At 37.5% G+C, this 50222-nt stretch carries 49 protein-coding genes; 14 read left to right on the top strand and 35 right to left on the bottom strand.

Features of this window, described 5'->3' with window-relative positions; all coding sequences use genetic code 11:
- Nucleotides 1-248: 248 nt before the first annotated feature.
- The 7 genes from IC621_RS11615 to IC621_RS11585 all read right to left on the bottom strand — a co-directional run bounded on the left by IC621_RS11615 (nt 249) and on the right by IC621_RS11585 (nt 5616).
- Nucleotides 249-629: a PaaI family thioesterase gene (locus IC621_RS11615; RefSeq protein WP_191158478.1), complete on the bottom strand. Its 381-nt coding sequence runs from the start codon at nt 627-629 to the stop codon at nt 249-251.
- A gap of 23 nt (nt 630-652) precedes the next feature.
- Nucleotides 653-1732 carry a PQQ-dependent sugar dehydrogenase gene (locus IC621_RS11610; protein ID WP_191158473.1) on the bottom strand — a complete coding sequence of 360 codons (1080 nt, stop codon included), beginning with the start codon at nt 1730-1732 and terminating at the stop codon, nt 653-655.
- A gap of 268 nt (nt 1733-2000) precedes the next feature.
- Nucleotides 2001-2678 (bottom strand): SIMPL domain-containing protein, encoded by a 678-nt coding sequence (locus IC621_RS11605; RefSeq protein WP_191158472.1) that lies wholly within the window; start codon nt 2676-2678, stop codon nt 2001-2003.
- Nucleotides 2679-2958: 280 nt separating this feature from the next.
- A complete protein-coding gene (locus IC621_RS11600) occupies nt 2959-3594 on the bottom strand; it encodes a response regulator transcription factor (RefSeq protein WP_191158471.1) in 636 nt (211 codons plus the stop codon).
- A 137-nt stretch (nt 3595-3731) separates the two neighbouring features.
- Nucleotides 3732-4640: a polyprenyl synthetase family protein gene (locus tag IC621_RS11595; RefSeq protein WP_191158470.1), complete on the bottom strand. Its 909-nt coding sequence runs from the start codon at nt 4638-4640 to the stop codon at nt 3732-3734.
- A 240-nt stretch (nt 4641-4880) separates the two neighbouring features.
- Nucleotides 4881-5021, bottom strand: a complete 141-nt coding sequence (gene degQ / locus IC621_RS11590; RefSeq protein ID WP_191158469.1) for a degradation enzyme regulation protein DegQ — start codon at nt 5019-5021, stop codon at nt 4881-4883.
- A gap of 370 nt (nt 5022-5391) precedes the next feature.
- The gene (locus IC621_RS11585; RefSeq protein WP_191158468.1) at nt 5392-5616 is read right to left on the bottom strand and encodes a hypothetical protein; all 225 of its coding nucleotides are present in this window, start codon (nt 5614-5616) and stop codon (nt 5392-5394) included.
- A gap of 550 nt (nt 5617-6166) precedes the next feature.
- On the opposite strand from IC621_RS11585, the gene IC621_RS11580 reads away from it, so the two are divergent.
- On the top strand, nt 6167-6853 hold the full coding sequence (locus IC621_RS11580) for a TerC family protein (RefSeq protein WP_191158467.1): 687 nt from the start codon (nt 6167-6169) through the stop codon (nt 6851-6853).
- Nucleotides 6854-6885: 32 nt separating this feature from the next.
- Here the strand turns inward: IC621_RS11580 and IC621_RS11575 are convergent, their stop codons facing one another.
- From IC621_RS11575 to IC621_RS11555, 5 genes are all read right to left on the bottom strand, one after another.
- Complete coding sequence (locus IC621_RS11575) at nt 6886-7788, bottom strand: aldo/keto reductase (RefSeq protein ID WP_191158466.1); 903 nt, start codon at nt 7786-7788, stop codon at nt 6886-6888.
- 21 nt (nt 7789-7809) lie between these two features.
- Nucleotides 7810-8565, bottom strand: coding sequence for a class I SAM-dependent methyltransferase (locus IC621_RS11570; protein ID WP_224752476.1), 756 nt, complete (start codon nt 8563-8565; stop codon nt 7810-7812).
- A gap of 45 nt (nt 8566-8610) precedes the next feature.
- Nucleotides 8611-10077, bottom strand: a complete 1467-nt coding sequence (locus IC621_RS11565; protein ID WP_191158465.1) for a nicotinate phosphoribosyltransferase — start codon at nt 10075-10077, stop codon at nt 8611-8613.
- Between the two features lie 164 nt (nt 10078-10241).
- Entirely contained in the window at nt 10242-10790 is a 549-nt protein-coding gene (locus IC621_RS11560; protein ID WP_191158464.1) for a cysteine hydrolase family protein, read from the bottom strand.
- A 226-nt stretch (nt 10791-11016) separates the two neighbouring features.
- The gene (locus IC621_RS11555) at nt 11017-11382 is read right to left on the bottom strand and encodes a YueI family protein (protein ID WP_191158463.1); all 366 of its coding nucleotides are present in this window, start codon (nt 11380-11382) and stop codon (nt 11017-11019) included.
- A gap of 535 nt (nt 11383-11917) precedes the next feature.
- Here IC621_RS11555 and hpaB point away from each other — a divergent pair.
- A complete protein-coding gene (gene hpaB, locus IC621_RS11550; RefSeq protein WP_191158462.1) occupies nt 11918-13372 on the top strand; it encodes a 4-hydroxyphenylacetate 3-monooxygenase, oxygenase component in 1455 nt (484 codons plus the stop codon).
- Nucleotides 13373-13463: 91 nt separating this feature from the next.
- Here the strand turns inward: hpaB and IC621_RS11545 are convergent, their stop codons facing one another.
- From IC621_RS11545 to IC621_RS11535, 3 genes are all read right to left on the bottom strand, one after another.
- Nucleotides 13464-14993: an FAD-dependent oxidoreductase gene (locus IC621_RS11545; protein WP_191158461.1), complete on the bottom strand. Its 1530-nt coding sequence runs from the start codon at nt 14991-14993 to the stop codon at nt 13464-13466.
- A gap of 330 nt (nt 14994-15323) precedes the next feature.
- A complete protein-coding gene (locus IC621_RS11540; RefSeq protein WP_191158460.1) occupies nt 15324-15542 on the bottom strand; it encodes a spore germination protein in 219 nt (72 codons plus the stop codon).
- 151 nt (nt 15543-15693) lie between these two features.
- A complete protein-coding gene (locus tag IC621_RS11535; protein ID WP_191158459.1) occupies nt 15694-16794 on the bottom strand; it encodes an AI-2E family transporter in 1101 nt (366 codons plus the stop codon).
- A 441-nt stretch (nt 16795-17235) separates the two neighbouring features.
- On the opposite strand from IC621_RS11535, the gene IC621_RS11530 reads away from it, so the two are divergent.
- Nucleotides 17236-17415, top strand: coding sequence for a hypothetical protein (locus IC621_RS11530; protein WP_224752475.1), 180 nt, complete (start codon nt 17236-17238; stop codon nt 17413-17415).
- A 371-nt stretch (nt 17416-17786) separates the two neighbouring features.
- On the opposite strand, the gene IC621_RS11525 is transcribed toward IC621_RS11530, so the two are convergent.
- The 3 genes from IC621_RS11525 to IC621_RS11515 all read right to left on the bottom strand — a co-directional run bounded on the left by IC621_RS11525 (nt 17787) and on the right by IC621_RS11515 (nt 20781).
- Entirely contained in the window at nt 17787-19169 is a 1383-nt protein-coding gene (locus tag IC621_RS11525; RefSeq protein WP_191158458.1) for a hemolysin family protein, read from the bottom strand.
- A 194-nt stretch (nt 19170-19363) separates the two neighbouring features.
- On the bottom strand, nt 19364-19768 hold the full coding sequence (locus tag IC621_RS11520) for a VOC family protein (RefSeq protein WP_191158457.1): 405 nt from the start codon (nt 19766-19768) through the stop codon (nt 19364-19366).
- A 479-nt stretch (nt 19769-20247) separates the two neighbouring features.
- Nucleotides 20248-20781 carry an HD domain-containing protein gene (locus tag IC621_RS11515; protein WP_191158456.1) on the bottom strand — a complete coding sequence of 178 codons (534 nt, stop codon included), beginning with the start codon at nt 20779-20781 and terminating at the stop codon, nt 20248-20250.
- A gap of 403 nt (nt 20782-21184) precedes the next feature.
- On the opposite strand from IC621_RS11515, the gene IC621_RS11510 reads away from it, so the two are divergent.
- A complete protein-coding gene (locus IC621_RS11510; RefSeq protein ID WP_191158455.1) occupies nt 21185-21637 on the top strand; it encodes a helix-turn-helix transcriptional regulator in 453 nt (150 codons plus the stop codon).
- 144 nt (nt 21638-21781) lie between these two features.
- Here IC621_RS11510 and IC621_RS11505 read toward each other — a convergent pair whose 3' ends face one another.
- On the bottom strand, nt 21782-22546 hold the full coding sequence (locus IC621_RS11505; protein WP_191158454.1) for a (S)-benzoin forming benzil reductase: 765 nt from the start codon (nt 22544-22546) through the stop codon (nt 21782-21784).
- 406 nt (nt 22547-22952) lie between these two features.
- Nucleotides 22953-24350: an alanine/glycine:cation symporter family protein gene (locus IC621_RS11500; protein ID WP_191158476.1), complete on the bottom strand. Its 1398-nt coding sequence runs from the start codon at nt 24348-24350 to the stop codon at nt 22953-22955.
- Between the two features lie 272 nt (nt 24351-24622).
- Here IC621_RS11500 and IC621_RS11495 point away from each other — a divergent pair, with 272 nt between their 5' ends.
- The 3 genes from IC621_RS11495 (at nt 24623) to IC621_RS11485 (ending at nt 27544) form a co-directional block, all read left to right on the top strand.
- Nucleotides 24623-25855, top strand: a complete 1233-nt coding sequence (locus IC621_RS11495) for a PucR family transcriptional regulator (protein ID WP_191158453.1) — start codon at nt 24623-24625, stop codon at nt 25853-25855.
- Nucleotides 25856-25984: 129 nt separating this feature from the next.
- Nucleotides 25985-27118, top strand: a complete 1134-nt coding sequence (ald, locus tag IC621_RS11490; protein WP_191158452.1) for an alanine dehydrogenase — start codon at nt 25985-25987, stop codon at nt 27116-27118.
- Nucleotides 27119-27343: 225 nt separating this feature from the next.
- Nucleotides 27344-27544, top strand: coding sequence for a YqaE/Pmp3 family membrane protein (locus IC621_RS11485; RefSeq protein ID WP_191158451.1), 201 nt, complete (start codon nt 27344-27346; stop codon nt 27542-27544).
- Between the two features lie 182 nt (nt 27545-27726).
- Here IC621_RS11485 and IC621_RS11480 read toward each other — a convergent pair whose 3' ends face one another.
- Nucleotides 27727-28269: a DUF6241 domain-containing protein gene (locus IC621_RS11480; RefSeq protein WP_191158450.1), complete on the bottom strand. Its 543-nt coding sequence runs from the start codon at nt 28267-28269 to the stop codon at nt 27727-27729.
- Nucleotides 28270-28517: 248 nt separating this feature from the next.
- On the opposite strand from IC621_RS11480, the gene IC621_RS11475 reads away from it, so the two are divergent.
- Entirely contained in the window at nt 28518-28670 is a 153-nt protein-coding gene (locus tag IC621_RS11475) for a hypothetical protein (protein ID WP_191158449.1), read from the top strand.
- Nucleotides 28671-29007: 337 nt separating this feature from the next.
- Here IC621_RS11475 and IC621_RS11470 read toward each other — a convergent pair whose 3' ends face one another.
- Both IC621_RS11470 and IC621_RS11465 read right to left on the bottom strand, forming a co-directional pair.
- Complete coding sequence (locus tag IC621_RS11470) at nt 29008-30339, bottom strand: Na+/H+ antiporter family protein (RefSeq protein ID WP_191158448.1); 1332 nt, start codon at nt 30337-30339, stop codon at nt 29008-29010.
- A gap of 493 nt (nt 30340-30832) precedes the next feature.
- Entirely contained in the window at nt 30833-32194 is a 1362-nt protein-coding gene (locus IC621_RS11465; protein ID WP_191158447.1) for an aspartate kinase, read from the bottom strand.
- A 339-nt stretch (nt 32195-32533) separates the two neighbouring features.
- On the opposite strand from IC621_RS11465, the gene IC621_RS11460 reads away from it, so the two are divergent.
- Together IC621_RS11460 and IC621_RS11455 are read left to right on the top strand one after the other, a co-directional pair.
- Entirely contained in the window at nt 32534-32665 is a 132-nt protein-coding gene (locus IC621_RS11460; RefSeq protein WP_191158446.1) for a paeninodin family lasso peptide, read from the top strand.
- A 99-nt stretch (nt 32666-32764) separates the two neighbouring features.
- Nucleotides 32765-33427 carry a hypothetical protein gene (locus IC621_RS11455; RefSeq protein WP_191158445.1) on the top strand — a complete coding sequence of 221 codons (663 nt, stop codon included), beginning with the start codon at nt 32765-32767 and terminating at the stop codon, nt 33425-33427.
- A gap of 569 nt (nt 33428-33996) precedes the next feature.
- Here IC621_RS11455 and IC621_RS11450 read toward each other — a convergent pair.
- Nucleotides 33997-35505, bottom strand: coding sequence for a leucyl aminopeptidase (locus IC621_RS11450; RefSeq protein ID WP_191158444.1), 1509 nt, complete (start codon nt 35503-35505; stop codon nt 33997-33999).
- Nucleotides 35506-35527: 22 nt separating this feature from the next.
- Nucleotides 35528-35899 (bottom strand): DUF309 domain-containing protein, encoded by a 372-nt coding sequence (locus tag IC621_RS11445; protein ID WP_224752478.1) that lies wholly within the window; start codon nt 35897-35899, stop codon nt 35528-35530.
- A 116-nt stretch (nt 35900-36015) separates the two neighbouring features.
- Between IC621_RS11445 and IC621_RS11440 the strand changes: the two genes are divergently transcribed.
- Both IC621_RS11440 and IC621_RS11435 read left to right on the top strand, forming a co-directional pair.
- Nucleotides 36016-36495 (top strand): divergent PAP2 family protein, encoded by a 480-nt coding sequence (locus IC621_RS11440; protein ID WP_191158442.1) that lies wholly within the window; start codon nt 36016-36018, stop codon nt 36493-36495.
- A gap of 11 nt (nt 36496-36506) precedes the next feature.
- Nucleotides 36507-37322, top strand: coding sequence for a cobalamin-binding protein (locus IC621_RS11435; protein ID WP_191158441.1), 816 nt, complete (start codon nt 36507-36509; stop codon nt 37320-37322).
- Nucleotides 37323-37487: 165 nt separating this feature from the next.
- Here IC621_RS11435 and IC621_RS11430 read toward each other — a convergent pair whose 3' ends face one another.
- From IC621_RS11430 to IC621_RS11410, 5 genes are all read right to left on the bottom strand, one after another.
- On the bottom strand, nt 37488-38174 hold the full coding sequence (locus IC621_RS11430) for a 3D domain-containing protein (RefSeq protein ID WP_318153032.1): 687 nt from the start codon (nt 38172-38174) through the stop codon (nt 37488-37490).
- Between the two features lie 385 nt (nt 38175-38559).
- Nucleotides 38560-38877, bottom strand: a complete 318-nt coding sequence (locus IC621_RS11425) for a YuiB family protein (protein WP_191158440.1) — start codon at nt 38875-38877, stop codon at nt 38560-38562.
- A gap of 76 nt (nt 38878-38953) precedes the next feature.
- Entirely contained in the window at nt 38954-39079 is a 126-nt protein-coding gene (locus tag IC621_RS11420) for a YuiA family protein (protein WP_191158439.1), read from the bottom strand.
- Between the two features lie 151 nt (nt 39080-39230).
- The gene (locus tag IC621_RS11415; RefSeq protein WP_191158438.1) at nt 39231-39713 is read right to left on the bottom strand and encodes an NUDIX domain-containing protein; all 483 of its coding nucleotides are present in this window, start codon (nt 39711-39713) and stop codon (nt 39231-39233) included.
- A gap of 406 nt (nt 39714-40119) precedes the next feature.
- Nucleotides 40120-41334 carry an NAD(P)/FAD-dependent oxidoreductase gene (locus IC621_RS11410; RefSeq protein ID WP_224752474.1) on the bottom strand — a complete coding sequence of 405 codons (1215 nt, stop codon included), beginning with the start codon at nt 41332-41334 and terminating at the stop codon, nt 40120-40122.
- 525 nt (nt 41335-41859) lie between these two features.
- Between IC621_RS11410 and yumC the strand changes: the two genes are divergently transcribed.
- Complete coding sequence (yumC, locus tag IC621_RS11405) at nt 41860-42858, top strand: ferredoxin--NADP reductase 2 (protein ID WP_191158436.1); 999 nt, start codon at nt 41860-41862, stop codon at nt 42856-42858.
- A gap of 718 nt (nt 42859-43576) precedes the next feature.
- Here the strand turns inward: yumC and IC621_RS11400 are convergent.
- From IC621_RS11400 to IC621_RS11380, 5 genes are all read right to left on the bottom strand, one after another.
- Nucleotides 43577-44674: a hypothetical protein gene (locus IC621_RS11400; protein ID WP_191158435.1), complete on the bottom strand. Its 1098-nt coding sequence runs from the start codon at nt 44672-44674 to the stop codon at nt 43577-43579.
- 317 nt (nt 44675-44991) lie between these two features.
- Complete coding sequence (locus IC621_RS11395) at nt 44992-45354, bottom strand: HesB/IscA family protein (protein WP_191158434.1); 363 nt, start codon at nt 45352-45354, stop codon at nt 44992-44994.
- A 165-nt stretch (nt 45355-45519) separates the two neighbouring features.
- The gene (gene dapF, locus IC621_RS11390; protein WP_191158433.1) at nt 45520-46383 is read right to left on the bottom strand and encodes a diaminopimelate epimerase; all 864 of its coding nucleotides are present in this window, start codon (nt 46381-46383) and stop codon (nt 45520-45522) included.
- A gap of 336 nt (nt 46384-46719) precedes the next feature.
- Complete coding sequence (locus IC621_RS11385) at nt 46720-47937, bottom strand: NupC/NupG family nucleoside CNT transporter (protein WP_191158474.1); 1218 nt, start codon at nt 47935-47937, stop codon at nt 46720-46722.
- A 519-nt stretch (nt 47938-48456) separates the two neighbouring features.
- Nucleotides 48457-48693, bottom strand: a complete 237-nt coding sequence (locus IC621_RS11380) for a YuzB family protein (protein WP_191158432.1) — start codon at nt 48691-48693, stop codon at nt 48457-48459.
- A 299-nt stretch (nt 48694-48992) separates the two neighbouring features.
- Here IC621_RS11380 and IC621_RS11375 point away from each other — a divergent pair, with 299 nt between their 5' ends.
- A complete protein-coding gene (locus IC621_RS11375; protein WP_191158431.1) occupies nt 48993-50060 on the top strand; it encodes an NAD(P)/FAD-dependent oxidoreductase in 1068 nt (355 codons plus the stop codon).
- The last annotated feature ends 162 nt before the right edge of the window (nt 50061-50222 follow it).

Below are 50222 nucleotides of genomic sequence, written 5' to 3'. Positions count from 1 at the left end.
AAAAGGGGAAGCGTTACCATAAAAAGGTCAGAACAATACACAAAAGAGGAGATACCAAGCTTCAGAAAAAAACTCCCACAAGTACTTGACTCGATCTATGGATGTCCATAGTAAGCCTGGAGAAGGATTTAAGGTTATAATTGAAATATAAACAAACCCGATCTTACAATTGTTAGATCGGGTTTATTCTGTCCTGTTAAATGAAGGTGGCGATCGAGCGAATATTAATCATTCACTTTAAAACGTATTTACGAGCGTTTTTTCAACACCGACATTGTACACCTCGAAATACAAACTAATTCTTCTTCCTCATCTACGATTTTAATATCCCAGACCATTGTTGACCTACCGCGATGGAAAAGTGTCGCTTTTGCAGTCACAACACCGTCGCTTTTTGCTTTTATATGATTTGCATTAATTTCTAATCCAACGCATATTTCATTGTCTTTATCTATAAAGTGATAAGCTCCAATACTTGCTGCTGTTTCTGCAAGGGCTACTGAGGCCCCTCCGTGCAGAATTCCGAATGGCTGTCTTGTTCTTTGGTCGACAGGCATTGTCGCTATTACTCCGCTATCTGACACTTCCAAAATTTCAATACCTAACGTTTTAATTAAAGAATTTTCAATGTTCATTGTTTCAACACACCAATCTATTCAATATTCACCTTAACAAGTTTATCATCATTTTCAGCAGGGGTGCCCCGTCCATCTGTATTGTTTGTAATGTAATACATACTGTTTCCATCTATCAATACATCCCGAATTCTTCCCTCTCCATCAATGAATGTTTCTGCTTCATCTCCTTCAATAGGATAAACCATAATTGCTTCCCCTCTAAGGGCTGCCACATACAGCTTCCCATCCTTATATGATATTCCTGAAGGACCCCAGGTAATATTTCCAGTATGAAAGAGAGGGGTTTGCATTCCATTCTTCTCCTCATCACCTTGGATGTCAGGCCAGCCATAGTTTTGTCCTGGTTCAATTTTGTTTAGCTCGTCATGTGCCTCTTGCCCATGCTCTGAGCTGTAGAGCTGACCTTCTTCATCCCATGCTAAACCTTGAGAGTTTCGGTGGCCATATGAATAAACATATGAATTGGTGAAAGGATTATCCTCAGGAACGGAACCATCTAAATTCATTCTTAAAATCTTTCCCGCAAGTGAATTTGTGTTCTGAGCTAATTCAGACTGCAAAGCATCACCTGTTGTGATATATAATTTTAAATCAGGACCTATTTTTAGCCGACCGCCATTATGAAAAACCTCACCTGGTATATCCTCTAACAACACTTTTATTTCTTTCCAGGAATCCTCTCCTCGCTCCAATACCACCACTCTGTTTTTCGTGTCGCCATTTTCCTTATAAGTGTGGTAGGCAAAAGCCCGCTGTGTATTTTGAAAATCTGGTAATAATTCAATCCCTAAGAAGCCGCCTTCACCTTCCTGATGAACAGCTTTGGAAAGCTCAACATTTTTTCGCTTGATTTCGTTCGTCGATGCATTCCATTCAACAATTGATCCATTTCTTTCTGATATAAAGAAGTTTTCCTCAGTTTTTGTAATCGCCCAAGGAACATTAAGGTTTACAATCAGCACTTCCCTTTCTGAAGAAGTGTCCGTTTGTCTTAGTTCTTTACTTTTCTCGTTTGTTTGTGCGGTATTTTGCTGCTCACTGCAACCGCTTATCAGAAGCAGCAGGAAAAAAATAAGAGGAATACGTATGTCCACTCGGTTCTCCCCTTTATGTATACATTTTATTTTCTTAACATATATACGGTAAAAACAAAATACAAAACTAACAATAATAATATAGGTAATACCGAGATAATTTCCATAAAATAGTACCTCCTCCAACGAATCAAAAGCGCTCTTTTTACCTTGTTGTTGATATAGGTACCATATTAATGGAAAAACTTAATGGAAGTATTGAGATATTATGTTATTTTTGTAAATAATAAGACTAACTTATTACTTCTTCATTTTTGTTCTGATTCCTCTATTTTTGATAGGTAAATGAGATTTGTAATTCTGAAATAATTTCCAGTTTTCTTGGAGATACAACGGTTGAAAGTCCTTTTACCATGCCCTCTTCAAACGATGTATATTGTATTTGAGGCACAGGGGCTCTTGATACTTCAACCACTTTTACAGGAGTTTCTATTAAATTCACTTTAAATGACTGAGCAATAACTTTTGCTTTTTCTAATGCCTGCTTAGAAGCAAGTCTTAAGCTTTCATTAATAGGCGGTTGTAAATTCGCTGCCTCATAAGTAATGCTCTCTATTCGGTTGGCTCCATTTTCAATTACAGTGTCAATGATTATGCCAATCTCATTAATCTTACTAGTTAACACTGTCACAAGGTTTACTACTTCATACCCTGTTAAAATTTTCTCACCATTTGTCGGATATTGATAAACTGGTGTAACAGTGTATGAGTATGTTTCTATCTCCTCTTCTTTTACGCCCAGCATCTTAAGGCTGGAAAGAACTTTATTTATCCTTTCCGTGTTTTCTTGCTGGGCAACTGATGCATTTTCATTTTCTGTTATAACTCCGAGCCGGATTAAAGCTTGGTCTGGCATAATCTCTACTTTACCGATTCCTTGGACTTCGATAATCCTGCTATTCTTTTTTCTAGAAGACCGAATTTGTGAATAAGGATATATATACATTTCTTTCACTCCTATTCATTTATTAGCTCCTTTCATATATATGCATGTACTTTTTTTCTATACAAAAATGCCTTCTAACTAAGATAGAATATCTGTATACGGTACCCAACTAAACTAGTTCATAAAAAAATATTACTTTTACATCAAAATTCACTATATTTTTTCATAAGTTATGAAAACTGGACAAATAAAAGGCGGGGCAATTAACCTTTAAGATTTTATGCCAATATAAAAACTTCTATCTACTTTCTTTACGCAGATAGAAGTTCAACCGAAATTATTAATCCAATATTCCCTTTGACTTTGCTGTTAAAACGGCTTCTGTACGCGAACCAACACATAGTTTATTAAAAATCCCCGTTAAGCTGTATTCAATCGACCTTTTACTTAAATGAAGCTTGTCGGCAATTTCTTGGTTTGTTAATCCTTTTTCTACTTCGAGTAAAATCGCTTTTTCACGATTATTAAGTGCTTGTTGGCCAACCGATTCTTCATAAGCTCTTTTCGGTTCCTTTAAAAGGGCCTTTAAATAATCATAAGGGATAACAATTTCATCATTCACAACATGTTTTATATAATGCAAAATATCCGCTTTTGATTCTGTTTTGCTAATAGCCCCATGAATCCCCATTTGAATGGCTTCTTCAAAATAATCCTTTACATCATAGCCTGTATACAAAACAATCTTAACCTGATCGTTTATGCCAAGAATTTTCTTGGAAATTTCCATTCCGTTTATTTCTCCTAAATTTAAATCCATTAAAATGACATCGTACTCTACAAAGTTTTGCAGCTCCAGATTATCAATATCAAAAGGAGGACTTAAATAATCAACTTTTAAATCTTTCTCTGTCTCTAAAATTGCTTTCGTTCCTTCCCCTACAGCCGGGTGATCATCAACTACAAGAATTTTCAACCCTGCCAACCTCCTTTACCATGTCTTCCTGAAAAATTAGATCATTCTATTTAGTGAACAAATGGAATTACTGGGATTCCACCCCACCTTCCCCCTCTATAAGAGGCAACCGCTTACGCACTTTACAATTACTCAATTTATTTAAAATAGATTAAATGATCTTTTAAGATTTCTATATGATCTCTTGGTAAGTCAAGTTCATCCATATGAGTAATTGCCATCTGGATAGCCGTCTGCTTTAATATGCTTAAATAGGCAACGACTCCCGACTTTAATAAAAGCTGCTTATATTCTTCTGTATATGTAAAATTTCCTTTTTTAATATTAGCTAATAATTTCTTCGCAAAAGGGTTGGTGCTGGTCCTTAAAAAAATGGAAGCTAAAGTATTTTTATCTATTATTTTTGAATCTGTCTTTTGAGATGAAAATAAATCATTTAAATCATTATCTAGCTGTGCGGCAATTCCTATTTGATAAGCATACTTTTCGACCTGTAAATCCACTCTTTTGCTCGCAAGCATACTGCCGCATGCTGAGGCTAAAGCCGTTAATGCTCCAGATTTCATTTTTATCGTCAATAAACAGGTTTCCTCGAAGGCTTGCCAATCCAGCAAATCTTCATGCTGTCCTTCTGCTGCTTCAATTAAATAGTCTTGATATATGTTAAGAAGCTGGGTATTCCATTCATTTGACAAACGATACACAATTTTCTGGCTTATCGTTAATAATAAGGATGCAGCATTTAATGAAATAGAATGCTTAACTTGCATCCAAGGCTCTTCATAATTATCCAAATCCTCTAAGTCATCAAAAATGTCAATCGCCAGTGTGACCAACTCAATAGCTGATACTAAATGATAAACATCCTCGCGTTTTCCTCCAAAAATGTGATAATGCATAAAAGTAAGTTGTCCAAATAAAAACCGCTTCCTTGAATTGAAAAAGGAGAGAATCAGCTCAGATAAATGGGTATTTTTCACCTCTGAGGTGATAATGTGATAGACAGTATTTTTCAACTTGGTTTCATCTAATATTAATCCGTCCAAAAGTAATCACCCCCATAGAATTATACTATAATACTAAAACAGGAAGTAGGGGGAATACTTAATTTTCTTATTATTAAAGTCATAAGTAATAGGGGCCAAGACCTTTGAGCGGCAATCAAAAAGGCGAATAAAGACTTTTGACCTTAAGGAGCCTGGAGCATGACATAGATCACATTCATTAAACGCAAACGAAAACTTAAACATTTTACCAACAAAAAAGCCAGGCACATCTGCCCAGCTTTAAGATACCTTTATGTAGTTATATTTATCATATTTATCAATGCTTTTATTAATGAGCCTGAGCGAATCCTTGGTTTCCTTAATTTCTTTTTCAAGACTATTTAAAAGTTGTTTTAGTTCTTCAATTTTAATATGATTCATCGTTCACACTCCTTTTTAAGATCAACATTTGCATGACCGACGACTTAAAACTATGTGATCTCTTTAATTAAATTTTATAAGAGAATGAGGATTTTTTCACCGAAAACTTTCGGGTTATGATTTATGCGTGACACCGCAAATAAACGCAATAGTCTTTTGTATGCATTTTTCGGCAATCGTTATTTCCATCTTTATACACGAAACGTATGTTCTTTTTAAAATAATGAACGGTTTAATGTTTTAGAGGGTAAAGGTTGGCTGTGCGATAAAAAGCAATCTGTGACATAACAATTCGCCTTTATTTAAAGTTTATTTATGCAAACACAATTTTTTGAAAAGTTCCCAAAAATAAAAAAACTCCCTAAGGAGCTCATACGTAAACTTTTTGGTTTTTACATAATTCCACCGCTTGTATTAGCATTTTTTCCGTTACTCTTTCTTTATCTTTAACAGTTCCGTTAAATACTATGGTGTAATCTACAATTTCTTCGTCTGAAAAAAGACATTCCATCTTCACAACACATTCACCGAAGTTTACCGAAAAAACCGCAACCAACTTATCATCAAGGACATAGAGTTCGGGTTGCTTTCCCATAGTGAAAGAGTCCTCCTTTTTTCAATTTTGAACCTATTTTTATACATTCGACAAGTATGTGGTTATTCCTACACATGACCGCAAATATAACGAAAAATAGTTATAAGAAATGTTTTGTGCATTTGATGCATATTATTTATAGATGCCTTGAAGGAGGTAAAATACACTACTTACTATTCCTTAAACCTCTTTTATCATGTTATTATCATTCCCCTTCTTTTCCTAAAAATATGTACAAAATAAAAAGGGGAATATATCCTTAAACAGAAAAAAGAGCCAAATGAAACAGTTTTTTCTATATGTTGATTTCCTAGAAAATTTACCTATTAAGTGAAAGTTTTGTGTTGGCAGTGCTATTAATTGAATGTCACTATTCCTAATGTTTGGATGTCATAAGATGCTGCCTTGAAACTAAAAATAAGTAAAGGCGGTTAATAAGGAATTGGAGTTCAAGCAGCATGATCTATTTCTCCGCCTTATTTAATTCGTATTAACTCATGGGCAAAATACATTCATCTATAAAAGATGGTAATGTTTTAGGGGGTTCAAAATGGAGATATGGTCTGTTGATTTTTTCACAGCCTTATTGTCAATTGTAGTCATTGATCTAGTATTGGCTGGAGACAACGCAATTGTTATTGGTCTTGCTGCAAGAAATTTACCTCCTCAGCAAAGAAAGAAAGTAATCATTTGGGGGACCTTTGGGGCTGTACTCATTCGGGCTATTGCCACCTTTTTGGTCGTTTACCTTTTGGAAATACCAGGGCTTTTAGTCATTGGGGGGATCATTCTCGTTTGGATAGCCTATCGGTTATTAGTCGAAGAGAAAAATCATGATGTTGCAGCAGGTGAAAATTTTTGGGCTGCTGTAAGGACGATCATTATCGCTGATGCAGTTATGGGGCTTGATAATGTTTTGGCTGTTGCCGGGGCAGCACATGGAAGCTTCCTTCTAGTTATTTTAGGGTTATTGATCTCAATTCCAATTGTTGTATGGGGCAGTACCATTATTTTAAAATTCATCGACCGTTTTCCAATTATCATTTATATAGGTTCTGCTGTATTAGCTTGGACAGCTTCAAAAATGATTGTAAAGGAACCATTTATAGCTAAGTTTTTTCAAGAAGATTGGTTGAAATATGGCTTTGAGATGTTAATTATCATTTTGGTTATCATCTTGGGTTATACGAGAAAGAAATCGCGAAAAAGTATTCAAAAAAAAGAGCCAGAATTCTAGCATCTAGAATCTGGCTTTCATTATTATTTTATCTAAGGAACCTCATACCCCATTGAAGCAGATAGGACATCAAACCACTGCTGCCTGGTTAATTTGATTTTTTGAGAAGAAACTGCTGATTGAATGCGGTCTATTTTTCCGCTTCCAACAATCGGCATTATTCTCGCAGGATGTGCAAGAAGCCATCCATAAATTACTTCATCGATTCCGGCAGCATTCAACTCATTTTTAAGCTCGGTTAATTTCATACGAAGCCTGGCTGCCTTTTCATCTTGAGCAGAGAAAATTTTCCCGCCTGCAAGCGGTGACCATGCCATTGGTGCTAACCGAATTTCTTGGCAAAGGTCTAATGTGCCATCTTCAAAATTTTCTAACTCGTATGGCGACAGCTCAATTTGATTCGTAACTAGATCAAATTCTAAAAATGATTGGAGCAAATTAAGCTGTGACCGTTTAAAATTAGAGACACCAAAATGCCTTACTTTACCACTCTTTTTTAATTCCTGAAAAGCTTCTGCTGTCTCTTGAGAATCCATAAAAGGATCAGGGCGATGAATTAAAAGCACATCTATGTAATCCGTTTGGAAATTCTTTAATGATTGTTCCACTGAACGAATAATGTGCTCCTTGCTTGTGTCATAATGTTTCACTTTGTGTTCTGGGCGATTCTCCGTAACTAATTTAATCCCGCATTTTGTTACAATTTCCATCTTCTCGCGTAAACTTGGCTTCAATGCCAGAGCTTGGCCAAACAAAGCCTCACATGTATATCCCCCATAAATATCTGCATGATCAAAGGTTGTAATTCCTTGGTCCATACATTGTTCAATTAAGGACAATGTTCCTTCACTTGAATAGTTCCAATCCGCAAGTCTCCATAAACCATGAATAATTCTTGAAAAGCTTAGATCGTGCGCTACTTGAATTCTTTCCATCTAAAACACTCCATTAGATTATTATTTGGAAGCTATAAGCAAAAAACGATGAGAGTGAAAATCACAATAGCCTTTGTGCTCGATTTCTTTGTTAATTTCAGCTAGCGGCTCCGCATATTTTTCTGATTGAAAGCCAGGGATTTGCCATGGAATTGCCTTTAAATAATAAATAATTGCTCCAATATCATAAAATCTTGTTTTATAAAATTGTTCTTCTTCTTTCAAAATAATAAATCCGTTTGAGGTAAGCTGTTCTCTTGCAAACTTCAAGCTCCAGTGAGCAAATTCATTCCCTGTTTCTGCACCTAAGCGAGAATTCAAACCGCCAAGGTCCTTTCCGCCGACTTGTTGGGTAACAAAGACTCCACCTGGAATCAAGATACGATCGATTTCTTTTGGTTCAAATGATTCATGTTTATTCATTATCAAATCAAATTGGTTATTCATAAATGGCAGGTTGTCATCAGATTGAATTTCTTTAACCGTAACTCCTAATGGTTCTAACGTATTTCTGGCAATTGAAACATTCGGTTCATATCCTTCAGTTGCAAACATTCTTCCATGAAAGGGTGCTAGCAATGACAAATACTCTCCTCCGCCTGTCCCCATATCCAATACACATTTCGACTCTATTAAATAAGGGAGTAAAAGGGTGGTATAGCACCAATTCAGCGGTTCACTTGCCATTCTTCCTGTTTCTGATAAATAAGTGAAATCCCACCCATTAAAAGGGGTTTTTTCTGCATCTTTTATTAACTTTTGAAAAGTTTGATTCAATCCAGCTCAGCTCCTCCTTAATGAAAGGGCATTTTTTACACAAATTCATCCTCGTTCAAGTTTTTGTTTTACTTTTTGTTTAACATTTTCTATATGGTCCATCTTATTTTTCCAGCAAGCTTCGCTCAGATCAACGGGATATTCTTCAGGATTTAATGACCGTTTGTATTCTTCCCATAAAAGATTCATATTTTCTTTAGCATATTTCTGAATATCAGAAATCTCTGGAGTATGATAAACTACTTTACCATCAACAATAATATCTTGATGAAGATCTTTTGCTTCAAAATTGGTTACAAATTTGCTTATATATGTGTGAACCGGATGAAACATTTTTAGTCTTTCTTCTTCTTGAGGATTTTCATGGTCAAGTGCAATATAATCTCCCTCTGAATATCCGTTTGACCGATTGATAATCCGGTAAAGCTTTTTCATCCCTGGTGTTGTTACTTTTGCAGGATTTGAAGAAATTTTGATTGTGTCTACCATTTGTTCTTTATCGTTTTCAATAGAGACAAGCTTATAGACCGCTCCTAATGCAGGCTGATCAAAGGCTGTTATTAGCTTAGTGCCTACTCCCCATGTATCAATTATCGCCCCTTGAGCCTTCAGGTTCATAATGGTGTATTCATCAAGATCACTTGAAGCGATAATTTTCGTTTTTTGAAACCCTGCATCATCAAGCATTTCGCGTGCCTTCTTTGAAAGATAAGCTAAATCTCCGCTGTCAAGCCTGATTCCAGCGAAATTAATTTTATTTCCGAATTCCTTTGCTACTTTTATGGCATTTGGAACTCCAGAATTTAATGTATCATATGTATCCACAAGGAAAACACAGTTTTGATGTGTTTCCGCATACTTTTTAAACGCAATATAGTCATCGCGGTATGCTTGTACCATTGCATGAGCATGTGTCCCCACAACCGGAATTCCGAACAGCTTTCCTGCACGGACATTACTTGTACCGTCAAACCCGCCAATATAGGCTGCTCTTGTTCCCCAAACAGCTGCATCAAGCTCATGCGCCCTCCTTGAACCAAATTCAAGTGCCAGCTCTTCCCCAACTATTTGCTTAATGCGGGAAGCTTTTGTTGCAATTAATGTTTGATAATTAATAATATTTAAAAGAGCAGTTTCTATAAGCTGTGCCTCTGCGAGCGGGGCCTCCACCCTCATGATTGGTTCGTTACCGAAAACGAGTTCTCCTTCTACCATGGACCTGAGGGAGCCTGTAAATCGAATCGTTCTTAAGTACTCAATAAACTCCTGTTCATAGCCGACTTCTTCCTGTAAGTAGGTTAAATCCGTTTCTGAAAAATGAAAATTCTCTAAAAAGGAAATAACTCGTTCAAGTCCGGCAAAAACTCCGTAACCATTATCAAATGGCAGATTTCGAAAAAACACTTCAAATATTGCTTTTTTTTGATCAATTCCATCCTGCCAATACGTTTTCACCATATTAATTTGATAAAGATCTGTATGTAATGCCAAGCTGTCATCTAATGTCTTCAATTTATGTCACCTCTGGATTCTCTATAAAATCTGCTGCAGGTTGCCTTTGACCGCTTAAATGGCTATCGTTGATCGCTGGTTGCTTCTAGTCTCACATCTCACCCAATAGGTTTGGCTTTATTGTGAGCTGTTAGACTTATTTAGGAAGGCAACAATATCAATGTTTAAACTACTCTAGCTCCCAAGCTTGATTTAAAGTGCTGTAAGCTCCAATCATGGCCGATTTGGTTGAAGCTCGCAACCGCCTTTTGATGGACAACTATTTGAAACCCTTTATTATAAGCATCAACAGCTGTGTGAAGAACACAAATATCTGTGCATACACCAACTAAGTGGACTTCCGTTATTCCCCTCTCTCTTAGCTTAAGTTCAAGATCAGTGCCAGCAAAAGCAGAATAACGTGTTTTATCCATAAAATAAAGATGCTCTTGGTCCTGGTTATTTTTCCAGATGTCTGATAATTCTCCGTATAACTCTCTGCCTTTAGTCCCTTGAAGGTTATGGGGAGGAAACAGCTCTTTTTCAGGATGAAAAGGGTCTTGTTGATCATGAAGGTCAATCGCCAGCACAACAAAACACTTTTTTTCTAAAAATTCCTTCGTCAATTTAACGATTTCCTTTTCAATTTCCTGTGCAGGAAGTCCACATGTCAGCCTTCCATCATCAGCGACAAAATCGTTTGTGTAATCAATGTTTATCAAAGCTTTATTCACCTTTACACCCCCCTTTAAACGAACTATAGTAAATATTCTTTCTTTTATGTTACAACAAAAAAAGGAAAAGGCAATGAAAACCCTCTTCCTCATTAAAATAGCCTGTTTTACTAAACTTAAGTGATACTTGTTACAATCCGTGACTCGCCGATTAAAAGGTTTCTAGAAACCAATGGCAACCTTCTTTTAGAGAACAGCTTTATAAATTAAAATTATGATGATTGTCTCAATTAATAAAAATATCTTCTACATCAATGGCATGGTTTGATGCCACTACTAACCCGATATCTGTTTCCCTTTCAAGATTATTTACAATCGAAAAAGGTATTTGCGTGCCATTTGCCAATTTCACATATTTTGAGAGGCTGCCATAATCCACTTTCCCATTTAGTAATAATTTAGCATTAGGAGTGGTGCTTAGTTTATCTTTTACTTCTTTTATAACTATTTTTTGTCTAACCTGTCCCATTGTAAGTGCAATGGACACTCTTTCTCTAAAAGTACCTAAAAAACGGTCCTGTTCTTCTGGATTCAGTCGTTTTTTCCCATAAATCCCTTGATTCAAATAATCATCTATATTTTCGCCAGACAACTTGTATGCCCCCTTTAGTCCTATATCCGTCTGTCACATATATTATAAAGGAGTCAATGTTTTCATTCAAAACATGTACATCTACAGGCGCTGACTGGATTTAAAACTTTTTTAGCAGTTCATTCCATTTTTAGATCATTACTTTGAGGAACTGATGTATGAGTTTTATCCAGCCAAAAAAAGAAATCCATAGGGGTACACTTAATAAGGTTGCCCAAAACATCCCTTTAATAAAATGTCCTTCTATCATATCAAGCCCTCCCTCTTAAGTATACGATCTATTTTGCCCAGAATATCCTTATGTTAGACTTCTTCTTATGGAAACGCTTTCATTATTACTTTCTTCAAAATCATCATTATTTAAAATCTATTATATTAAACATTCTACCTCTGCAGTCTGCACACCTTTAAAAACTTTTCTTGTTTTTATTACAATGGATAATCATTCTTGTCAAAAGGTGTAATAGCTCTCACCAGTTATGATCATTCGGCATATAGTGTTACATGCGTATCGGATGCCCAGGGAGTGAAAAGAATGCCTGTCATATCAGGACAACAATATGTTGAACGGATTAACAAATTGAAGGCAAATGTTTGGATTAACGGAAAAAGACTTAATGAACAAATCTCTGCACACCCTGCCTTTAAAGGAGTTATTAAATCAAGATCTGTGCTCTATGATCACCAAGTACGTCCCGACATGCTCAGCAAAATGACGTACCATTCGCCCCTAACCAATCAACCAGTAGGTCTTTCGTTTTTGGAGCCTAAAACAAAAGAGGACTTAGTGAAAAGAAGGTTCATGATTACGGAATGGGCGAAAAAGTCCGCTGGTATGCTGGGCAGAACCCCGGATTATATGAACACAGTTATTATGAGTCTTGCTGCTGCGTCACCAATTTTAAAAGAGCAAGACGAGGAGTTTGTCCATAATTTAGTCAATGTTTACGAAATTGCCAGAGAACAAGATTTATCTTTCACTCACAGCTTTATTAATCCTCAGGTCAATCGTTCCTCTTATTATTTAGAATCCTCCTTACAGCCAATTGCTGCAAAAATAATAAAGAAAACGTCGGAAGGAATTATAATAAAAGGGGCTAGACTTTTAGCCACTCAAGGTGGTTTGACTGATGAGGTCCTTGTCTTCCCTTCAGGAGGTAAAATTACCGACGAAGACTATGCTTTTGCTTTTAGTATTCCAAGTAACACTCAAGGTTTAAAATTTGTATGCCGAGAATCTTTTGTAAATGATGATTCTGAATTTGATTATCCGTTGTCTTCAAGATTCGATGAAATTGATACAATTTTAATTTTCGATCAAGTACTCGTCCCTTGGAATCGAGTCTTCTTTTATCACCGTCAGGATATTGCCCACAAGCTTTTTCAGCAAAGCGGGTTTAATGCACAAGCTCTGCACCAAGTTATAAGCAGACAGATTGTCAAGGTAGAATTCGTATTAGGGCTTGCACAGCTTTTAATTAATACTTTATCCATATCTGAATATCATCATATTCAAGAGAAAGTCAGCGAAATTATTATTGGATTAGAATCTTTAAAAGGGTTGTTATGCAGAGCCGAAGCTGAGGCAGACCTGGATAAATGGGGAACCATGCGTCCAAATGACAATTCTCTTTATGTTGCAGCCAATTTGTTCCCGAAGCTTTATCCTAGGTGTATCGAGATTTTACAATTAATTGGAGCTGGCGGTTACATGACATTGCCTACTGAAAAAGAATTCTCATCCCCCATCCAGAGTGAACTTGAACACTATTTAAAAGGGAGCTCGATCGATGCAAAGTCGAAAACTAAGATTTTCAGGCTTGCATGGGAACTGACAATGAATGCATTCGGATCAAGGCAAACGCAATATGAACGCTTTTTCTTCGGGGATCCAGCTCGTTTAGCGGCAAACTTATATAACGGGTATCCTAGGCAGGAATTTGTTAATCATGTTAAAAATTTTTTAGATATTGATGAATCATTATTATAATGTTCTCTTGCATGTAATCACCCGTGAGAGTCTTATTCTGTTTATTTATGAAATAGGGGTAACTCTTGAACTCGAGTTAACCCCTTCTATTTTATTCTAATTTTTTTAAAGGCTTCTTTGCTGGCCCCTCAATGACTTCTCCATCATATGAAAATCTTGAGCCATGGCATGGACAGTCCCATGTCCGATCTCCGTTGTTCCATTCAACCTCACAGCCCATATGGGTACAAGTTGTATCGACGATATGTAATTGGCCGTCCTTATCTTTATATGCACCTGCCCGTTTACCGCAAAATGATACAACGGCTCCTTCATCCTTTTCTAGTTTTTCTGGTCTATTCGCCACATACTCCAGTTTCCCTTCAATCAAATTCTTTGCCACGTTTGCGTTTTGAGTAAGAAAATGCTTCACGCTTGGGTCTGCCTGAAAACGGGTTGGCGAAAAAACTTCCTCATATGGAGATGAGCCATTCACAATTAAGTCTTTAATAAGATGTGCTGCAGCTGTTCCATTTGTCATTCCCCATTTTCGATAACCAGTTGCCACAAAAACATTTTGCTTGCCTGATGTAATGTGACCAATATAAGGAACTTTATCTAAGGTAGTTAGGTCTTGAGTTGACCACCTGTATTTAAATTCATTAATTCCAAAGGTCTTTTCTCCAAACTCAGCAAGAGCCAGATAGTGTTTAAGCGTATCTTTATCTTGTCCAGTTTTATGGCTTTCCCCGCCGATAATGATGTACCGATCCCCATCCGTTTCGGCATATCGTAATGATCTTTTTGGATCCTCGGCACTTAAATACATACCTCCCGGATACTCTTTTTCTGTTTTTACCGCTAGGACATAAGATCTATCTGCATACATTCTGCTAAAATAAAAGCCATTGTCATGGAAAGGAAAATGGGTACATGATGCAACATATTTTCCTTTAACCGTATAACCATCTCTTGTTTTCACTACAGGCTCCTTTCCAAAATCTAAATTGACAGCTGCAGTTTTTTCAAAAATCCGTCCACCGTTTTCTATAATGGATTGAACAAGCTTCCTTAAATATTTGACAGGGTGAAATTGAGCTTGATTCCGTAACACGATAGCACCTTTTACGTTAATATCTAAAGGAATGTGATCTACGTATTCCCCTCCCATCTCAAGTTTTTCATAAGCTTGATATTCTTTAACAAGCTTATCTATTTCCTGTTTTGAATTTGTGTAAATATAAGCATCTTGGCTGCTTAAATCACATTCAATGTTTTCATCCTTTACAAGCTGTTTTATAAAGTCTGCCGCATGCTGATTTGCTTGAAAATATTGCTTAGTTTTCTCAACTCCAAGATGCTGTATAAATTCATCATAAATTAAATCATGCTGGGTCGTAATTTTAGCTGTAGTATGGCCTGTGGTACCATTTATTAATTGATCCGCCTCAAGCAGGACTACTTTAAAGCCCTGTTTTACAAGTAAATAAGCAGTGGTGATACCCGTGATACCCCCGCCCACAATCACCACATCTGTCGTTAAATCCTCTGACAGCTCAGGAAATGACATCATCTCCGAATCTCTCCAATACGGCTCAGGAACTTGTGGAAGCTTTGAAAGTATTGCATCTTTTTCTGACATTTCAGGCCCTCCTTCTATGAGTTATACATAATTTTTCCAAAGCAGCAGAGTTTCATGTATAAAACACGATGAGGAATTTCCATTAAGAAAAGCGCAAGCGCCTTGTCCAACCTAGGGCAAGCACTCGTGCGAGCCGGCTTGGATTGGCCCTTAGACCTATGAGTCGTAGGCGCCTGGCCGGCATAGGCGTCACGGCCATATGCCTGCCGGCACTAGGACGTTCTGTCCACCTGCGCTGGACAACAACAGTTCTTTTTAACACGTTAAACTTTCATTAACTTAAATTTTCTGAACCCATAAAAAAAGAGCCTGCTTTAAAAGACTCCTTCATTAACTATTAAAAAGATCAGGCTGATCAATAAGTGTTTGATCATATAAGTTTGTAGCATTCCTTTTATTGTGTATCTTGTTAAAATCACCGGTAGATCCGAATCCAGATCCACAGCTTAATTTTTCTGAAACCTTCGGGGATATGGCAAAAGCATCGCCAAAACTAACCCCGCCATTTCCTGAATTTTCAATTTTAATTGGTCCTACAAATGCCGGCATACAATCCATCCTTTAAATTAACTAAAATTTGTAAAGCATATTCCAGTCTGTATAGGATATGCGCCTACACTTTATATGTTCGTGTGTAAAGGAATGAATCGGTAAAAAAAAGCAGGATTGATGAGAGATCACCTAAGCCTGCTTTTAACGTCTACTTCAGGATTTCATTTTTATATTTTGCCCTTAGTCTCATTAACCGGACAATATTAAGGATGACTGCTTTTAGAACCGCATAGGTAGGAACAGCTAGAATCATGCCGAGGACTCCTCCAAAGCTCCCCGCTCCAATTAATAATAAAATGATTGTCAATGGATGGGTATTCAATCTTTTTCCGATAATAAGAGGAGACAGCAAGTTTCCGTCAATCTGTTGAACAATTAAAACGACTAATGCAGCCAGAATTGCTTGCGTTGGCGATTCTAATAATCCAATAATAACGGCTGGAGCTGCACCGATAAAGGGCCCTAAATAAGGGATGATGTTGGCTACTGCTACTGTGATACCTAGAACTAATGCATAATCTAGACCAATTATTGAATAACCAATAAAACACCCTGTTCCAACGAACAGCGAGACAATCAATTGACCTTGAATATAAGCAGCCAAGGTCTCATATAAATCATCAAAAATTTTCAGTCCTTCTTTGCGATAATTAACTGGTAAAACTTTTACGGCATACCCTGGCATTTTATATCCATCTTTCAGCATGTAAAATAGAATAAAAGGAACCGTAACAACCGTTAATGTAATATTTGTCACCACACCTAACACTTTAGAAATACTTGATGTAATATTACCAGGCAATGTATTCGCAAAAGACATGAGCTGACTTTCGATTTGATCAATGGACACATAATCCTGGGTTATCACCCACTTAAAAAGCCAAGACTTTTCTAAAGTTGCGATAAATTGCCGTATTTCAGTTATATATTGTGGAAAATTCTCAACTAAATCCGTCATCTGTCTCGTTACAATTGGCCCAACTGTTGCTCCAAGAAAAGTAAATAGTCCAATAAACACAAGATAAAGAAGTAAAATACCGATAGTCCTAGGCACCTTACTCTTTTCTAGTAATTTCACTACAGGATTAAAAATAAAAAATAAGATTCCCCCCGCCAATATTGGAAAAAACAGCGTTGAAACAAATACAAAAATTGGTTCGAACAAAAACGAAACTTTTGTCCCAACGTAAACGATTAATAATAACAGCAGGATTTGTAATGTCCAGAAATGCACCTTTGATTTTAACACCCGGATTTTCCTCCTCGACGTTCTTCACTAATTTCAAACTACTATTACGTACAACACCTGTCAATAGTTTCTACTTTCTTTGAATTATTTCATTTAAATGGGGAAAGCCGATTTAAGCAGTTACGTCAAATCGGGCGTTTGCAACGGCAATTCCTGTGGACCTTTCTTGTTTTGTCCAACCAATTTTCGGAAGGCGTACTGCCCATTTTAGTGAGTTTCACTGTAATGACGGTGATTTATATTGGGTAAGTAACTGCCACTATTTAACAAATCCCCAGTTTACTCTCTCTAAGCATACTCTTATTCTGAGCCAGCATTTTTTCATGGCGGCTCTTATTTTATATGTACCTCAAAATCAAGACATTCGCCTATAACAAAATAGCTGGAGCAGGCATATTTATAAGTGTGTAAACACCTATAGACATTTAACATGGGAGGTATATGATGATGAATAATTATAGACAGCCTTTTTGGAGACCAAGACCATTTTTTGGCGCGCCCTTTCTTGGAGGTTTTGCTGGAGGACTGTTAGCTGGTGCTTTGATTCGGCCGCCATTTTTCGGATATCCTTATCCTTATCCTTACCCGTATCCATATTACCCTTACTACCCTTTTTATTAATGGCTGTTTTTACATCAGAACGAAAAGCACAAGCGCCTTGTTCAACCTAGGGCAAGCACTCGGGCGGGCCTCCAGTAAAGAACGCCTTTGCCGTTTTGGAAGGATTGGCTTGTGACCAGGGTTAGGTGCTGGAGCTGAACAAAAGACACTTACTTTAACATTAACGGGTTCGGATTTGAAGTACAAACTAACAATCAGCAGTAAATTTAGCGTTTAATATGAGTCCAAATTCACAGGCTAATCAGCATGAATAGAAAATGTTCGGAGCTTTTTGTGCTTTGAGCATCTCATTTTATCTAATAGAAAACAACCTTATTTAAGGCTGCCCTAGAAAATAGTAAAGCTAGGGTAAGTTTCCCCTAGCTTTAACATTATAAGTCTGAAATTTTCGATTGAATTAGGATTTCTTTTTGAGAAGGGCGGATCTGTTCATGCATTGTTATGACTGGAAGGGGTTGGTTGATTTTAACTTCAATCCGTTTGACCAGCTTTCCGTCCGTTTGCAAAACCTTGAACTCGTAACGTTCTGCATTAATGACCTGACCAGTACGAATTTCAAAGTTGTTCTTCATGATCCAGCCGCCGATTGTATCAAGATCATCTTCATCTATATTAATACCAAGCAATTCGTTGACTTCTTCAATTAGAACCTTTCCATCCAGAATATAATGATTATCGCCCTTTTTTTGAATGGATGGGATTTCATCCTGGTCAAATTCATCACGAATTTCGCCGACAATTTCTTCGAGTATATCTTCAGTTGTGACAAGGCCAGAGGTGCCTCCGTATTCATCCATTAGAATAGCTAAATGAATCCGCTCCTTTTGCATTTTCTTCAAAAGATCATAGATAGGAATAGAATCAATGACTTCAATGACAGGACGAATATAAGAGTTTAAATCTATTTTACCTCTTGCTTCCTTCTTTACCTTGACTAAGTCAGTAAATACCTCTTTAATATTTATCATCCCGACTATGTGATCCTTATCCCCGTCAACAATCGGGTAGCGGGTAAACTGCTCTTTTAAGACAATTTCTATGAACTTATCAAATTTAGTTTCTGTTGTTAAAGCGATCATTTCTGTTCTAGGAATCATAATTTCCTTTGCAATTCGGTTATCAAACTCAAAAATCTTATTTACGTATCTATATTCCGCGGAATTTATTTCACCACTTTTTAAGCTATCTGACAAAATTATTCGCAGCTCCTCTTCAGAATGTGCTAGATCTTGCTCAGATGAGGGCTTTAAACCAAAAAGACCTGTTAATACCCGAGAAGAGCCATTTAACAGCCAGATAAAAGGAAACATCACATAATAAAACCACCTCAATGGTCTTGATACCCAAAGTGAAATTTCTTCCGCTTTGTAAATGGCAAAAGTTTTAGGAGCCAATTCTCCCACAACGACATGTAGAAAAGTGACTATACTGAAAGCTAAAATAAAGGAAAGCAGGTGGGACAAAGAACTGGGCATATTAAAAACGCCAAGTAAAGGATAAATCCATTGTTCAACAGCGGGTTCTCCAAGCCAGCCCAGACCTAATGCTGTAATCGTAATTCCCAGCTGACATGCTGACAAATATTCATCCAAATTCGATATTACCTTTTTTACAATTAGAGCCCTTTTACTTCCTTCTATAATTAATTGATCCATTCTTGAACTTCTAACCTTAACAATCGCAAATTCAGCTGCAACGAAAAAAGCAGTGAAAGCAATCAAGACCAAAATAACAATCAGGTTAACTATGTCCAACTCTTTGGGTGACCCATAAGCAGCCGATTCTTCTAACCCTATAGACCCGGAGCTTGCTCTTGGATCAGCCCAGTCACCTCCCGAGTGAATCAGTATAAAAATACCTTTTCTACAATGTACTTACTATCAAAATACAGTAAAAAAGATTGGATTATGATTATTATGCCATAAATTTTCGAAATTTTTAAATATTTTTATTCAAAAGGAGCTGCAACCTCTACTTTTATTCGATCAGGATCTTCAAAATAAACAGCATAATGATTGGGTCCGCCTGCATAGGGATAGTTCTCTTTATATAGAATATCAATATTTTTTCTCATTAGAAGGTCCTTCAGCTGATCTACCTGTTCTTTAGAATCAACATGGAACGCCATGTGATTTAAACCAGTACCGCATCGATGATAGGGAATTGACATATATTTTTCTTCTGTTTGTACAAATACAAGGTAAGTCTCACCCAATTTCCAGCTGTGCCCCTTTTCCCAGGATTGGAAAGGCTCATAGCCCATATACGTAAGGAACCAATCCCAAAACTGGATAGAATTGGCCAAGTTTGAAACATTAATTTCTATATGATGAATGAATCCTCTTTTGCTCATCAAGTTCACCCTTTCAAGTATTTTTAAAAGAACGAAAAGCTCTGAGTACGCTGGTTCTTCAGCGGCAAGCATTCGAGCGAGCCCGCTGGAGGTATTCTTTACCTTCCCGGGCGAATTGGCTTATGACCTAAGGGCGGGTGGCTAAGCTGGCCAATAACCACTTACCTTAATGCGTAATTACTTTATTTAAATTAAACATTCTGAAACTATGAATAAAGGGAACCAACCGCCGGCTTTCTCTTAAAAATAGATAAGGAGGAAAAGCATATAAAAAATGGATTTTAAAAAGATTTCTACTTTTATTAGGAATCAGGTTATTGTCTAGCAATTTTAGCTTAAAAGAAAAACACATTCGAGTCAGCCTGGTGAAAGGAAATTTGCAAAACAAAGTATGTAAACCAATTTGGGGAAATTTCGAATAAGGGAGGAAGAGAAGATTCAAAATTTAAGGAGCCATGTGGTTTTATCAGGGCTCCCTTTTAAACAGATTTCTTAAGAGGATTTATAGCAAGGTCTGAAATCTTACGATCAATTTCTCTGATTTTCTTTAGAGCAAGCTCATCTGAAATTTGTCGATAATGATGAAGACCTTCCGGTTCTTCGTCCTTTTCATCAGCTAAGCGAACAACCTTTTGCAGCGTATTTTGATTAAGCGTACCCTCAGGTAAATAAGAATCTGTGTGCAGCAAAATCGCTAGGGCAATTTCCTTTGCAGCTTTCGGGTGTTCACCTAATCGGACGAGCAGTTTATGTGCTCTTTCTGCCCCTTTTATTGCGTGAATGTCATTTTGTTTATATTTTTCATAATCCCACTCACCATCTGTATACCATTCATAATGGCCAATATCATGAAGCAGTGCCGCTTTTGTTGCCAGATCAGGATCAGCGCCATGCTTTAGTGCCAGGCGGTAAGCATGGTACGTACACGAAATGGCATGGGCCATACCGGAACGTTTTAAATACTTTTGAGCAATAGGATGAGTAAATACCTCGGTAAGAGTCACTTTTTGCATGTAAAACCCTCCTTCACGTAAGTATTTCTATCTAAATTAACATATTATAGGTTTCGAGGGCAAACCTTTTGGTAAATTGGATGACATATAATTTTTGGAAGATGATTGGCTATCAGGCAAAAACTATATATGGCTAAATAGGGCAAGAAAGAAGTGAGTCGATGGCAGTTTATCTTCGAAATTTCCAAGCTTCCAATATATCGAATATTCGACTAAATTCGTTGATATTTTTGGTTATTTTCCTCTACTGCCTTCTTCCGTAAAAAAATCGTAATAGGTTGACTAACTTAGACAATTTTTCTAGAAGCTCGATACTACTAGATTTATAGTTCTAAAGTTGAAATGAGCTATAAATAGGTGTAAAATTACACTTATAGAGATTTTTTTCTGAAGGAGCTTTTTTATGAATAAACAAGATCTTGTCATGCAACTTTCTGAGAAACTAAAATTGATTCGGACCGAATTCCATTATACACAGGATGAAATGGCTTCTATATTGGGCGTCTCTAAAAAAACACTCGTTCAGATTGAGAAAGGCAGGCAAGAAGCAAATTGGCCGACCTCTGTGACCATTTGCGCCCTTTTTAGAGATAGTCAAATTGTTCAGCAGCTCACTGGTGGTGATCCTTTGGAGGTTTTACAGCTTTTTGCTCATCAAAAACTGCAGTCTAGAAAAGAAAAGACGCTTGGAGGCAAGGTTTGGTGGCGTAACTTAAAAGAGGTAAGCAGCTATCGCCTCCAGCAAAATCTTATTAGTCAGCATTTTCGTATTCTTGACAGCCGAGATTATCGCATCTATTCCTCTTTTCAATTCGAGGAAATTGAAAAAAAATTTCTTGAATTAACCTGCGAATAACCTGTGTATTCCTCTCAGTACCAATTTTAAGATGGCTTGACTTATTATTATTCTATATGTATATGAAAAATATCTAAACTTGCCCTAGCTAAAGCGAAATTTTCTTTTTCTCCCTAAATGGGAGTGGAAATGATGCCCGATAGATTACCAGTCGGATAAAAACTCTTTAATGTCGTATATTCTTCCGTTTTCCAGCTTACCTGACATTAGCTTAATCAATTGGTCTGCTACAAATTGAGGAGAATGGAGCAAGCCTTTTTCATGAAGTTCTTTAAAGTCTTCCACTCCTGCAAAATCTTTCATACTTGAACTCCGGATTTCTTTTTGCATTCCTGTATTCATCACACCCGGTGAAAATGAAATGACTTCTACTGGATATTTCTCCCGGCTTTGCTCTAGTCCAAACGTTTTTGTGAACATGTCTAAACCAGCTTTGTCGCTGCAGTATTCACTCCACCCATGAACCGGACGGTTTGCTGCCCCTGAAGAAATATTGACTACGACTTTTCTTCCTTTAAACTGCTTTGTATGTTTCACAAATCCATTACTTAAAACCATCGGTGCCATGTAATTTAGGTGGATGCTTTGTGCAAGCTTATCAACCTCTGCCCCACCTACTGTGGTAGTAGGACTGACAGTTCCTGCATTATTTATTAAATAAATTTGATCCATTGCTTCAAAATCAATTTTTGCTGCTATATCCGGGATTGCTTTTTTGATTTTAGTAATGTCCATCAAATCTAGGTTAATAAACTCTAATTCTGCTCCCTTTTCCTTAGCTAAATTCCGCAATTCATCATCTGTTTGCCTGGACAGGCAGAAAAAACGGCTTTCCTTTTCTAGAAGTCCTTTAACTAATGCTTGACCAAGCCCTCTTGAAGCACCTGTTACAATAAATACATTCATCATATACTACCTACCTTTATATCCCTTTATATCCCTTATTATATGATGATGTTTTCTATAGCCAAAAGATGAATTCAATAGCTGACTCTGCTTTACTATGCTTTGATTGAACATTTAAGGCATTGATACATTCTTAATAGGGTCCAGATAATACATTTTTGAACCAGTCTCTTTCTTATGCGAGGCAATTTGAACGTCCCTTCTCCTTTACGTGTTAGTTCGGGCAATTTGGTTTCCTATTCTCAGCTGTTCCAATCCGGTTTTCGTGACAAATACTCCTTTTCTGAACAGATATCCCAAGAAATAAGCCAGATTTGCGGGTTTGATACAGGTTCCAATATTAGAATTTGACTTCCTGAAACCAAAGGAAAAACCTCTCGATTTCTCAAGAGGCTTCACTGTTTTTTACTTAGCTCACTTTTTTATATTCGGTTAATTTGTAGTGATTTTCAAAAAAGTCGTTTGTTTCATTGACGATTACTTTCCATAAAAGTAATAGTGCTATTAGGTTAGGAATCATCATTAAAGCGTTGGCCATGTCGGCAAATGCCCAAACAACGCCTAGGTTTGCCACTGCTCCCAGACCGCACGCTATTATATAAACAATGCGATAACCTAATATCCCTTTTTGTCCTACAAGGTATTCAAAGCATTTTTCGCCATATACATACCAGCCAACAATTGTTGAAAAACCAAAGAAAATAACTGAAAATGCAACAATATATTCTCCTGCTAATCCAAGTGTGGAAGCAAATGCAGCAGATGTTAGAGCTCCTCCATCAAGACTTGGATCATGCTGAACGCCTGACAGCAATCCGCCTGAAGGATCCCAAAATCCAGTAATAATTAACACTAAGCCTGTCATTGTACAGACAATAATTGTTACAATAAAAGTTCCAGTCATTGCAACCAATGCCTGCTTTACCGGATGATCGGTTTTAGCATTCCCTGCAATTAAAGCAGCTGTTCCTAAGCCAGCTTCATTTGAGAAGATTCCGCGGGAAACACCGCTTCTGATCGCTTCGACTACGGCAACTCCGACAAATCCTCCTGCTGCTGCAACAGGATTAAACGCATAGTGAAAAATGAGTTGGAATGCAGGGATAATTTGATCAAAATTAATAGCTAATATTAACAATGCTCCGCCAATATATAGGAAAGCCATAATTGGCACAAAAAAGCTGGCAACTGAACTAATTCGTTGCAGTCCGCCAAAAATAATCAAGCTTGTTAACATCGCAAGAATGATCCCTGTTGTTAAACCATTAACTCCAAAACTATCCTTCATCACATCTGCAATCGTGTTGGACTGAACACTATTTCCAATACCTAAAGCAGCAAAGGCACCGAAAAATGCAAAGGCAATTGCAAGAAACCGCCACTGTTTCCCAAGCCCTTTTTCCACATAATACATAGGTCCGCCAGAAAATTCACCATTTTCATTTTTCACGCGGTATTTCATCGCAAGCAATGCTTCAGAATATTTCGTAGCCATCCCTAACAATCCGACAATCCACATCCAAAAGATCGCACCAGGACCACCAAGAGTAATCGCCGTTGCCACACCTGCAATATTTCCATTTCCAATAGTTGCAGCAAGCGCGGTCATCAGGGCTTTAAAGTTACTAACATCTCCTTCTGCGGCTGATGACTCGTTTTCTTTTCCAAAACCAAGCCTAAAGGCATATAGCAATCTTCTAAACTGTAAACCTTTTAAAGCGATTGTTAAAAATAAACCTGTCCCAAACAACAAAATTAAACTAGGGGTTCCCCAGAGAACTCCGTTGATTTTCTCGATTATGTCCATCACTAGTTGTACACCTCTCATTTTGTCAACGCTTTCATAGCCTATTACTATAATAAAATTTAAATCATTACTCTGTAATTGGTTATTTTCACAAAATATTTGTTATCATTTTATTATTTTACACAAAATAACTATCATCATATTAGCCACTTTATGTTTAAATGTCAAAGGCAAAGTTAGGGACCCATCATCTAAACATGATGAACAATCATTTTTCTGATATAATCTGAATTAAATCCACACTGACAAATGCTGTTTAAAGAAGGGATACTATGACTCAACATATGAATGATCCATTCAAATATCATTTTGATAGATTGGAGGATGTAGCAGATCGGATAAGTGAGGTTCTTCAATGTCCAATTACAATTGAAGACGTTAACCATAGATTGCTAGCCTACAGTACTCACGATGATTGTACAGATCCTGCGAGAATATCAACGATTATCGGCCGGAGAGTACCAGAAAAAGTGATCAACAGTCTATGGAAGGATGGGACGATTCCAAAGCTGCTAAAAACTGACGAACCGATTCGGGTCAAACAGATTGATGAAGTGGGACTCGGAAACCGAATTGCCATTTCTATATGGAAGAACAATGAGGTTTTAGGTTTTATATGGGCGCTTGAGATTCAAAAAGCATTAATAGACGAAGAGCTCCAATTGTTAAAAAGTGCTGCTAAAGCAGTTAAAAATAAGCTATTGAATTTACAAGTAAGAAAAACCAAAAAAGTAGAACGCAATCAGGAATTCTTTTGGAAGATCCTTACTGGAAATATCCAGACTATTGAAGAAATGAAAATAGGCTTCCAGCAAATTCAACTGCAGCCCCCAAACGAATTTAGTGTAGTTTTGTTAAAATTCAATGATGCCATTTTAGAAAAAACAGAAAAACAATTGACCTATTTATTAGAAACAACCCAACAAGTTCAGGTTTTGTTAACCACAGTGGATTTTGATGAATTTGTCATCCTTATCTCGCCAAAGAGTAATCAGCCTTTAGCAGATGTCAAACAATTTTTGCAATCGATTTACAGGCAGCTTCAGGAGCGATTTATGATTCATGATGTAAAGATCAGCACTGGCGGTCTCTACAGAAACCTTCCTCTTATTGAAAAAAGTTATAAGGAAGCTCTGTCTGTTCTTGAAGTGAAGGCGAAATTTCCTGAGGAGACAAAAGAACTGTTTAGTTTTCCTGAACTTGGAATTTATCAATATTTAGATATTCTTTACGAAAAAAGAAAGCAGGAGCACTATATGAACTATTCTCTTGCAAAACTTGCTGATTACGATCAAGCGCACCATACAGATCTTGTTGAGACACTTGAGGTTTTTTTGGACTGTGACAGTAATGTTAACAGAGCCGCTAAAAAGATTAATGTCCATATTAATACACTAAGTTATAGACTGAAACGAATCTCCCAAATTGGAGAAATTGATATCCAAAATCCAAATGAGAAAATTACAATCTACCTCGATATGAAGCTATCTAAATTGAGTTTGTGAAATTTCACAAACATAATAAATTCCTTTCTTTTTTTTAACCGAAGAAATTTCTATCAAAATCATTTTATACTTACAACATATTCACATAGGATAGAATTTTTTGACAGATAAAAAGGAGGAAGGGTTATTATGATTATTGGAATACCAAAAGAAATTAAAAACAATGAAAATCGCGTTGCTTTAACGCCAGGCGGCGTTACTCAATTTATCGCGAATGGGCATATCGTTTTAGTTGAAAAAGATGCTGGTAATGGAAGCGGTTTCTCTAATGAAGCTTATACGGAAGCTGGAGCTCAAGTGGCAGAGCTTGCAAAGGATGTTTGGTCGAAAGCAGACATGATCATGAAGGTAAAAGAACCGCTCCCCTCTGAATACGGTTATTTCCGTGAAGGACTCATTTTATTCACTTACCTGCACTTAGCAGCTGAACCTGCGCTTGCACAGGCACTTAAAGACAAGGGTGTCACTGCGATTGCCTACGAAACTGTAACAGAAGGACGCGGACTTCCTTTATTAACACCTATGAGTGAAGTTGCAGGTCGAATGGCTGCCCAAATCGGTGCTCAATTTTTAGAAAAACCAAAAGGAGGCAAGGGGATTTTACTTGCCGGTGTTCCAGGTGTAAGCCGGGGGAAGGTAACCATTATCGGCGGTGGAGTTGTCGGTACAAATGCTGCTAAAATGGCGATTGGATTAGGAGCCGATGTAACGATTATCGACTTAAGTGCTGAGCGTCTGCGTCAGATTGATGATATCTTTGGAAATCAAATAAAAACTCTTATGTCTAATCCTGTTAACATTGCTAATGCAGTTGCCGAAGCAGACCTTCTAATTTGTGCAGTGTTAATCCCAGGGGCCAAAGCGCCGACGCTTGTGTCCGCGGAAATGGTTCAATCAATGAAACCGGGGTCAGTCATTGTTGACGTAGCTATTGACCAAGGAGGCATTGTTGAAACTGTCGACCACATCACAACTCACGATAACCCGACATATGAAAGATACGGGGTCCTGCACTATGCTGTTGCTAACATGCCAGGCGCTGTCCCAAGAACTTCAACTCTCGCTCTTACAAACGTAACAGTTCCTTATGCCCTGCAGATAGCTAACAAAGGAGCAATCATAGCAATCTTTGAGAACATTGCATTAAAAGCTGGTGTTAATACAACAGGCGGAAAAATTACTTATGAAGCAGTTGCCCGTGATCTTGGATATTCATATGTCCCTGTCGAAGTCGCCTTAGAAAAAAAATTATCAGTATCCTAGCAGCTAACCTTATGCCTCCCGATTATCGGGAGGTTTTTAAATATTCAAGTAAAAAATTTAAATTAAGAAATGGTTGTTCAGCAGCAAGGGCTAACCATTCAGAAGTCACACGTTCTTAGATTAAACAGGACACACCGAGTATTTCGCTTTCTATTAGATTACATGAAACTTTTTCGGGGTATAAATTGTATATATAGCTAAGACGATAAATTAGGGGTGAAGCTAATGATGTATTTACTGGCAGTTGTTTTTCCACCGCTCGCTGTTTTACTGGTCGGAAAACCATTTCAAGCAATATTAAATTTCATTTTGACTCTCATCTTCTGGTTTCCTGGAGCCATTCATGCTATCTTAGTAGTGAAAGATAAGAAAGATGATAAACGGATGAAACGACAAGCCGAATTAATGCGGAAATCCACTCATTAAGACATCCACTTCTGGATGTCTTTTTTTATACAGCTCTTACAGGTTGTATTACGTTTTATAGTCTATCCACCATAACTTAAAGGTAAATAGGCCATCCTTTCACACCATTCATTCAAAACATAATCATCTATATTTGCTAAAATGAAAAAAGGCTGTTCCGAAAGCAAACAACCTTTTTATTCTTATTTAAATTTATGTTCATAGTCCTCCAGATATTGTTTTTCCTCTTCTTCAGACATAATTCCAGTCGCCTTCCCAACAGTGCCCCCAAGCAGTTTCCAAACAGCATTATGGTCATTATCGGCTTTAGAAAAGTCACCCTCTGACCACCTTGTTAATATATCTAGATAGAGGTCTTCATTTTCAAAATTACCTGATTCCACTTCTGCAATTAAAAATTGAATTCGGTCCTCGGTGATATAATAATGGTCCCATTTTTGCTCTGCTTCTACTTTTTGGTGAGACATCGCATGTATATAATCCATGACATCCTGCTCAGACACCTTATTTTTAGTTTCCCCAAAGGCATTTGTACCAGCATTTCCATCTGCCTGGGGTACAGATACTTGTTCGACTGACTGCTTTGAAGAAGCCTTCTGTGATGCGTTAACAGGTTCTGGTTTACCGCTGATCATGTCAAAGAAGACATATCCAATAACGGATAAACAAATAAGTGTTGCAAAGATTCCTATTGATAGTATTTTATTAGATTTTATCCAATTCAATTGAAGTGGACCCCCTATTATGTTTGCTGTTTCTATTTTACAATGTTAAATTCAAACAGTACAACCTATTATTACAAGAGATTCCTTGCATATCGCGACAAAATCAACTATTATTTTACAAGTGTTGGATTTTTAGCACAAGAAAAGAATGAAACTGCGAGCTAAAATCTAAAAAAGCCGGCCATGTATAAAATTGTTTCGGGTTGGACATATTTATACTAGTTTTCTATAACCAGAGGTGAAATAAAGTGGAATATATTAAAACAAAACGGTATTTTTTAAGTGAACTAGAAAGAGAATCCTATGAAAACTGCATCTTGAACAATCACCCTGAACTTAAAAGAGACTTTATCCTGCAAATGGATGATGAGGAGTTACTGGAGCGATTAAATATAAAGTGAAACTTCCTTCAGTTGGGTTTTACTGATGGTTAGTTGAACCAATCGGACTCTTAGGGGCAGTTAGTTCTTACTTACTGCCCCTTAGATGTGGGGTAAAGTGAAACTTCCTTCAGTTGGGTTTTACTGATGGTTAGTTGAACCAATCGGACTCTTAGGGGCAGTTAGTTCTTACTTACTGCCCCTTAGATGTGGGGTAAAGTGAAACTTCCTTCAGTCGGGTTTTACTGATGGTTAGCTTGAGGCCCACAGGATGGGGGCGCCGAACCTGATAATCTTTTAAAAGCAAGAGGTGCTGATCCACATTAATGAGGCAGCACCTTTCTTTGTTCGTTCATCTTTATAGAATCATAGCAGCAATCCATCCGAATACAATTAATGGAATATTATAGTGTATGAAAGTTGGTACACAGGTATCCCATATGTGATTATGATTTCCATCTGCATTTAACCCTGAAGTGGGGCCAAGTGTACTGTCTGATGCAGGAGAGCCTGCATCTCCAAGTGCAGCTGCTGTTCCCACAATAGCAATAGTAGCCATTGGACTGAAGCCCAGTTCTAAACATAAAGGAACAAATATGGTAGCAATAATCGGAATAGTAGAAAAAGAAGAACCAATTCCCATTGTTATAAGCAATCCTACAACCAGCATTGCTAAAGCAGCAAACGACTGATTTCCTGCGATTAGGTTAGCAGAGGTTTGCACAAGTGTTTCTACATGGCCTGTTTCCCTGAGAACTGTCGCGAATCCAGAGGCAGCAAGCATAACAAAGCCGATAAAAGCCATCATCCTCATTCCGTCTGTAAGCAATCCATCTGCTTCCTGCCGCTTCACAGCACCTGTTACATAAAGAATGATGATCCCGGCAAGTGCGCCAAAAATCATTCCTTCTACTTCTAACGACTGGGATAAATATAATTGAACACTTAAGGAAACTGCTATTGACAGCACGGCAATACCAATGCTGGCAGCTGTAAAACTCTCTGTTTTCTGGCCGCTTATCTCTTTATTATGATATTTTCTAGCCTTCCTGTAAGAAAAAAATATGGCTATTAAAAGGCCGGCCACCATTCCAATAGCAGGAATAATCATGGCAGGAGGAATATCCTTTAAGCTAACCGTAAGTCCGCTGTCTGCCATATTTGTTTGCAGGATTTCGTGGAAAATCGCACCAAAGCCGACAGGGAGTAAAATATATGGAGCTGTCAGCCCAAATGTCATAACTGATGCAATTAAACGTCTGTCTACCTCAAGTTCATTCAAAACCTTTAATAATGGCGGGATTAAAATTGGGATAAAAGCAATATGAACTGGTACCACATTTTGTGAAAAAATAGAAATGATTAAGATAATCCAAATAATTAAAACCTTAGATAAAGCCTTTTTTCTGCTATCTCCCTTTTTCCCAGCAATTTTAACAGCCGCTTCAACTAACGCGTCTGGCAATCCTGTTTTTGTCAGAGCAACAGCAAACCCACCTAGTAGTGCATAACTTAATGCTACTGTTGCATTTCCTCCTAAACCTTCTGTAAATAATTCAATCGTTGTTTTCAAATCTAGTCCGCCCGTCAAGCCACCAACTAATGAAGCAGCTACAAGAGCAAACACAACATTCACACGCAGTAAACTTAAGACAAGCATAACTAATACGGCAATGATGACTGCATTCATGATGTAAACCTCCAGCATTTCACTTTATTATACTAATGTATTAGAGAGATAAATTAGCAGCATAGTAAAGCTAGCATACAATAAAATGTCTGTCAATGGAAACACTGCAGGTGATCGATGATTATAAAGAGATTTAGTTCTGTCCTCATAATGACACCATCATAAATTGTATATATGATTCAATACCTTACTCCATCTCTTAAAAATATCACCGGGTCATAATCTTTTTTTAATGCAGTTTCATGAACTCTTTGTTATCAAATCATGTCATTATATTAGTTATTCAACTAACTAACTTAATTGAAGGAAATTTACCATTTATATGATTTGAATTCAATTCAATGCGGTTTTATATAAAATAGATATTCTTGTTAATTCAATAAAAAAATAGAGTGTGAAATCCTCTCTGATTTCGCACTCTATTCGCTTTGTTATTTTGAGTCTTGTCCGATTACTTCTCTGTTTTCCATCGGGGTCATTAAACCTTTAATTTTTATACCAATACCCCTGCAAAAAATTCTTCATACAATGCTTGAACAGCACGGTTTTCCTGTGCTTGTTTTACCCCAAACATCATGCTGACTTCTGAAGATCCTTGGTTGATCATTTCAATATTAATACCAGCTTCTGCAAGGGCATTTGAAGCTCGTGCAGCTGTTCCAATATTATGGCGCATACCCTCTCCAACAATCATGATTAGTGACAAGTTATGTTCCACTTTTACTTCATCAGGCCCAAGTTCTTCGTAGATTCGTTTAATAATCCTTTTTTCTGTTTCGGCATCCATTTGGCTTTGTCTTAGGATAATCGAAAGATCGTCAATACCGGAAGGACTGTGTTCATAAGATAAGCCAAACTCCTCCAAAATAAATAATAATTTACGCCCGAATCCAATTTCTCTATTCATCAAGTATTTGTTCACATAAATGCTGCAAAAATCATGATCACTTGCGATTCCAATAACAGGACCATTTCTATGTTCGCGTTGATTTACAATTCTAGTCCCTTTTGCTGAAGGATTATTAGTATTTTTAATATTAACCGGGATACCTGCCTGAAAAGCTGGAATAAGTGCTTCATCATGGAACACCGAGAAGCCTGCATAGGATAGTTCCCGCATTTCGCGATAGGTTAATTCGCGAATTTCTTTTGGTTTTTTTACAAGATTTGGATTAACTGAATAAACTGCATCTACGTCTGTAAAATTTTCATAAAGGTCAGCTTTTATACCATTTGCTAAAATAGAGCCGGTTATATCAGATCCGCTGCGTGAAAAAGTAATAATCTCCCCTTCATTGTTGTAACCAAAAAATCCAGGAAAAATGACGATTCCAGGTTTCTCCCTTAATGAATAAAGACGGTCATAGGACTCAGGTAATACTCGGGCATTCCCTGACGAACCGTTCACTATAAGTCCCGCTTCTTTTGGGTTTACATATGAAGCTTCAATTCCCTGATGCCTGAAATAAGCTGCAATTAGCTTTGCATGATTGTCTTCCCCGCTTGCTTTAATTGCATCCATATAATGAATAGGCTTGCTTTTATCACCATTAAGCCTGGACAATACATCCTTATAAATTGTTTCAATAATGGAATTAGGTAGATTCAATTCATTAGCGATGCTTGCATATCTACTAATGACAGCATCAACTAAATCTTCCGCTTCTTGATTTTGCAAGTATTTTTCGCCGCACTCAATCAGTAAATCTGTTACTTTTATATCATCGGCGAAACGTTTACCAGGTGCCGATACGACAACAATTTTTCGGTCCTGATCTGACATCACGATGTTAAATACCTTCTCAATTTGCTTTCCTGATGATACCGAAGTTCCGCCAAACTTAACTACTTTCATGGTTACCTCCTCGATAAAGTAAAATTTCCAACAGATTTTAATCTTTATTATTACTCTTTTTAATTAAGAGATCAAGCTTTTTCTTTCTTACGCGGACATTTGTTTTTATACAGGGGACAAAAAATATATTGATACGAAATTTTATAACGATTTTATTAGCTTTTGATTTTTTTCGATCCATTTCTAGAAAACTAATTTTGTTAATTGACAACTCAAACCAAGGATGCTACTATTTACCTATGTTCGTTATAAAGTAACGAAAAATATGCTTATTTTCTCAAATAAAGGATTTTATTGTTCTTTATTAAGAACATCTGACTTAAGAAAGGTGGTGAACCTATGAAAAAAGAATGGAAACAACCTTTATTAGAAATACTTGATATTAGTATGACGATGAAAGGCTGGTGGCATGACAAACCTCCTAAAGATCCTGAAAATCCAGGTGAGCCTGGAGGAGAATTCGAGAGCTAATTTTGATATTTTTTTAAATAAAGCCCTTTAATCATTTAAGGGCTTTATTATTAATCTCTTTTCAAAAGATTAATAGGGAATTTGAGGTGGTTATAAACCATGTATGAACAAGTTAAATCTTCTAAGCAGCAAAAAGTTTTTGAACATACTTGGGAATATTTCTGTCAGAAATATGGATGGTACAATGACCCGTATTCCAAAAATGGAATTCGCTACAATCTTCTATTGCCATATGTCCATGAAAAAAAACAAAACAAGGTGATTGGAACCATTGAGTTTATTCCTTATAATCCTAAAAACCCTAATAGTACAGTAGAAGGAAGATGCAACTTTATTCAGTATGAGGAGATAAGAAGCAATCAACATCGAATATGGGAGATCGATAAACTTTGTATCCATCAAGAATATCAACGTAAAGGTCATTTTCAAAGTTTTATGGCAATATTTTATGATCATGCTAAAAAGAATAAACCCAAATACTATTTGGCTCTTATAGAAAAAAAGTTTTTCAGAATGCTTCGGATCTCTTTTGGGATAGGTATTATCCAAAAAGGAAAAGCTTTAGAAGGTCCGACAACTGCTCTCATACCAATTGTTTTTGACGTCGAAAACATCATGCAAAATGAAGAAAAGGTCAGAGAATTACTAGGTGGTACATATAATAGCGAAGGGCCAGCTCTTCTGAGAAAAATGACCGCCAGCCAGTTCCTTAAGCATTTGTTGAATAGGTGCAGAACTTGGCCGGATAAGCTGAAGAATTAGAATTAACACTTGATTTGCCGATGAATTAGAATTAACACTTGATTTGGCCGGATAAACCGAAGAGTTGTCAATTGACCTTGATTTCTTTTAGAAGATAAACTAAAACCGACTTGAAATTGTTTGGAAAAGAATCGACTCATAATCTTGCTGCTTTTCAATAAAGGGTGATGTCGGATTTCGTCGAATAATCGATAATATAAAAATTCCGAAGATAAATCAGTCATTTCCGAAGATATAATTGAAATTTCGAAGATAAATGTGTGATTTTCGAAGATAACACTAACTGAGTCCCAGCGGGCATGAATCGGATCTGCAAACATAAGTGTCCAATTGTTTGCTTACATAAAAATGGAGATATCTCCCTATTTGACTTGAGTTTTCGTTTTGGTTTCCGCTCAAATAAGCGGAAATACCTGTTCCCAACTTGGAATAAAGCGCGAAACCTATCTATACTGTTATTTCATTAAATAATTAACACGGCCTGATCTCATTAGCAAAACCTCGCAAAAAGGCAGATGCCGTCATTTTGCGAGGCTCGTCTTAGGCTTGCTTTACGCTGTTCGAGGCGCTTACATTTTTTGTTTATCCACTTCGAAGGTTTCTACAAATGCAGCTAATGTACGTGTCATGACTCCTGTAGCACCAGATGGTCCTAAGTGAGAGGCTTTGGATGCTGTCGCTGTACCTGCAATATCTAGGTGAACCCATGGGGTGCCTTCTGTAAACTCACCAATAAAAGCACCCGCCATTATCGCGTGACCCTCTCGTCCCGGCGAATTATTTAAATCGGCCATTTTGCTGTTTCGAACTCGTTCCTTATCTTTTTCAGTTATTGGCAATCGCCACACGGGTTCTCCGCATTCATTCGATGCTTCTAAAACCTGTTCAAATAGAGCTTCGTTATTTGTCATAGCACCAGTCATTTCAGTTCCAAGAGCAACGATGACGCCGCCTGTTAATGTCGCTACATCTACAAGTACATTTGCACCATGATGCTTAGCATAGGTAACGGCATCAGCTAAAGCCAAACGCCCTTCCGCGTCAGTGTTCAACACCTCAATTGTTTTACCGCTAAGTGAAATAATGACATCATCAGGTTTCATAGCGTTACCGCTGATCATATTGTCAGTTGAAGGGATTACGGCGATTACATTTTGATCAGGTCTTGTTTCCCCGATTATTTGCATTGCTCCTAGAACTGCCGCGGCTCCGCCCATATCTGTTTTCATACCAACAATACCGTTTTTAGGCTTAATTGAATAGCCTCCAGTATCAAACGTAATCCCTTTTCCGACAAGTCCAATGACATTATTCCATTCTTCCCTGCCTTGATATTTAAGCACAATCATTTTAGGAGGTTCCACTGACCCCTTGTTAACCGCAAGCAAAGCACCCATTCCGAGTTTTTCCATATCCTCTTTTTCAAGAATTTCACTCTCAAATCCATATTTTTCTGCAAGGCCAAGCGCTTGGTTTGCGAGTTCAGTTGCTGTTAGAATATTTCCTGGCATGTTCACAAGAGTACGGGCCGTATTTGTGCCGCAGCCATATGAAAATCCAACTGCCAGGCTTGCTTTAACTTCCTCATAATCCCCTTCACTAATAACGGTAATTTCCCTGATCTCTCGTTCCGGTTCATTAGATCGGTGCTTGTAATCTTGTATTTTATATGTAGATAAAGCAAATGCTTCTGCTAAAGCATGTCCTGACTCGTTTGAATCTACCTTTTCCGTGGTAAATGTATCTAATAGTATTGTTATTGATTCTATTTTTGTTGTATGAATTGTTTTAAACAGCTTGCCAAACGTGTCCCTGGCAATTTCAAATTGATAATCGGATTCCTTACCTAATCCAACAAAATAAATTCTTTTTGTTTTCAGTTTTCCTAATGTATGTATTTTGGTAATGCTTTTTTTCTTAGGTGAAAGATCTCCTTCTTTGATAAGTGAAGTGATCTCTCCATTCATTATTTCATCAAGCTCTGAAGCGATACCTTCGAGCTGATTATTTTTTTGAAATAACCCGATAACGACAGTTTCGTGATCATCCCAAGATAAATGTCTGCTAACCTTAAACATTGTTGAGCCTCCTGTCATTTATTTAGTCTTCTAAGTATAAAGCGAGGGAGGGAAGGCTTGGTAATTCGTCTTTTTTTTCATAAGGAACTTGATCAAGATCCTGTGGTATAATAAGTAAACATTCGCTCATAAACGAATTTACCTTTTCCAGGTCTAATCCCCAATATTTGGGGCGATATGATTGTATGTATTCGAGGCCTGCTTTCATCATAGCTCTAGCGCCTTTTACATTACCATATTCATAATGGTAGATCGCTACACACATTTGCAAGAGACCTTTAAGAAACAGGCTTTCCTTGTCAGTCATCCAGAGATCTTCTAATAAGTCATGGCAAGTGTAATAATCACCTTCGTTAAAAGAAATAAAAAAATGATAGTAACTAAGAGGATACATAGTCACTCAGGCAACACCCCTCTTCAAGTTTATTTTATCAAAGCAAAACTAATTTTAGTACTTTTTAGAAAGTATTTATATAGGAAGGCAGCATAGAAAGAAAGGATTGTTTCAGCATGGAACTACTATTTAATTTCCCATTGCTCGCATCATTAGCAGCAATTTTTTTCGCACAGTTTGTCAAGGTTCCCATTCAGTTTGCTGTTTCTAGAAAGATTGATTGGTCGCTGCTTACTAGTACCGGCGGAATGCCAAGCTCCCATTCTGCAGCCGTTACCTCCCTTTCAACTGCAATTGCACTAGAACAAGGAATTGAATCTTCTATTTTCGCGTTGTCAGCAGTTTTTGCGATCATTACCATGTTTGATGCAACAGGAGTTAGACGCCATGCAGGAGAACAAGCAACTGTTATTAACAAACTGGTTGCAGATTTCAGTATTTTCGTTGAAGAGGCAAAAGGGTGGCCAAAGGCTGAAGAAAAAGAAAAACAAAAAAAATTAAAAGAGCTTCTCGGGCACCAGCCGATCGAAGTCTTTTTTGGAGGATTAACAGGGATCGCGGTTGCCCTTACCCTGTATTATTTCTTGATAGCTTAAGGAGGATATCAATGAGGATTATCTCAATCTGCCCAAGCAATACAGAATTACTAGGCTATTTAAATTTAACAAAACACATAGTTGCTGTTGATGATTATTCTGATTGGCCTAATGAAGTTCATTCTCTGCCTCGTCTAGGTCCAGACCTTTCAATTAATATGGATTTAGTTGAAGAAATGAAACCTGATCTTGTATTAGCTTCATTAAGTGTGCCAGGCATGGAAAAAAACATTTTAGAATTAGAAAAACGTAAAATCCCTCATGTTGTGCTGAATCCTCAGTCTTTAAATGAAATAGCTGAAGACTTAGTTAAGGTCGGAGAACTAACAGGCCAAACTGAGTACGCAAAAAAGGCCGCTCATTCTTTTCATCAATTTATTTCTACATACCGAGGATTCGCCCAGAAAATTAATCAGCCTAAGTCTGTTTATTTCGAATGGTGGCCAAAACCGATATTTACACCAGGAAAGAAAAATTGGTTAACTGAAATTGCGGAATTAGCTGGGGCAAAAAATGTTTTTCATCATGAAGAGCAAGCAAGTGTTCAAACTGATTGGGATGAGGTTCTTACCCGCAACCCAGACCACATTTGTATGTGTTGGGTCGGAGTTGAAGAAAAACGTATGAAAAAAGAGCATGTTTTAAAAAGAGAGCAAGCTGACACCCTTCATGCTGTACAAGAAGGCAACATTCATTTACTTGAGGAAGCACTATTCTGCAGGCCTTCTCCCAGACTGCTGTTAGGATTAAAAAAGCTTGCTCCGCTCTTGAATCCAAACGTCTTCCCTGCTCACGATGGAAGAGAACCTTTAGATCATTTTAGATAAGTAAGAATCAATTAAATTAAAATGCTAGGTATCTTCGAATGGAGCTCATGTCTTACAATTTATACGGATTTGTAGTTGAAAACAATTCAAACATAGTAATAAAGAAATGATCAAAAATGCCAGGCTTCTCTATGTATCATTCCTGTGGTGATCCCTGGCATAAAACTAGCTTTTCTTTTTTTGAAATGGCTGCCGAACGACCTGCATCGTCTTTTCCTCATTCATCATTTTTAATTCCTGTTCAGTTAATGATCCATTTCCTTCTTTTACAATATAAACCTCTAATTGTTTTTTACCCCAATGGTCATATACATCATTCACCGTTTCATAATACAAATCCAATTTGGCCCCTTTGATCGCAGCACCTTTATCGGCCACCACCCCATAACCGTAACCTGGTATGAAAAGGACTGTTCCAATCGGAAACACACTTAAATCAGCAGCGATTGTTGAAAATGTATCTCTTTTTACTTTGACTCCTGAATAGGTTATTCCATACTCTGGGTGGTTTGGATTCTTACCTGTCGATTCGTAGCCTGCCGTATAACCAGTAGCAACGACAGATTTTTTCGGGTAGTTATTCCTTTCGAATTCTTCTTCCAACGAAAGATTTTGATTAACTGCCTCCTCACTTGAAGAGATAAAGTTTTTGGATACAGGTTGTTTTTGTAACATTTTAAAAGAAAGGCCGAATAATTTAAAAGAATGTCCTTCTCCGTCTTTATGATCTGCGGGAAAATTGACTAACTCCCCTGCTTTGACCCCTGAGATTGTTTCAAAGGTTGTCACTAACGCTAAACAAAATAATGCAGTCATTAGTAAACGTATAGACCAAGACCCTATCATTTTCATTTTTTTCCTTTCACTCCTCCCACACACTATTCGTTTCCAAAAATAAAAAACATTATTCAAATTGAAGGATATCCAAATTTTAACATAAGAGGGATAACAGGGAATTTGAGGGTAAAACTATAGAATCGGCTTTTATGGGAGTTTGCATAAATCGTGGGTTAAGAGGTTTTTTATACTCAATCGTTCTTATTTGCTAGGGCAAATTCTAATAGCTTTAAGAAATCTCTTCAAGTCTTAATGGAAGTGAGAGGTCGGAGATCGGAGTGGATGAAATCAGCGAAGGAGCTGATTTCTTTTTTAAAATATTTCCCCTATAGCGCTTTATTGACTTATACATGCTGATTTTAAAAGAAAAAAGAACCTTCTCCATTTAAAGAAAAAGGTTCTAAAACATTTGATATCCTCTTACTCGCAGCATTCTTATGACAATCCCTGAAATAATCGCACCAACCAAGCCGCTTGTTAAAATCAAAATATCAGCCAAAGCAAGCGACACAAGCCTTTCGCCAAATGCAGCAAATGATGAACCAGGCTCATGAATATATTCAGCTAATGGAAGAGTATTTATTATAAAAAAACAAACAATCGGATAAATAATCGCCATAATCCAAGACATTCTTAAAAGCATATTAAGCAAGAAACCGATTCCAAAAAATAAAACTAAGAATAAAAGCATGGATAAAAGAACGACAGGCAAAAACATTCAAGCACCTCCAGTGTTACCAATAATAGTGTACTGGAGGTGCTGGGAACAAGTCAATATGAGGCCTGTGAACAAATTATGACTTCTTGCCAGTACCATGGCAATTATCACAAGTTTCAGATCCGCCTAATAATAGTTGAAAATAACCTTTTCCGGAACAATACGGACATTCTTTCTTCTCTATTTTCGTAGAAGTCGTCATAAATATTCTCCCCTTCAATTAACTAAGTTCTAGCTAATATATCAAGCTTTTTGTCAAGAATAAAGGGAGGTTTTCTAACGAATTTTCTCGTGTAAGCGAATACATCAATCCCTATCTTCTTTATTCTCTTATTTTCTTACTTTTGTGAAAATTAAAAAAACAGGTGATATGACTCGTATCCAAAATGCTTTCCAGGATTAAAGGTATCATATAAATTTAAAGAAGATTGAAATCCCGTCTCTGCAAAATACACTACGAGTAGAGATGAAGCCTGATCAATTGCCAATTCCTCTCGTGATTTAAATTTTACATCAGATACTTCTTTTTCTTGAGGAGAAATTTCAGAGCTTTTTGCATGTAAGCGGAAGATCAGCATATTATCACTGATTTCTTTTCCAATAACCCCTGAGCGCACCCCAATTAGCCCGCAAATTTCTGTTTGTATACCGGTTTCCTCTTGTATTTCTCTTTTAATTGCTTGATCAACGGTCTCACCTGCTTTTACAAAACCCGCTGGAAAGGACCAATTTCCTTTTAACCCTCCGTATGTCTTTTTCACAACGAGCCATTCCCCCTTATCGTTCTCAACGATTCCAGAAACGGCAAGCCATACATTTCCTCTTTTTGTTGTCAACTCTAATCATCCTTCCGTTAAGAAATTATACCAATTAACATGCAACAGTCCTTTCGATAAAGGCAATCGATGTCTCACCGATTCCTTCTAATCTCTCCTGGGGAGATACCTTAGCTGTCTAAGTGATGGAGATTGTTACTGGAACCACTAGCTCCAGCGCAAGCCCAATTTTTAAGGTTACTTGACAAGCCATCCCAAAGGGCGAACCAGCTATTTCTTGAAGTCTCGCTCTCAGCAATGTGAAACGTATATCCGTTATTCCTTCCAGAAACAATGTTTGTTAGAAACTCCCTTTATAAAAAAAGACAAAAGCCGAGTGACTTTTGCCTTTTTTTATAAATTACAATTGACTTGATTATATGCCTTTTATTACTCCGTAGCAGGAATTATCATCTTTTTATACTTTTTAGAAGAACTTAAATTTCCCTTTTTTCAAGACTAGCGAAGGTCCGCCTACCATGAATAATGCACGGTTATCGATCATTTTCTTCATAAAAGAAGCTTTTGTTCCGACTACTTTCTTGCCGAAAACAACACCTACTGCATCACTTTCACCAAGTGAAGCAACAGTCCCTTTAATATCAGGTTTAAATTCTTCCATTTCTCCTTGGCCGCGGACAAGGACGGCAAGGTTTTTAGCACAAGTTTCCCCTTGCTGCATTGCGATTTGGGCTGTAGGAGGGAACGGGCGGTTAATTTCTTCATTGATGATTAGTGCACAGTCACCAATAATAAAGACCTCATCATGCCCTTCAACGCGAAGATCTGGTTTTACTTTCACACGGCCGCGCATGTTTTCAAAGCCTGCTTCTTCTACAATGCTGTTACCGCGGACTCCGGCAGCCCAGACTACAGTACCCGCTTTAATTTCTTCCATTTGATCATCTTTTGCAACGACGATTCCATCTTCTGTACATTCTTTAATTGCAGTACCAATTTTAAATTCCACGCCCTTGCGCTGTAAGTGGTTAACTGCGTACTCTACTAACTCAGGATCAAATCCAGGCAATGCATTCGGGGCTGCTTCCACACAAATAATCCGAACTTTTTTATGGTCAATATCGTATTCACGGCATAGTTCTGGAACACGGTTTGCTAATTCACCAAGGAATTCAATACCTGTAAATCCAGCACCTCCAACAACAATTACTAATCGGTCTTCTTGTTTATGTTCTTCAGTATTATAAGTTGCAAATTGGTATTCCAAATGCTCACGTAATTGGCGGGAGGAATTAATATTTGTAATGCCGAATGCATATTCTTTTAATCCTTTGATACCGAATGTTTCAGGATTTGAACCTAATGAGATTACTAAGTAATCATATTCAAGTTCTCCTTGTGCAAGGACAATTTTCTTTTCATCCTTTTTTATTTCAACCACTGTATCCTTTACAAAGTTTACGCGGCTATTATCAATAATATCTTTAATCTCATACCGGCATTTATCATGATGTAAAGTACCAGCTGAAGCTTCATGCAGCCATGTTGTTTCATAGTGATAATCGTTTTTATTCACTAATGTAATGTCTGCTTCGTTTACACCTATTAATTTTTGCAGGCGTGTAACAGTAATTAAACCACCATAACCTGCTCCTAAAACTACGACTCTTGGCTTTCTCAACCTAATCACATCCACCTTTTCTAATTTTGTTGTAAAGGATGAATAATATCTTTTCTTATCATCCCTACTTTTCAACATTTTATTTTTGATTTTCTTTAGAAAAGTTTGTGAAATACTTCACTTACTTCTGCGTAGAAAATCTAACAAATTGTAAATAGAAATTCATAAAAATCTAACAATAATATGTCTATAATTAATATTAGCGATTTCAAAATGTTTTTTCAAGCATATTTTTGCCGAAATGAAAGGTTGAGAAAATTTAAAAAATAAAGAAGGATATTTGATATAATGTTTTTCCAATAGAAAAAGCTGATCTATAGGCAAATGAAGGATCTTCCTTAGACATATATTATCAGAAACTTGAGATTAAAATTAGCCAATCCACTTTTATTTACGAGGGAATTTTCATATGATTAACTAGTAGGAATGAGAGCGATTACTTCTTGTGAATCCTACACAAACACCAATCATTCAATATATGATAAAATGCAGTTAAGAACTATCATCAATTGGAGGAGTTTAGACGTGAGAGAAGATGAAAAAGTATATGACATAACAATTATTGGAGGAGGACCTGTTGGCTTATTTACGGCATTTTACGGGGGAATGCGCCAGGCTTCAGTTAAAATTATAGAGAGCTTACCTCAGTTAGGAGGACAACTAACAGCATTATATCCCGAAAAATACATATACGATGTTGCCGGCTTCCCTAAAATTCGAGCTCAAGAACTCGTCGATAACTTAAAAGAACAAATGTCCCAATTTGAAAATAGTGTCGCTCTAGACCAAGCAGTTGAAAATGTCGAAAAACAGGCAGACGGCATATTTAAGTTGACAACAAATAATGAAGTGCATTATTCCAAAACCATCATTGTTACAGCAGGTAACGGTGCTTTTAAACCAAGAAAGCTTGAACTTGAAGCTGCGGAAAAATATGAAAGCAGCAACCTTCATTACTTTGTAGATGACTTAAATAAATTTGCCGGCAAACGTGTGGTGTTATGCGGCGGTGGAGACTCAGCAGTAGATTGGGCATTAATGCTTGAGCCAATTGCAGAAAAGGTAACCATTGTTCATAGACGTGATAAGTTCCGTGCGCATGAACATAGCGTAGAAAATCTTCACAATTCTAAAGTGGAAGTATTAACACCTTTCGTACCAATCGAATTAGTCGGTGAAGAGCGTATCGAACAGGTTGTACTGGAAGAAGTTAAAGGTGATCGGAAAGAGGTAATTGAAGTAGACGATGTGATTGTAAACTTTGGATTCATTTCTTCACTTGGTCCAATCAAAAACTGGGGACTTGAAATTGAAAAAAATTCTATTATCGTGAACTCCAAAATGGAAACCAATGTTGAAGGCATATATGCCGCAGGGGACATCTGTACTTACGACGGAAAAGTAAAGCTTATCGCGAGCGGGTTTGGCGAATCTCCGACTGCCGTTAATAATGCAAAAGCTTACATGGACCCTAAAGCAAGAGTTCAGCCTCTTCATAGTACAAGTCTATTTGAACAAAAGTAATGATACAGCGTTAACCAAAAAGTAACGAGCCAGGCTCCTTTAACACAATATCTGCCGTTTTTAATATCATCTGGTATTTTGCTGTTAATTTGAACGTCAAGATAAGGTGTTGTTCAAAGGTGCATGGCTTTTTTTAGTGGATTTGAAAACATTTTCTATAATTGCTTTTATATTAAGTTAATAAAATACTCGGTCATACGCATAAGCTGGTCCGCAATAATCACATACTACAATACGCCCTCCAGAAGCATACATAACCAAATTAGCTTGCCTGTAGGGCATAAAACTTCCACAGTCTTCACATTGAATCAGGTTCCTGCCATAAAAACCGTTGTTTTGTTTTATTCACCTTCATGCCACCACCCCTTGAAAAAATATATTCAAAGGGCTTTCTAATTAGAAAATTGTCCTTAGAGTTTTCAAGGAAAAGTGCTATTTACATCACCCTAGAATTTACCCGTGATGTGCTATCGGTCTGGACATCGATAATCACTATCTAAATTGTTAAATATCACCACACCCTGAAAGGACATTAAAACCTTATGGCGCTGGCTTTATTTGAAGCTAAGAAGATAGATGAGGGATTACTTGCCCACAGGTGTTCGGGAAAAAGGTACTCAGACTAAAAGAGCCACTTCCGTGAGAAAGTGTGCCCTACATCCTGTGGGCGTCATATTACTTTATTTGTTAATATTCCAAAAATATGAACTTTCTTCTCCTAGTAATGAAATGGTGAATAAACCCCGGATTCCATAATTTGCGGATCATAAGACTGTGGTCTAAATCGCTTAGCTGGTGGATGGTATTTGTACTCCCTAGGCATTTGGCCAAACATACCTCCTGGCATCAACCCTTCCATCTGGCTGCTTCCGTTCTGACCTCCTGGCATCATTCCTCCCATTTGGCCGCCTCCGTTCTGGCTGCCTGGCATCATTCCACCCATTTGGCCGCCTCCGTTCTGGCTGCCTGGCATCATTCCACCCATTTGGCCGCCTCCGCTCTGGCTGCCTGGCATCATTCCTCCCATTTGGCCGCCTCCGTTCTGGCTGCCTGGCATCATTCCACCCATTTGGCCGCCTCCGTTCTGGCTGCCTGGCATCATTCCACCCATTTGGCCGCCTCCGTTCTGGCTGCCTGGCATCATTCCTCCCATTTGAGTGCCTCCGTTCTGGCTGCCTGGCATCATTCCTCCCATTTGGCCGCCTCCGTTCTGGCTGCCTGGCATCATTCCTCCCATTTGGCCGCCTCCGTTCTGGCTGCCTGGCATCATTCCTCCCATTTGGCCGCCTCCGTTCTGGCTGCCTGGCATCATTGTGCCCATTTCGTCAATACCGTTTTGCCCTTCAGGCAGGATGCCTTCCAATAGGTCATCCTCATTTTGAGTTCCGCTATTTTGCTGACCAAATTGCCCAAACATTTGTTGAAATTGCTCCAAGGGAAATTCTGGAGAATCCGACTCTCCTTCTTGCTGCTGGGAGTCTGCTTGTTGTTGTGAAGCACCTTGTGTTTCCTCTGTTTGCTCCTGACCATCATCTTGTTGTTGGGCTGATTGCTCTTCATCTTGCTCTGAAGGTGGTTCACTTAGTATTTCTTTACTCGAAATATCTTTTATATTAGCCTGTGCAGTCGCTAATTCAGGATAGCTTAGAAAATATACTGAACCTGAGTTATGGTCTAAGTAATAGACAAACCCCTCTTTTTCAGTATTGTTTGTAAATTTTATTTTTACCCAATTATAAAGGCCATCCTGCATTTCATCCATTGAGTTTAATCTCTGCATATAAGGATAGGCATATGGGGCATGATAATACATCACATCATTCTCCTCCTCGATTTATACGTGGCATACACCCTTTTTAATATATGCAGGACTCTTGTCTAGCGTCCTTTTTCCTAAATCGATCATGCGATCCGACTCTTATGAAAGTTCTATGTTGTCCTGTATATTCGCACCAGCACGAGATTTACAGTTAACGTTCACTCTCTTTTTAAAGCCATAAAAAAACCTCCTCGTGTAGTTATGGTTTTTAACTACTGAGAAGGTATGTGGTTCCAACCTTGGCATAACTCTTTTAGAGTGTAGTTATGCATTTTCAGACTCAAAAATTCCACTGTCACTCAATCATTAAAATACTAGCATTCCTCAGGTGTTCCTTCATTTGTAGCCGTTCTGAATGATGAGCCGCATCCACATGAAGCAATGGCGTTAGGGTTATCGATGGTAAAGCCGCCGCCCATCATCGATTGTTTAAAATCAATGACAGTTCCGTTTATAATAGCAGCACTTTCTTTATCAACAAGTACTTTAATGCCGTGAAGCTCCAGTTCCGTATCTTCTTCACTTTTTTCATGCTCAAAGCCCATACCGTATGAAAGTCCGCTGCATCCTCCGCCTTTTACACCAACTCGCAAATACGCACTTTCTTCCTCATGTTCCTTCATCATATCTTTTATTTGAAAAGCTGCAGCTTCTGTAATGTTTACAAGATTAGACATAGATAGACCTCCTTTATTATTCTTAATGGCCCTACTATTAGTATACTCTTCCTCTGGCTCTTACTCAACAATTCTGATTTTTCTTATTCTGTTTTCATATCATTTGTTGCGAATGAAACAAGTTAATACTTCGAAAATTACTGTAGCCCCTTTATAAAAAGGTGTTTACTGATAATCATAGTAATATGTCCCATCACAAATTACTTCAGCAGGACCTGTCATTAAAACATTGCCTTCTTCCGTCCAGTTAATAACTAAGTCTCCCCCTGCTAAATGAACGATTGTATCCCTGCCCTTTTTTGTATATTCATTTAATACAGATGCCACTACTGCGGCACAAGCACCTGTCCCGCATGCTTGAGTAACACCTGATCCTCTTTCCCATACCCGAAAATGAAGCTCATCCTCTCCTGCAACTTCCACAAACTCTACATTTACACTTTCAGGGAAGCGTTCATCCTTTTCCACAATAGGTCCTAAAGTTGTGACTGGTGCATTTTTTATGCTGTCTACATAAAAAATGAGATGAGGATTCCCCATTGAAACAGCTGTTACTGCATACTCTTTAGAGTCAAAGGTCATTATTTCATTAATCGTATAGCTTTCATGGTTGCCTGACATAGGAATTTCCTTTTTAGTAAGGGCTGGGATGCCCATATCTACCGTTACTTGTTTGACTTTATCATTCTCTTCACAAATTTTTGCATGAACAATGCCTGATAGAGTTTCAATCGGAAATTCTATTCGATCTACTATTTTATGCTCGTACGCATATTTTGCTACACACCTTAAACCATTACCACAATTTTTCCCTTCTGATCCATCATTATTAAATATTCTCATCTTAACAGGGGCCACATCTGAAGGACATATTAAGATGAGTCCATCAGACCCGATACCTGTATGAACATTAGCAACATCGATTGCTATTTGTGAAAAATCTTTTTCATCAATATTCTCCTTGAACATGTTGACATATATATAGTTATTCCCTAGCCCATGCATTTTTGTAAATTGAAACGATTTCATAAGGTCCTCCAAATTTTTTCGTTTTTATTAGTATAAATTGTTGGAAATGTGAGCACAATAAAAAATATCCCCCGTTGTTATATACAATAAAAACTCCTCGTGATTGTTACAATCCGAGGAGTTTTTATTTTTTCTTTTCCGCTCTTTCTTTTTCACCTCAAGAGATAACCTTTGTTTTGCCAGCATGTGAAAACACCTTTCTTTTTAAGATCAGAATGTTTAAGCTTCTTAAAGCACTAATAAGTATATGGTTCTTAGAAAAAGAAATCAGCTCTTTCACTGATTTCTTCCACTCCCACCTCCGACCTCTCACCTCTAGAAAGACGTAGCGTTTTTTTACAGGAACATTCCTGCAATAGCTGCACTTAAAAGGTTTGCCAATGTACCTGCTGTAATAGCACGAATACCTAATTTGGCAATATCTTGACGGCGAGTGGGCGCCATACCCCCAAGTCCGCCTAAAAGGATAGCAACGGAGGAAAGATTTGCAAATCCACATAAAGCAAAACTAATAATTGCTACCGTTTTATTTGATAAGGTTTCCATTTGACCTGCAAAATTTGAATAGGCAACGAATTCATTTAAGACTAGTTTTTGTCCAATAAAGCTTCCTGCTTTAATAGCTTCTTCCCAAGGAACACCAATAACAAAGGCTAGAGGAGCAAATGCAAAACCTAGAATATATTCTAGAGTAAGGTTTTCAGCACCGAAAAGCCCTCCGATTCCTCCCAAAATACCATTTAACAAGGCGATTAGGGCAATAAATGCTAGTAACATGGCTCCAACATTTAAAGCTAGATGAAGACCAGTTGAAGCTCCTCGTGCCGCTGCATCAATAACATTTGCTGCTTCATCATCACTTTCCATCTTTATATTTTCCTCTGTAACTGGTTTTTCCGTTTCTGGTATAAACATTTTGGCCATTATAAGCCCAGATGGAGCTGCCATAAAACTTGCAGCCAACAGATATTGTAACGGAACACCTAATGCAGCATATCCGAACAGCACTGAACCGGCAACAGATGCCAGCCCGCCTGTCATAACAGCAAATAATTCAGATTTCGTCATATTAGGGATAAACGGCCGAATAACAAGAGGGGCCTCTGTTTGTCCAACAAATATGTTCGCAGCTGCTGAAAGTGATTCTGGTTTACTAGTACCAAGCAGCTTTGATAGGCCGCCTCCGATGAAACGAATAATAATTTGCATGATTCCTAGGTAATATAGTACCGAGATTAATGAAGAAAAGAAAATAATAATGGTTAGAACAGTGAATGCAAAGATTGGACCTGTTGCCTGAGTAGGATCTCCTAATGATCCAAACAAGAAGGTTACTCCTTCGTTGGCATATCCCACCAGGTTTGAAACCGTTTCAGAAAACCATAAAAAAACCTTTCTCCCTAAGCTCCATTCTAAAACGATAAACGCAAACAGCAATTGGATTGCAAAGCCACCAAAAATCGTTCTGGGCTTTATAGAACCCTTCTTCTCAGATAATAGAAAAGCGATGGCAAAAATTGCAGCAACCCCAAGCAATCCCCATAAAATATTTATCAATTTTTCCACCTCGTCCTAAAGTTTCATATTAATGTATATAGCAGTAATCAAGACCATGCCTTTCCTTCTAATTAGGATTAAGGATGAAAGATCGCTGTTTTCTTCCCGGTTCGCATAGTGCCTTGAAGGATGAAATCAAACAAATGTTGAAGAAAAGGCGCAGCTTGATAAAAAGATGACTTATACAAGATAACAATATACGATAATGCTGTCCACCTTATTTCGACATAATTATTTAGATTGACAAAACTGTTTAATCATACGATTATTTTTCAACAAAACTTCTTTCTCTATTCAATAACCCTACTTTTACAGTTTCAAACAACTATTCGCTGGTTTTGACGAAGGATTATAGTGAAAAAATACTAGAGCAGTGGATGTTGGTTGAGGAAAATAACGGAAATTGCAACTTAGTAGAATCCTTAAAATGGATACACGTAACATAAGTACAAGCCGGTCCTTCCGGTTTAAAAAACTTTCTTTCCTTAAAAAAAACGAGCAAAATTTGCTCGTTTTTTAAAACATTGGATTTTCTTCTAAATAATCATATATATGCTGAACGAGCTCGTCTGGAGTTTCTCCAGCGACAACCTCACCATTGACTAATGCATACAGCGATTCAAAGCATTTACCACAATAGCCTAAGCAGCCGTATTCAACGATATCTAAATTTGGGTCTTTTTCTAATTTTTCCATAGCTGCTTGAGATCCATTTGCTAAATTGCTTACACAAAATTCTATGATTGGCTTCAAATCTTCTCACCTCTCTACCAGCATCTCTACTCTACCTTTTTTCCCACATTCCGTCAATTATTGGGATATATACTTTTTAAAATACTAACAAAACTCACACTTAAGAAAGTTTCTCTTTATTTCGTATATCGAAATATGTCATACTAATTCACTAACTTGAAGAAATAAATAGTATTTTTCCAGGGGTTATTGTGATTCTTTTTCAAATTAGATATAATTTTAGTTGGAATTTTGAAAAGGTTTTAGTAGGTTATTAAACTTTTTAATTTGACTTCTAGAGGAAAAAGGAGAATCTATAAATGAAAAATTTAGTGATTCTTGGAGCGGGTTATGGAAATATGCGTGTACTGCTTCGTCTGTTGCCGAATCAATTACCTGACGACGTTGAAATCACGTTAGTGGATAAAAATCCGTACCACTGCTTGAAAACAGAATATTATGCATTAGCTGCGGGAACGATTTCAGATCATCATGTACGGGTGTCTTTGCCAGAGCATGATCGCTTAAAAACGAGGTATGGTTCAGTTTTTCATATTGATAGGGAAAAGAAGCTTGTACACCTTGAAGATGGTGCAGTTATTTCTTATGATGACCTCATCATTGGATTAGGCTGTGAAGACAAATACCATAATGTCCCGGGAGCAGAGGAGAATACATTAAGTATCCAAACCATCGATAAATCACGTGTAACCTATCAGGCTCTAAACAATTTATCGGCTGGAGCAACCGTTGCGATTGTCGGTGCCGGCTTAAGCGGGGTTGAACTTGCAAGTGAACTGAGAGAAAGCCGTAAAGATTTAAAAATAAAATTATTTGACCGCGGAAAAATGATTCTTTCTGCTTTTCCCGAAAGATTAAGCCGTTATGTGCAAACATGGTTTGAAGAACACGGAATTGAAATCATTAACGAAGCAAACATCACAAAGGTCGAACAAAACATCGTCTACAACAACGGTGAGCCGGTTGAAGCAGATGCGATCGTATGGACAGCAGGTATTCAGCCAAATAAAGTAGTCCGTAAAATGGAAGTAGACAAAGACTATCAAGGCCGCGTTCATTTAACCGTCCAGCATAACCTTCCAGGTGATGAACATGTTTATGTAGTGGGAGATTGTGCAAGCCTGCCTCATTCACCTAGTGCTCAACTTGCAGAAGCTCAAGCAGAACAAATCGTCCAAGTACTTGTGAAGAGATGGAACAATGAACCGGTTCCAGAAAAATTTCCTCCTTTTAAATTAAAAGGAGTTCTTGGCTCATTAGGAAAAAAAGCAGGATTCGGTTTAGTCAATGACCGTCCGCTAATTGGCAGAGTACCAAGACTGCTCAAATCTGGTGTACTTTGGATGTATAAGTATCATAATGGGTGATAGAAAGTAAAGCCCCCTGAGGCTAAGCCCAGGTTAAGACGAGCCTCTCGAGAAAACCGTCCTTTAGTCATTTTTGAGGATTCTCTAGTATTCTTAAGGCACGGGGTCACATATTTGCTTATTGATTCAAATTCCCATATAAATAAAACTCGCTACCTCAAT

It is taken from the genome of Metabacillus arenae (genome assembly GCF_014773385.1).
Lineage (GTDB): Bacteria > Bacillota > Bacilli > Bacillales > Bacillaceae > Metabacillus_D > Metabacillus_D arenae.
Note: the sequence above shows the minus strand (reverse complement) of the source record. Positions and strands in the feature narration are given on the sequence as shown.

Excerpts from the sequence above, each read along its gene's own strand:
- IC621_RS11605 (WP_191158472.1), bottom strand. The coding sequence starts at position 2,678 with ATGTATATATATCCTTATTCACAAATTCGGTCTTCTAGAAAAAAGAAT.
- degQ (WP_191158469.1), bottom strand. The coding sequence starts at position 5,021 with ATGAATCATATTAAAATTGAAGAACTAAAACAACTTTTAAATAGTCTT.
- IC621_RS11375 (WP_191158431.1), top strand. The coding sequence starts at position 48,993 with ATGAAAAATTTAGTGATTCTTGGAGCGGGTTATGGAAATATGCGTGTA.
- IC621_RS11430 (WP_318153032.1), bottom strand. The coding sequence starts at position 38,174 with ATGAAAATGATAGGGTCTTGGTCTATACGTTTACTAATGACTGCATTA.
- IC621_RS11545 (WP_191158461.1), bottom strand. The coding sequence starts at position 14,993 with ATGTCAGAAAAAGATGCAATACTTTCAAAGCTTCCACAAGTTCCTGAG.
- IC621_RS11460 (WP_191158446.1), top strand. The coding sequence starts at position 32,534 with ATGAAAAAAGAATGGAAACAACCTTTATTAGAAATACTTGATATTAGT.
- IC621_RS11465 (WP_191158447.1), bottom strand. The coding sequence starts at position 32,194 with ATGAAAGTAGTTAAGTTTGGCGGAACTTCGGTATCATCAGGAAAGCAA.
- IC621_RS11485 (WP_191158451.1), top strand. The coding sequence starts at position 27,344 with ATGATGTATTTACTGGCAGTTGTTTTTCCACCGCTCGCTGTTTTACTG.
- IC621_RS11500 (WP_191158476.1), bottom strand. The coding sequence starts at position 24,350 with ATGGACATAATCGAGAAAATCAACGGAGTTCTCTGGGGAACCCCTAGT.
- IC621_RS11420 (WP_191158439.1), bottom strand. The coding sequence starts at position 39,079 with ATGACGACTTCTACGAAAATAGAGAAGAAAGAATGTCCGTATTGTTCC.
- IC621_RS11395 (WP_191158434.1), bottom strand. The coding sequence starts at position 45,354 with ATGTCTAATCTTGTAAACATTACAGAAGCTGCAGCTTTTCAAATAAAA.
- IC621_RS11515 (WP_191158456.1), bottom strand. The coding sequence starts at position 20,781 with ATGCAAAAAGTGACTCTTACCGAGGTATTTACTCATCCTATTGCTCAA.
- IC621_RS11455 (WP_191158445.1), top strand. The coding sequence starts at position 32,765 with ATGTATGAACAAGTTAAATCTTCTAAGCAGCAAAAAGTTTTTGAACAT.
- IC621_RS11540 (WP_191158460.1), bottom strand. The coding sequence starts at position 15,542 with ATGCCGGCATTTGTAGGACCAATTAAAATTGAAAATTCAGGAAATGGC.
- IC621_RS11580 (WP_191158467.1), top strand. The coding sequence starts at position 6,167 with ATGGAGATATGGTCTGTTGATTTTTTCACAGCCTTATTGTCAATTGTA.
- IC621_RS11450 (WP_191158444.1), bottom strand. The coding sequence starts at position 35,505 with ATGTTTAAGGTTAGCAGACATTTATCTTGGGATGATCACGAAACTGTC.
- ald (WP_191158452.1), top strand. The coding sequence starts at position 25,985 with ATGATTATTGGAATACCAAAAGAAATTAAAAACAATGAAAATCGCGTT.
- hpaB (WP_191158462.1), top strand. The coding sequence starts at position 11,918 with ATGCCTGTCATATCAGGACAACAATATGTTGAACGGATTAACAAATTG.
- IC621_RS11585 (WP_191158468.1), bottom strand. The coding sequence starts at position 5,616 with ATGGGAAAGCAACCCGAACTCTATGTCCTTGATGATAAGTTGGTTGCG.
- IC621_RS11435 (WP_191158441.1), top strand. The coding sequence starts at position 36,507 with ATGAGGATTATCTCAATCTGCCCAAGCAATACAGAATTACTAGGCTAT.
- dapF (WP_191158433.1), bottom strand. The coding sequence starts at position 46,383 with ATGAAATCGTTTCAATTTACAAAAATGCATGGGCTAGGGAATAACTAT.
- IC621_RS11495 (WP_191158453.1), top strand. The coding sequence starts at position 24,623 with ATGACTCAACATATGAATGATCCATTCAAATATCATTTTGATAGATTG.
- IC621_RS11425 (WP_191158440.1), bottom strand. The coding sequence starts at position 38,877 with ATGTTTTTGCCTGTCGTTCTTTTATCCATGCTTTTATTCTTAGTTTTA.
- IC621_RS11445 (WP_224752478.1), bottom strand. The coding sequence starts at position 35,899 with ATGTATCCTCTTAGTTACTATCATTTTTTTATTTCTTTTAACGAAGGT.
- IC621_RS11470 (WP_191158448.1), bottom strand. The coding sequence starts at position 30,339 with ATGAATGCAGTCATCATTGCCGTATTAGTTATGCTTGTCTTAAGTTTA.
- IC621_RS11575 (WP_191158466.1), bottom strand. The coding sequence starts at position 7,788 with ATGGAAAGAATTCAAGTAGCGCACGATCTAAGCTTTTCAAGAATTATT.
- IC621_RS11510 (WP_191158455.1), top strand. The coding sequence starts at position 21,185 with ATGAATAAACAAGATCTTGTCATGCAACTTTCTGAGAAACTAAAATTG.
- IC621_RS11505 (WP_191158454.1), bottom strand. The coding sequence starts at position 22,546 with ATGATGAATGTATTTATTGTAACAGGTGCTTCAAGAGGGCTTGGTCAA.
- IC621_RS11440 (WP_191158442.1), top strand. The coding sequence starts at position 36,016 with ATGGAACTACTATTTAATTTCCCATTGCTCGCATCATTAGCAGCAATT.
- IC621_RS11530 (WP_224752475.1), top strand. The coding sequence starts at position 17,236 with ATGATGATGAATAATTATAGACAGCCTTTTTGGAGACCAAGACCATTT.
- IC621_RS11520 (WP_191158457.1), bottom strand. The coding sequence starts at position 19,768 with ATGAGCAAAAGAGGATTCATTCATCATATAGAAATTAATGTTTCAAAC.